Raw genomic sequence first — 56,577 nt, 5'->3', positions numbered from 1 at the left:
GCAACGAAGCTCTGGTCGATCTTGAGCTTGTCCAGCGGCAGCTCGGTCAGGTGGGCCAGCGAGGTATAACCAGTCCCGAAATCGTCTACCGATACCGTGAGTCCCAACGCGCGCAGCTGGGCCAGCGTGGTCGGCGCGTGCTCGATGTCGTCGATGAGCATGCGCTCCGTCAGCTCCAACTCCAGCCAGCGGCCCTGGGCACCGGTCTCGGCAAGCAGTCGCTCCACCGTATCGGCAAAGCCCTCAAGGTGGAACTGCATGCGCGACAGGTTGACGGCGATGCGCATAGGCCCATGGCCATCGGTCAACCCCTTCTCGCGCCAGCGCCGCGCCGTCGTAGCCGCCTCACGGAGCACCCATTCGCCAAGCGACAGCATCAGGCGGTGGCGCTCGGCCACGAAGATGAAGGCGTCAGGGCTAAGCAGGCCGCGCTGCGGATGGCGCCAGCGCAGCAGCGCCTCGGCACCGGAGAACCGGCCCGTCGCCGCCTCGACCTGGGGCTGGAAGAACAGCTCGAACTCATTGCGGGTGAGGCCCTGCGCCAGTTCGGCTTCCAGCACCAGATCGGCATAGGCCGTTTCCGCCAGTGCCGGCTCAAAGAACTGGTACGTCGCACGCCCTCGCGCCTTCGCGCGGTACATGGCCGTGTCGGCGTGCTGGATGAGCTCATCCGCTTGCCGCCCGTCGTCAGGATAGACGGCCACGCCGATGGATGGCGTGACGGACAGCGCGCGGCCGTCGGCCTTGACAGGCACCTCGACGACGGACAGCAGCGCCTCCAACACGACGACGATGTCCGCGCGGGTGGCCAGGTCAGTCAGCAGCACCACGAACTCGTCGCCACCGAAACGCCCGACCAGGTCGCTGCCGCGCAGAGCCCCCACCAGCCGCTCTGACACCGTCGTCAGCACCTGGTCGCCTTCAAGATGCCCCAGGGAGTCGTTGACTCGCTTGAAGTTGTCCAGGTCGATGAACAGCAGCGCCAGCATCTCGCCCTTGCGCTCGGCGCGCCGCATCAGCAAGGCCATGCGATCCATGAAGGCGGCACGATTGAGCAGACCGGTCAGCCCATCGTGCAAGGCCAGGTGCTGGATGCGCGCCTCGCTGGCGAGACGGTCGCGGATGTCACGCACCACCGCCATGCGCAGCTTCTCGCCATCCAGCTCCACGGTGCGCATGATGAGTTCGACGGGAATGCGCGAGCCGCTGCGGTGCTTGATGACGGTCTCGTAGCGCAGCTCCTGGCTCTGCTGCATGACCTCGCGCACCTTGGGCAGTTCATCTTCGGCCACGAAGGCCAGCACATGCTGGCCGATCAGCTCTTCGGCCGGCCAACCCGTCAGCGCGCACAGCGGTGGGTTCACGTCAGTCATTCGACCGTCGCGGTGAAAGAGGATGCCTTCCACCGTCGCCTGCATGAACTTGTCGAGGCGGGTCTCGGATTCGCGCAGCTGCCGTTCGGCCTCACGGTGGCGGGTGATGTCGTAGACCAGCACCCAACTGCCCAGCAACACGCCGGTGTCGTCGAACTGTGGAATCAGGTGGATCTCGTGGCAAGAGCGTCCGCCGCCTGGGCGTTGCAGCTCGCGCTCGTAGACGACCGGCTTGTGGTCGCGCACCAGGTCGTCAACCGACACGCGCACCTGCTCGTAGGCCGCGGCACCGACGATTTCGCTGAAATGCAGGCCGACGATGGACTCCTGCGTGAGGCCGAAAGCCTCGGCATAGCCGCGGTTGGCGAACAAGCAGCGGTGGTCCGCCGCGCCGTACAGCGCGATCCAAGCCGGCACATGGTCCGCAAGCATGCGAAAGCGCGCCGCGTCCAGGGCCTGACGTTCGAATTCGAGAGGGGTAAGCGCGTTCACGAGGTTTGCATCGTCCGGCGGGCCAGGCACAGGTCGTCCCAGGCTCCGGCCTTGTCGGCCGTCGAACGCAAAAGATACGCCGGATGGTAGGAGACCACCACGGGCAGGCCGCGCCATCGGTGCACCCGGCCGCGCAGCCGGCCCAGCGGCTCGGCCAAGCCGGTCAGCCGCCGTGCCGCCTGCAGGCCCAGGGCCAGCACGAGGCGAGGCCGCAACAGCTCGATCTGGGCTGCCAGCACGGCCTCGCAAGCCTCCAGCTCGGGCGGCTGTGGCGCACGGCCACGCGGCGGGCGGCACTTGACGATGGGGGTCACGAAGGCGCTCGTCGCGTCACCGCCGCGTCGCTGGCCGACGGCCAGCAGCATGCGGTCCAGCAGGCGCCCGGCCTCACCACCAGAAGCTTCGCCACTGGCGTCGTCGGACTCGTCCGGAGGGTCGGTCACGACCAACCACTGCACCTGCTCCAGCGCACCATTGCCGAAGACGGCGTTGCGTCGCTGCTCGCACAGCCCGCAGGCGCGGCAGGCAGACACCGCCTCGCGCAGCGCCGGCAGGCCCAGACCCGCGAAACTCGCTGGCGCCACGGAAGCTGCCACGCGCACGACGACAGGCGGCGGCGGCGCGACGACGATGGGTTCGGGCTCGGCATGCTCGACGACCTCGGCTTCGGCCACAACCGACGCAGCAACAGGCAGCCGAAACCCCATTTCGGCCAGCATGGCCCTTTGACGCGCATCCCAGCTCATACCGCCACCGACAGGCTCATCAGGATCGCGTCTTCGCGGGGGCCCTGCTGCACCGGGTAGTAGGCGCGGCGCCGCCCCACCTCGGCAAAGCCGTAGCGCTGGTAGACATCCCGGGCGCGCGCATTGCCGACACGCACCTCCAGCCACAACTGTGGCAGGCCGCGGCGGCGGCATTCTTCGACCAGGCGGTCCAGCATGGTCACGGCCAGTCCGTGCCCCTGCCAGCCAGGCACGACAGTGATGTTGAGCAGGTGCATCTCATCCACGCCCGGCATGGCGACCCAATAGCCCAACAACTCGGCGCGCGGCCCGCGCAGCACCTCGGCCGGATAGCCCGCAGCCAGCGAATCGACGAAGTTGCCGTGCGTCCAAGGCACGGGATAGGCCAGGCGCTCCGCGGCCAGGACCTCGGTCAGGTCGGGCACTCGCATCGCCGCGGCCTCGAAGGACGGCGTGCTGGGCTGGATGACGGCATTCATGCCTTGGCAGCCTCCCGCTCGGCCGTCGTGAGCGCGACCTTGTCGCGCACGTACACCGGCAGTGCCTCGGCCGGGTCCCGCATCTCGCCGCGCTCCCAGGCGGCCAGGGCCAGGGCGCCAAGAGCGGCAGCGCGGGAACGCGCCCGGGGCCACGCGCGGGGCAAGTCACCAAGCACGCTGGCGTACTCGGTCAGCGCCGTGCCCGCAGCGGCGGCAGGCTCGCCCCAATGGACAGCCAGTACCTCGGGGCGGTAGAGGCCTGGGGCCTCGACCACCGCCCAGGCATCCTCGGTCCAACGGTAGCGGGCCGCATAGATCTCGCCGATGCGCGCGTCCATGGCAACCCACACATCATCGCCCGCGCCTTGGGCGCGCGCGTCCTCAGCAACCAGCATCAGGCTGTCGACGGCCAGCACTGGCCGGTCCAGGCCGAAGGCCAGCCCCTGCGCGACGGCACAGGCTGTGCGCAGGCCGGTGAAAGCGCCGGGACCCTGACCGAAGGCGATGGCGTCGAGGTCGGCCATAACCAGGCCCGCATCGGCCAGCAAAGCCTTGACCTCGGGAAGCATGCGCGCTGAGGCCTGGGAGCCGCCTGCGGCCTCAATGACCCGGATCCGCCCTGGCGTAACGAGGGCCAGGGCCATCGTGTCGGTGGAGCTATCGAGAGCCAGGAGAGAGGGCATCGAGGCAGTGTAGCTTTCGGGTCATGGCCGAGGGGCCGAGGGGCCGCTGCAACGGCGCAGATTGCAGGCCTGTCCTGGCGCACGGCCTGCGCCGCGCCTAAGCTTCAGTCAGCGCCCGGCGCCACGCCCGGACGCCCCACGGTGGAAGGAGGGCCTATGCTGACCGGCGCCCCTATGACGACGATGCTTCCCGTGATCGACATGGCGCGTGCCCGGCGCTTCTACGAGGACTGCCTCGGTTTCCGGCCCGGCGAACTGCGGCCGGACGGCAAGTTCATCTACAACGTCGGCGGCGCCCGGCTGGCCCTGTTTCACAAACCCGAGGGCACCCAGGCCGAGCACACCGCCGTCAGCTTCCAAGTGACGCACATCGCCGCCAGCGTCGCCGAACTGGAGCGCTCGGGCGTGGTCTTCGAGGATTACGACCAGCCGGGCTTCAGAACGGTGGACCATGTCTGCGTGCTGGGCGCCGAGAAGGCTGCCTGGTTCAAGGACACGGAGGGCAACTTTCTTTGCCTGCACGAGGATCTTGAGTAACGGCCCGGCGCTGACCATACCGGGCGCAGTCGCGCCGCCATTCGCGCGCACCCGCCGCCATTCATCCACGCCAACCCACCGGTCGCCCGCACGGATCACCGGAAGCCGCGCTGATCCATGCAGCATGCAGGTCATGAACATCCGGCATCTGCTCCGCGACAACCGCGGCTTCATCCTGTTCTTGCTCAGCTTTGCACTGTTCCGCACCGCGGTGGCCGACTGGAATCCCATCCCGTCGGGCTCGATGCGGCCAACGCTGCTGGAGGGCGATGTAGTCCTCGTCAACCGCCTGGCCTATGACCTCAAGCTGCCGCTGACCGACGTCGTGCTGATGCCGTTGGCCGAGCCGCGACGCGGCGACGTCGTCACGCTCAGCTCGCCAGCCGGCGGGACGCGCCTCATCAAGCGCATCGTCGGCCTGCCGGGCGACCACATCGCGATGCGTGACGGCGTGCTGGTACTGAACGGCCGGCCGCAGGCCTACAGAGACAGCCATACCCAGGGTGAGACTGTCACGCCAGGCTGGGTCGTTGACGCGCTGCGCGCCACCGAGGACCTCGGGGGCCGGCCGCATGCCGTGCAGTTCCTGCCCGCGCTGCAAGCGCGGCGCGACTTCGCCGAGATGACCGTTCCGCCAGGCAGGTACTTCCTGCTCGGCGACAACCGCGACAACAGCGAGGATTCGCGATTCATCGGCACCGTGCCCCGCGAGCGGCTCATAGGGCGCGCCCACCATGTGCTTGTGTCGGCCGACTGGCTGGGCGAGGATGGCTGGCGCCTGGCGCCCCGCTTCAGCCGCTGGGCGATGGCCATCCGCTGACGGCTACAGGCTGCCGTCGCGTTCGGACCAGCGGAAGTCGTAGACCGGGCGCACGATGTCGTTGACGATCTCCAGCGCGGCGCGGTGGCCCTGGGCAAAGGCGGCGTTGGTCAGCGAGGTCGCCGCGGCGTCCGAGTTCGCAATGGCGATTCGGCCGAAACGCTGGCGGCCGACCACCCAGGGTGCATCGTCCGTGTCATAAAGCTCGTTGGCACCGCCGGCATAGCCATGCGCCCAGCGGCAGACCGTGATGCCGGCGATGTCGCGTGCCGCGTCGAATCCGCCTGCGCCCAGCATGCGGTTGAGCTGGGATCGGATGTCTCGCTCGAGCGCCTCGAAGGACAGGGCCTGCAAAGTCGCGCGCGCCGCCTTCCAGCGTTCACGTGGCTGCAGGCCGGCATGGCGCTGGTCGAGCACATGCCGCGACAGATTCATGAAGAGCACTGTCGGATCGTCCGGCGTACGCGCGTTCGCGTAGGCGCCACCCCACTCCGGCATGGCCCAGGGCGTCGTAAACGCAAAAGGCATGCCACGGCTGCCAATGCCGTAGACGCCCAGCTTCTCGAACGCGCGCCAGTTGCGGACTGCCACGAAGCTGCGCAGTTGCGCCTTGCGCACAGACCGGCGCAGCGCCACCTTCTGCTCCTCGGGCAGCTCAGGCACCAGGTAGGGCAGCATCGCGTTAAAGCAGGCCATCACGGCGGCACCGGCCCGCACGCGCCGGGCCTGCCCACCCTGCACATAGGTGACGTCGACCGCGCGGGCAGCGCCTGGATCACCGACGTGCGCGACGCGCGCCACCATGCTGGAGAGCCGGACGCGCACGTCGCTGCCAGGCTGGTCAAGCCGGTCGTAGCGCAGTGGGGCACGGATCGAATCCTCCGCCGTGGTTCCGGGCAGCGAGCCGGGCACCAGATGGCGGATCAGCAGGCGCGCCACGCCTGCGTTGCCGTCCGGGAACTGGATCAGCTCGCCCACGTCGGCGACCACGTTGGAGCGCCGCTCGACCTTGGGCAGGCCCAGGCCGGCGAAGGACTGCGGGTAGGTGCGCGACGCAGCCCAGGCGCTCATGGTGTCAAAGCCTGCCGAACTGTTGTCCATGTCGTTGCCCCAGCCGGCTGCGTGGTAATCCACCGCCTCGGGTGGCAGCTTGGCGACGTTGAGCAGGTAGTCGGTGAACGACATCTTGCGCAGCCGCCGGATCTTCTCCTCGACGCCCAGCCCGGCCATATGGTCGGCGGTGTCGGTAAAGTACCTGACCATGCCCGCCTTGACGGGCTCTGGCAGCGGCGTGGCGTCGTAGTGGGCCCGCAGCTTATCGGCCGTGATGCCCTGCAGCGAGGGATTCAGCAGCAGCCGGTCGCTGCCGAAGGCCTCGCGGTTGTAGAAGGTGCCGGGACGTAGACCGGCAGCCGCGAAGGCATCGCGGTCAACCTCCACATGGCGGCGATAGCGCTCGCGGTCGATGCCGATGTCCGCCAGCATGCGCAGGGACTCGGGCGAGAAGGTATTGAGGTTCCAGAGCTCCTGCGTGCCGCCGCAGACCAACAGCTGCCGGCCATCGACGTCAAACTCGACGCGACGCGCATGGCCGCCAAAATCGTCGCAACCGTCCAGCAGCAGGATCTTCGCGCCCGGCAGTTGCTGGCGGTAGAACCAGGCCGCCGCCAGTCCCGACATGCCGGCACCGACGACGACCAGGTCATAGTGTTCGCCAGTGTCAGCAGCGGCACCGAAACCCTTGCCATCACGGACCGCGTGGCCCGCCTCCATCGCCGCGCTGTCAAAGCCGCGCAGGCCCCGCTGCCGCGGCGGTGCAACGGCATCGACCGCGCCCGCCCGCGCTGAGCCGCCCACCGACAGCGCCGCCGCGCCGGCGGCCATGCCATCGAGGAAATCCCGGCGCGATATCGGGCGATCCAACCCCAAGGCGCGATCGTCGGCACTGTGGCGCTGGCTCATGCGTCCCTCCCGGTGATGGCGAAGGCCTAGTGTCCGCGATGCGCTGCTCACTCTTCCCAGCGGAAACGCCAGATCGCGACCATCCCGAACACCGCACTGAAGCCCAGCATCACGGCACTGGGCAGCAGCGCATCGGCGAAGGGCAAGCCGCGCCAGGTCATCGCATCCAGCGCATCGACGGCCCAACGCGTGGGCACGGCCAGCGACAGGGTCTGCAGCCACTCCGGGAAGATGAAGGCCGGCACCCAGGCACCGCCCAGCATCACCATCAGCAGCGTCGCCAGGATGGCCAGGCCGCGCGTCGCCTCGGGTGTGCGGCCCAGCGCGGCGACAAGCAGGCCAAAACTGGCTGTCAGCAGCGAGAAGCAGACCAGCACCAGCGCAAAGCCAGCGGGACTGCCCAGCACCCGCACGCCAAAAGCGGCGATGGCCACTGCGTATATGACGGCGAAGACGATCAGCGAGATCAGCGCGCTGGCCAGGATGCGGCTGCCCAGCAGTTGGGCGCGCGACAGCGGCGCCGCACGCAACCGCTTCCACAACCCCAGGCGCCGCATCAACAGCAGGCCCAGCGCCAGCTCGACGCCGCTCATCAGGATGAACTGCACGCCCATGCCTGCGAAGGAGTGCGCGTAGCTGTTGTAAGCCACCGGCGCGGCGTTGGCGCTGGACTGCAGCGCCTCGATTTCGCGAGTGGAATAGGGCAGAGAAAGTCCCCCGGCCTGGGGCGTGGACGCCGCGGAGATCGCTGCGTCGGCGTGCTGCACCTGGGCGATGGCGTCGAACATCTTCACGAGGTCCTCGCGCTGGCCGGCGGGCAGGCTGGCCGCGCCGCGCACCTGCTGCTGCATCCTCGCCAGCCCCGCGCCGCTCAAGGTGGCGCGGCTGACCTCCTGCATCAGCGTTTGCGCCAGCAGACCACGCACGACGGCCAGTGCACTGGCCTGCGAGGGGTCGTAGTGCAGCGTGATCTCTGGCTTGCTGCCGCCGAACATCGCCGTGCCCGCCTGCTCGCCAAGGCCCTGCGGCAGCACGGCCACCGCGCGCAGCCTGCCAGCGCGCACCTGCGCCACGGCGTCGGCTTCGTCGGTGACAGTAGTCTTCAGCGAGGACTCGGCCCGCAGCGCCGCGACGACGCTGCGCGACAGCACGCTGCCGTCCAGGTCCACGACGCCGATGGGGATGCCGGCCATCTTGCTGCTGCCACCGAACAGGCTGCCGAAGAATGCGGCGATGAGGATGGGTGCGACGATGCTCATCAGCACCGCGCGGCGGTTCGAGAAGTGCAGCTTGATCTCTGCGCTGACCAGGGCGAGCAGGGCTTGCATGGCGATCAGTCCCGGAGCTGGCGGCCCGTCAGAGCCAGGAACACGTCTTCGAGCGTGGCGCGCGCGGAAGCCAGGCCACCCACCTGGATGCCGCGCCCTGCCAGCGCTGCGAGCAGCGGACCCGTGTCGCGACCGATGTCGGCCATGCCGACTTCCAGCCGCTGGCCCACACGTTTCAGCCCAGAAAAGCCGGGCAGGCCCCGCAGCAGCGCATCGTCAGGCTCGCCCACCATCTCGACATGCAGCGTCTGCGTGGCCGGCAGCAGCGCATGGAGCTGGGCCTGAGTGCCGCTGGCGACGACGACGCCATGGTCGACGATGACTATGCGGTCGGCCAGACGCTCAGCTTCCTCCATGTAGTGCGTCGTATAGATCAGCGCCTTGCCGGCCGCCTTGAGCCGTTCCAGGTTGTCGAAGATGGCGTTGCGGCTCTGCGGGTCGACGCCGGCCGTGGGCTCATCGAGCAGGATGACCTCGGGGTCGTGGATCAGCGCGCAGGCGATGTTCAGGCGACGCTTCATGCCCCCGGAGAAGGTGGCCGGCCGGTCCTTGGCACGGTCACTCAGGCCTACCAGGGCCAGCACCTCGTCGGCCCGGCGCTTCAGCAGCCCGGGCGGCATGCCGTAAAGAGCTCCGAACAGCTCCAGGTTCATGCGCGCCGGCAGCTCCTCGTAGAGCGCGATGTCCTGCGGCACCAGGCCGATGCGGCGCTTGTAGCCAGCCTCGTCAGAGGCAAGGCTGACGCCACCTGACAGCGTCACGCTGCCCGCGTCGGGCTGCGTCAGGCCGCAGATCATGCCCACCGTCGTCGATTTGCCTGCACCATTGGGCCCAAGCAGGCCCAACACCTCGCCGGAGCGCAGCGTCAGGCTGACGTCCTGCACCGCCACCCGGTCCCCGTAGGTCTTGCGCAGGGCGCGGGCCATCAGCACTTCGTTCGTCATGCCGCTTGTCTCCTGAATCGAGCAGGAGGCCATGCTAGAGGCGCTCCCGAGCGGCACCGGCGAGCTTGCGACGAATGGCGAGCCGGACGGACGAATCGACGGTGGCGCCATACTGGAGGCATGAAGGCACGCATAGGCATCATCGGCACCGGCTGGGTGGGCACCAGCGTGGCCTTCTCTACCTTGCTGGCTGGCCATGCTGGCGAGCTCTGGCTGCACGACCAGCGCGCCGACGTCGCCGAGGGCGAGGCCATGGACCTGGCCGACGGCGCGGCTTTCTACCCGCGCTGCGCGGTGCGCGCCGTGACGCTGGAACAAATGCGTGAGGCCGAGATCGTCGTGCTGGCCGCCGGCCGCAACGGCCGCCCGCAGGAGAGCAGGCTGGACCTGCTGCGCGACAACGCCCGCATCGCCTCCAGCATCGGCAGCGTGCTGGCCGGCTCGAACGCCATCGTGCTGGTCGTAACCAACCCGGTCGACGTGTTGACCCGCGTCGTCGCTCAGGCCAGCGGACTGCCGTTGGAACGCGTGATCGGAACCGGCACGCTGCTGGACACTGCGCGATTGCGCGAACGCTTGGCCAGGCAACTGAGCCTGTCCACCCAATCCGTTCACGCCCAGGTCGTCGGGGAGCATGGTGATTCGTCGGTGATGCTGTGGTCGGGTGCTCGCGTCGGCGGCACGGCCTTGCGTGACTGGCCCGGCTGGAAGGCCGCGGACGAAGCGTCGCTAGCCCTGCAAGTGCGGCGCGCCGCCTATGAGGTCATCCGGCGCAAGGGCGCCACCAACCACGCCATCGGCCTGGTGACGGCCGAGCTGATCGGCTGCCTGGTCAACGACGAACGCCGACTGCTGCCGGTCAGCCGCGTCCAAAACGGCGCCTGCGGCATCCACGGCGTAGCGCTGTCGCTGCCGGCCGTGGTGGGCATGGGCGGCGCGGCGCAGGTCGTCGAGCCGGCGCTGGACGCGGCCGAGCGCGACGCGCTAAGGGCATCGGCCGCCGTGCTGGGCGCCGCATTCGATGCCCTGAGCGGCTGAGCCGAGCCCTCACCGGGCGCATCCACAAGCTTGCGGATGGCCGCCTCGGCAAGGACAGCATCGCGAAGGGCGACCCTTCTAAAAGCTGAGGGTCGAATTTCTCGACACGTCGAAGGAGCACCTCATGCAAAGACTGTCACCGACCCTGCTCGCGCTGGCGCTGGCCTGCGCTTCGACCCTGGGCTGGGCCCAGGATGCCAAGCCCTACAGGGACGGCCCCGTCACGGAGGTCTCCTACATCAAGGTCCGGCCCGGCCGCTTTGACGACTACATGCAGTTCCTGTCCACCACCTACCGGGCCAACATGGACGCGCAGAAGAAGGCCGGCCTGATCGTCAGCTACAACATCTTTGGCAAGCAGGCCAGGACGCCGCAGGAGCCCGACCTGATCCTGACTGTCACCTACGCCAACATGGCCGCGCTCGACCGCAGCGACGAGTTCGAGGCAGTCTCGGCCAAGGTGCTGGGCAACAGCGCGGCCCAGAACAAGGCCACCATCGAGCGCGGCCCCATGCGCGACGTGCTGGGCAGCGAGCTGATCCGCGAACTTGTGCTGAAGTAAAGCCGCGACGGGTGCATCACGGCTCAGGCCAACGCGCGCCCGATCAGGATCTTCTGCACCTCACTCGTGCCCTCGTAGATCTGCGTCACGCGCACGTCGCGGTAGATGCGTTCCACGGGGAAGTCGCTGAGGTAGCCGTAGCCGCCATGGATCTGTATGGCTTCGGAGCAGACGCGCTCGGCCATCTCACTGGCGAACAGCTTGGCCATGGCGGCCTCCTTCAGGCAGGGCCGGCCGGCGTCCTTCAGGCTGGCTGCATGCCAGATCAGCTGGCGCGCCGCCTCGATCTGCGTGGCCATGTCGGCCAACTTGAACTGCACGGCCTGGTGGCTAAAGATGGGCTGGCCGAAGGTCACGCGGTCCTTGCTGTAGCGCAGCGCCGCCTCGAACGCCGAGCGCGCCATGCCCACGCTCTGCGACGCGATGCCGATGCGCCCGCCCTCCAGGCCCGACAGCGCAATCTTTAGGCCTTGACCCTCCTCGCCCAGTAGGTTGGCAGCCGGCACGCGGCAGTCCTCGAACAGGATCTGGGCCGTGTCGCTGCTGTGCTGGCCCATCTTCTCCTCGATGCGCGCGACTTGATAGCCGGCCGTGCCGGTGGGCACGACAAAGGCGCTGATGCCCTTCTTGCCGGCGGCCTTGTCCGTCACGGCCATGACGATGGCAACGTCACCATGCTTGCCACTCGTGATGAACTGCTTGACGCCGTTGAGCACGTAGTGCTCCCCATCGCGCGTGGCCGTGGTCTTCAGGCCGCCCGCCTCGGAGCCCACATGCGGCTCGGTCAGGCAGAACGCCCCAAGCATGTCGCCGCGTGCCAGGGGTTTTAGGAAGCGCTCCTTCTGCTCGTCGTTCGCGAAGCTCATCAGGATGGAGCAGACGGGGCAGTTGTTGACGCTGACTACCGTGCTGGTGCCGCCGTCGCCCGCCGCGATCTCTTCCAGGATCACCGACAGGGCCAGGTAGTCCAGGCCCGCGCCGTCCCACTCGGCGGGCACGGCAACGCCGTAGCAACCCAGCGCGGCCAGGCCCTTCAGCTGTTCGGCGGGGAAGTGATGGTTCCTATCCCAGGCTGCGGCATGGGGAGCGATCTCGGCCTGCACGTAGGCGCGGATGGCGTCCTGCACGGCGAGGTGGTCTTCGGGGAGGAGCATGGGTGGCGCTTTCCGACAAACGTTGGGGTGGCGCTATTGTCGAACGCCCCTTCAGGAACGACAGCCGCTACCAGGCCAGGCGCTGCCCGTCGTAATTGAAGAAGCTGCCCGTGTCCGCCGGCTTCACGCTGGCAAGCACGGTGCGCATACCGGCGATGCTGGTCGTCGCATCGATGTCGGCACCAGCGCCGCCCATGTCGGTGCGTACCCAGCCGGGATGGAAGCTGACGACGGTAGCCTGTCCCGCGAGAGCCAGAGACGCGTCCCGCATCACCGAATTCGCGGCCGCTTTGGACGCGCGGTAGAGCCAGCCGGTGCTGCTCGCGCGCAGGCCCAATGAGCCCATCTTGGACGAAATGATGGCCACCCGCGCCCCGGGCGCCAGGGCTTCGGCGATCTGCGGCAGCAGTCGCATCGGGGCCAGCACGTTGGTATGCATGACGGCGTCGAAGTCGGCGACCGTGGGCGTCTCCAGGCCCTTGGTGGCGGGGCCATACACGCCCGCGTTGATGACAACCACGTCGAAGCGCTCGCCGTCGATCATCCAGGCCAGGCCGGACACGCTGGCCGCATCGGCCACGTCCAGCTTCAGCGCACGGGCGCCATGGGCGCGCAATCGCTCCAGCGCGGCGTCATCGCGCGCCGTGGCCGTGATGCGGGCGCCGGCCGCGCGGTATTGACGGACAAACTCAAGCCCGAGGCCGCGCGACGCGCCGACGATGAGGACATTCATGGTTTGGTGAAGGCCAGTTTCGCAGCCAGCAATGTGAACAGCCCGGCGCCGCCGAGGTTGAGACCGCGCCCCACCCAGGGCCGCGGCTTGCTGCGGCGCAGCGGCGCGACGAGGGCAATCAGCGCAAGCAAGAAGAGCAACCCCTGCGCGATAAACCACGCGCCAAGGAAGAGGAAGGCCAGTGTCTTGCTCGGTGCGGAGACATCAATGAACTGGGGCAGCAGTGCGAGGAAGAAAAGTGCCACCTTGGGGTTCAGCGCGTTCGTGAAGAAACCCTGGCGCGCCGTGCGCCACAGCGAGGGCGGCGCGTTGACTTCGACCGTGGTGGTCGGCGGCCTCAGCCCCGCACGCGCCAGCCCGAACGCCACATAGAGCAGGTAGGCCGCGCCCATGAGCTTGATGGCCGTGAAGGCCTCGGCGGACGTGGCCAGTAGCGCAGCCAGGCCGAATGCCGCCGCCAGCGTGTGCAGCACGCAGCCGCCCATGGTGCCCAGCGCCGCAGCAACGCCCTGGCGCCAGCCGCCGCGCAGCGTGCTTGCGACCGTGTAGGCCATGTCCACGCCCGGCGTGGCATTCAACACGAACACCGTCGCGGTGAAAAGCCCGAGGTCGTGGACACCCAACTGCATGGCCTAGAGCAGCTCGACAGCCAGCGCGGTCGCCTCGCCGCCGCCAATGCACAGTGCGGCCATGCCCTTCTTGAGACCGCGCTTCCTCAGCGCACCCAGCAGCGTGACGACAATGCGCGCGCCGCTGGCACCGATGGGGTGACCCAGTGCCACGGCGCCGCCGTGCACGTTGACGATCTCGTGAGGCAGCTTGAACTCGGCCATGGCAGCCATCGTGACGGCAGCAAAGGCCTCGTTCACTTCCCACAGGTCCACGTCGCCGGCCTGCCAGCCGGCTTTGGCCAGTGCCTTCTGGATAGCGCCGACCGGGGCGGTCGTGAACCAGTCCGGGGCCTGGGCGTGCACCGCATGGCTGACAACGCGGGCGATGGGCCTCAGGCCGCGTGCCTTGGCCGTGCTCTCACGCATCAGCACCAGCGCCGCCGCGCCGTCGGAAATGCTGGACGAGGTGGCTGCCGTGATGGCACCGTCCTTCTTGAACGCAGGCTTGAGCGTGGGGATCTTGTCGAGCTTGGCCTTGAAGGGCTGCTCGTCGAACTTGATGACGGTATCGCCCTTCGGGCTGGACAGCGTCACGGGCGCCATCTCCCAGTCGAAGCTGCCGTCCTCATTGGCGGCCTTGGCGCGCTGCGTGGATGAGATGGCGTACTGGTCCATGGCCTCGCGGCTGAAGGCGTACTTGGTCACGCACTGCTCGGCGAACACGCCCATGGCCTTGCCACGCTCGTAGGCGTCTTCCAGTCCGTCCAGAGCCATGTGGTCGTAGACGGCGCTGGCGCCGTACTTGATACCCTTGCGCGCGAACATCAGGTGAGGCGCGTTGGTCATGCTCTCCATGCCGCCGGCAACCATGACCTCGGCCGATCCAGCAGCCAGCATGTCGTGAGCGAACATCATCGTGCGCATGCCAGAGCCGCACATCTTGCTCAGCGTAACGGCGCCGGCCGAATCAGGCAGGCCGGCCTTGCGCAGCGCCTGGCGCGCGGGCGCCTGGCCCTGACCGGCCATCAGACAGTTGCCCATCAGCACCTCGTCGACAGCGTCACCGGGCACGCCGGCGCGCTCCACGGCCGCCCTGATCGCGACGGCGCCAAGTTCCCAGCCGGCAAGGCCGGCGAAATCACCCAACAAGCCGCCAATGGGGGTGCGGGCGGCCGAGACGATGACTACTGAGTCGGACATGATCTGTACTCCGTTGGAAACTCCGAGGTGCCATTGTGGCGCCGCTCTGCCAGCGTTGCGGCCGGGGTGACCCATTGCCTGGCTCGGTCACCAGGATTCCCGCGACCAGACCGATCCCGGCCGGCTACGGACAGGCCGGCTACGGCAGCATCGTATGGTGACTAGCGCGGCGGGCGGCCACAGTCCTGCCCGCGCGCCTCGGGCGAGAGACGACGCGTGGCGTGGCAGAGCTCGCGCCAGAACTCGGCCACGAAGCCCGGATGCTCGGCATGGACCGCACGGCTGGCGGGGGCGAAGTACGGTTGCCGCTCGACCAGCGGCGCCAACTCCACCAGAGCGTCATCACCACTCAGTTGCGTCGGCGGCAGCGACTCGCGCGCGCTCAGCAGCAGCTCGAAGCGGCGTGCGCGCAGGGCCAGTACGCTGGTCTCGAACGAGCTCGCCGCCTCGACCGTCCAATGCCGGTCGCGCGCCAGCGATTCCTGCACGGAACCCGCGACCACGCCGACGCGCACGCCAGCGGCCAGGGTGTTGCCGTCCCAGGCCTTGAGCGCCGGGCTACCTGCCAGGCCGTAAAGGGCAAGGTGACCGACGACGGGCGCCCAACTGGCGTCGGCGCGGCCAGAGGACTCGACGGGGAAGCGCATGCTGCGCAGCCGCTCGGCGGTGGCGCTGAAGAACAGGGCGAACTCCAGCTCCCCCACTTCCAGGCCACGCAGCAGGCGCCGCCCGGGCAGGCGCACCAACTCGGCCGTGCAACCCAGGCGCCGCAACGCGTCACGCGCGGCCTGCACGGCCCAACCTGGCGGGTCCTGGAAACCCGGGCCGTGGCCAAGCAGCATCGGCGGCAGCGGAACGTCCCCGAAGCCGATGCGCAGCGTCTTTGGGCAGGGCGCGGCAAGGGCCGGCAGACAGGCCGCCGCCCACAGCAGTGCGCCCAGCAGCGTCCGCATCAGCGGTAGAAAGCCTCGACCGCGCCTTTGAGCTTGATGCACAACGGCCGCCCCTTGCGGTCCAGGGTCTTGCCGGCAGGCACCTTGATCCAGCCTTCGCTGATGCAGTACTCCTCGACGTCGTGGCGCTCCTTGCCGTTGAAGCGGATGCCAATGTCGTGCTCAAAAACGGCCGCAACGTGGTGCGGGCTGCGCGGGTCCACGCTGAGATGGTCGGGCAGGTCGGGGCGGGTGTCGGTCATATGCGGTTGGCGAAGGTTTGCTGCCCCGATTGTCGTCGTGCGCCGGGTTAACCCCCCATGCCGAGCGGCACCCCCCGCACAAACCGCGACACTGTGCGACGTCCCATTCAGGAGAACCCATGTTGAAGACCACCCGCCGCGCGGCGATGGGCGTGCTGGCTACCGCCGGCCTCGTGCTCACCGGCGCCTTCGCACATGCAGCGCCCTCGGCCGCGCCGGCTGCCGACCGCTGGCAGATCCCCGTCCACACCAAGCACCTCGCCAACGGCCTGACCGTCGTCGTCTCGCCCGACCCCAGCAGCCCGACGGTGGGCATCAGCGTCGTCTACAAGGTGGGCATGCGGCTGGAGCCCAGGAATCGCACCGGCTTCGCGCACCTGTTCGAGCACCTGATGTTCCAAGGGACGCCAACGGCTCCCAAGGGCGTGTTTGACAAAGTCATCACGTCCGGCGGCGGCAACAACAATGGCTCGACCCGCCCCGACTTCACGAACTACATAGAAACAGCGCCGTCCTCGGCGCTGGAGTCCATGCTGTGGCTGGAAGCCGACCGCATGAAGACACTGGACTTCAACCCCGCGACGCTGAAGAACCAGCAGGACGTGGTCAAGGAGGAGATCCGCGTCAACGTGCAGAACCAGCCCTATGGCGGCTTCATGTGGCTCGACATCTCGGCCCTGGCCTTCGACAAGTGGGAGAACGCTCACGACGGCTATGGCAGCTTCGTGGACCTGGAAAACGCCAACCTTGACGATGTGCGCGCGTTCCACCGCGACTTCTACGGCCCGAACAACGCGGTGCTGTCCATCGCTGGCGACGTCACTCCGGCCCAAGGCTTCGCGCTGGCCGAGAAGTACTTCGGCAAGATTGCGGCGCGCCCCACGCCCAAGCCTACAGACTTCAGCGAAGGCCTCAACACCAAGGAGCGCCGCCTGACGCAGCCCGACAAGCTGGCACAAGTGCCCGCCATAGCCGCCGCATGGAAGCTTCCAGCCCGGGCGAGCAAGGACCAGGCTCCATTCGCGGTCCTGGGCCAATTGCTGGCCGGTGGCGACGCATCGCGCCTGTACCAGGGCCTGGTCAAGGGCCGCGAGCTGGCGCTGAACCTTGACTCGCTCTACGGCCTGACCAGCATCTGGGAATACGATGGCCCTAGCCTCTTCACCATCTTCGCGCTCTACAAGCCGACGACGAATGCCGACGCACTACTGGCCGCGATGGACGAGGAGATCGCCCGCATCGTCAAGGATGGCGTCAGCGACGCGGAGCTGAAGAACCTCAAGACCGCGCTGCTGGCCGACTGGTACAACGACCTGGAGATGTTCCTGCGTCGCGCTGACCGCCTGGCCAAGCTGCAGGCCTTGTGGGGCGATGCAGGCGTCGTCAACCAGGTACCTGGCTGGATCGCCGCCGTGACCTCGGCCGACGTGCAGCGCGTGGCCGCCGCCTACCTGACCACGGCCAACCGCTCGGTCATCGACCGCAAGCCGGCCGCCATGCTCGCTGCGCCCGCCTCCGCCCAGCCGGCTTCGCAAGCCGCCTCCAAGCCCTGATGCCGAAGGATCGATGACGATGACAACCGCAAACCCCTCCTTCCGCCTCGGCCTGTTGGCTGCCGCCTGCGTATTGGCCGGTGCGGCCCATGCAGCCAGCGTCGCACTGCCCGCCGACCTGCCGCCCTTCGGCCAGGACAAGCCGCTGGCCGTACCCAAGATCACGCAGCAGACACTGCCCAACGGGCTGCAGGTCTGGGTAGTGCCACGCAACGGCATCCCGCGCGTGGACTTCGTGCTCGCCGTGCGCGGTGCCGGCTTCGGCGCCGACACGCCTGACGAGCCGGGCCGCGCCAAGCTGTTGGCCGGCCTGCTGTCCGGCGGCACTGCCAAGCTCAGCTCCAAGCAGATTGCCGAGGCCGCCCAAGCCATGGGCGGCGCGCTGTCCGCTGGCGCGAGCAACGACGGCATCAGCGTATCGGCCTATGCGCTGGCCTCGCACGCGGGTGAGATGAGCAAGCTGCTGGCCGACGTGGCCCGCAAGCCGGCCTTCCCCGAGAACGAGGTGCAGCTTGCCAAGACCAATGCGCTGCAGGGCCTGAAGGCCAGCAGCACGCAACCCGCTTTCCGTGCTGCCAAGGCGCTGGACGGCGCCATCTATGGCGGCCACGCCTACGGCCGCACGCAGGAGACCGAGGCCGCCATCAGCAGCTTGAGCGCCGATGGCCTGCGTGCCGAGCACGCACGCCGATTCCGGCCCGACCGGGCGCTGCTGGTCATCACCGGCCGCATCGACGCCACCGCAGCACTGAGGCTCGCCCGCGAAGCCTTCGGCGACTGGAAGGCCGCGGGTGAAGCGCCGGCCGATCTCACTGCTCCGCCCGCGGCCATGCCGGTACAGCGCCTGCTGCTGGAACGCCCTGGGAGCGTGCAGGCCACGCTGCGTCTGGGTCGCCCCGGCATGGCCGCCAGCGGCGATGAACAGATCGCCCTGCGCCTCACTGGCACCATCCTCGGCACCGGTTTCTCGAGCCGCATCAACCAGAACCTGCGCGAAGAAAAGGGCTATACCTACGGCGCCCGCGCGGGTGCGGTGTCGTCCCGCGTGGGCGGCGCCATCACCGGCGGCGCCGACGTGCGCAATGAGGTGACTGGCGCGTCCATCACCGAGTACGTCAATGAGTACCGCCGCATTGGCGCAGAGCCGGTGCCCGAGGCCGAAATGGCGATGAACAAGCGCTACATGGCCGGCAGCTACCTCGTCAGCACTCAGCTGCAGGGCTCGGTGGCGCGGCAACTGGCGGGCAACTGGCTGGTGGGCCTGCCGGCGGACTTCCTCGGCAAGTTCGTGCCTGCGCTGCAGAAGGTCTCGGCCGCCGAGGTGCAGGCCATGGGCAAGAAGTACTTCAACCCCGACGAGCAGAGCTGGGTGGTTGTCGGCGACCCGGAGAAGATCGGTGAGCAGCTGAAGGCCTTCGGGGAGTTCAAGGTCTACAAGCCCTGAGCCCGGGCGCGGGCCGCCGGCCTCGGTGGTCGGCACCCGCGCCGCCACCCTGCGCGCGCCGACCGGAGGCGCCAGTCATGTGCGCGGAGTCCTTGCCGACGCGAATGAGCTTCGCGCCTCTCGCAACCTGGCGCTTCATGCAGGCAGCACCGCCGCAGGTTCCGCCGGTGGAGTGGCGGGACATCGCCTCGCACCGGGCCAAGGCGACGGTCAGGGCCGGCCGCATGGGCGCGGTCGAGATCGTGCCGCTAAAAGCCGGCGCGGAGCGCCGCGTCCAGCGTATCTTGGTGCGGGTCGTCCCCCAGGCGCCATACGGCGCGCACTGCCAACTGGGCGGCCACGAGCTCCGGCAGACCTCTCCTTCGACGGGACACGTCCGGCCTCGTCAGCCGCCGTTGCCGCGTGCGGCTACACGCCCGCAGCCGCAGAGAAGCGTCGCGACGAGTCGTAGGGAAATACGTCATGCACCTGGCCCGCGAGGATGCGCGCCTTTTGGGCCTGCCAGAAGCCTGCGTCTAGCAAGTCGGCGTGGTGCCGCATGAAGCATGCGCGCACCCGCGGATCGCCGAGCAGGAAGGGTGCGAAAGTCTCCGGAAACACGTCGCGGGGCGCCACTGGGTACCAGACCTCGCCTGACATCTCCTCTTCCTCGTTGCGTGGCTCGGGTACACGCCGGAAGTTGCAGTCGCTCAGGTACTCGATCTCGTCATAGTCGTAGAAAACGACCTTGCCGTGCCGAGTCACGCCGAAGTTCTTCCACAGCATGTCGCCGGGGAAGATGTTGGCGGCCACAAGATCCTTGATCGCGTTGCCGTACTCGATGACCGCATGCTCCAGCTGCGCCGGCGTTGCTTCCTGCAGGTAGATGTTGAGCGGCACCATGCGGCGCTCGATGTAGAGGTGGCGGATGACGAGGTCGCCGCCTCTCTCCTCGATCAGGCTGGGGCAGAAATGCTTCAGCTCGGCGATCAACTCCTCCTCGAAGCGCTGGCGCGGGAAAGCCACCCGCGTGTACTCAAGCGTGTCGGCCATCCGGCCCACGCGATCGTGGGTTTTTACGAGTAGGTACTTGCGCTGGATCTGCTCCCGGGTAGTGTCCTTCTGCGGCGGATAGAAGTCCTTGATGACCTTGAAGACAAACGGGAAGCTCGGCAGGTCGAACACCAGCATGACCATGCCCTTGATGCCCGGCGCGATGCGGAACTTGTCCGACGAGTGGCGCAGGTGGGAGAGGAAATCGCGGTAGAACAGGTTCTTGCCCTGCTTCTGCAGGCCCAACGCCGAGTAGATCTCGGAGCGCGGCTTGCGCGGCATCAGCGAGCGCAAGAACTGCACGTAGGCGCTGGGCACCTCCATATCGACGAGGAAGTAGGCACGGGCAAAGCTGAAGAGCGCCAGCAGGTCGTCCTCGCCGAACAAGGCCGCATCAATGACGAGGCGGCCGTCGTCACTGCGCAGGATAGGCAGCGCGAACGGCGTCTCGCTGAAGCCGTTGATGATCTTGCCGACGACGTAGGCGCCCTTGTTGCGGTAGAACAGGCTCGACAGCACCTGCAGCTGGAAGTTGGCGCGCAGGCGGAAGTCGCCTAGCTGGCGCTGCACGGCGTCCAGCACATGCGCGACGTCGGCCTCCAGGTCCTGGAAATCGCCATCAAGCTGGAAGTTGGTGATGATGCGTCGTATCGTGTCGCGCAGCCTGTCCGGCGCGGGGTAATAGGCGCGGTAGGTGGGCAGGGCAGCCGGCGCATCGTTCTCGATGTACTCGGTTGAGATGGCCGGCCGCACGAAGATGAATTCGTTGTGGAAGTAGGCGTGGTGCAGGATGCGCGTGCACACCGAGTTGAAGAAGGTCTCGGCGAGTTCCGGCTGGCGGTGGTCGGTCAGCAGACCGATGTAGTGCAGCTTGACCTGCTGCCAGACGGCCATGGGCAGCGTGGACGCCGCGAAACGCTGCTCCAGAAGCGCCGTGGCCTCTGCCACGCGGGCGTCGTAGAACTCGATGCGCTCGCGCTGCGCCCGCTGCTGCCCCTTCCAGTCGCCATGCTCGAAGCGCCGCTTGGCCTCGGCGGACGTGGCGCGGAACAGCTTGTAGTGCTTGTCGAAACCACCCAGCAGCGCCTGGGCGATGTCGAAGGCACGGGTGTCGGTCAGCTGGGTCGGGAACACCATGCCCCGACTCTATCCAGCTGGCGCCGTCAGCCGGCCGCGCCGTAGCGCGCCTTGACGCTCGCCAGCGCGCGCCGGTAGGCGGGCTCGACGTCCTCGGCCCGGGCAGCGGTGATATTCAGGTCGTCCAGCAGGCCGTTGTGCAGGCCATAGACCCAGCCGTGCACGACGATCTCCTGGTCGCGAGTCCAGGCATCCTGGACCACCGTCGTGCGGCAGGCATTGCGCGCCTGCTCCAGCACGTTCAACTCGCAGAGCGCGTCGACGCGCCGAGCCTCGGGCAGGCTGTCCAGCCAGGCCTGATGGTCGTTGCGCACATCCTGCACGTGCCGGATCCAGTTGTCGGCCAGGCCAACGCGGATGTCGTACAGCGCCGCGCGCACACCACCGCAATTGCTATGGCCCACGATGATGATGTGGCGCACCTTGAGCTGGTCCACGGCGAACTGCATGACGGACAGGCAGTTCAGGTCCGAGTGCACGACGACGTTGGCGACGTTGCGGTGCACGAACAGCTCGCCCGGCAGCAGGTCCACCAGCTCGTTGGCCGGCACGCGGCTGTCGGCGCAGCCTATCCAAAGGTACTGGGGCGTCTGCTGCTTGAGCAGGCGCGAGAAGAAGCCGGGCGACTGGGCCTCGGTCTCGGCGGCCCAGCGCTTGTTGTTGTCGAGCAGGTCCTGCAGCTGATGGTTGGTCGTCGTCATGCCGACATTGTCGCGGGGCTGCTCCATTGGCGCATCAGGTCCAGAGAAACACCCATGCCGCCACAGACTTCGACGAGTACGCGGCTGTAGGAGCGGGCGTGGCGATCCACGGCCGCGAGGGCCGCGCCGCAGGCCGGCTCGACCAGCACGCGCTGCGCATCGCTGAAGCGCAGGCAGGCAGCGGTGGCCTCGGCGTCGCTGACCTGTACGGCAATCGTCGGATGCGAGCGGGCGCGTTCGAAGGTTTCAGCGGCCACGCGACGCGCGCCCAGCGAGGTCGCGATCGAAGTGATGGCCGGCAACGTGACCAGTTCACCGGCGCTGAGGCTGGCCTGGAGGCTCGCTGCGCCCTGGGTTTCGACGGCGATGACCGGCACATGGTGCAGGCCATGGCGGCGCAGGCCTTCGACAATGCCGCAGAACAGGCCGCCGCCGCCCACGGCCGTGACAACCGCGTCGAAGGCCAGTCCTGCGTCGACAACTTCGTCGATCAGCGTCGCGTGGCCGGCCCACAGCAACGGGTGGTCGAAAGGATGCACATAGGCCGCGCCACGCTCGGCAGCCAGCTTCAGCGCGAACTCGTGCGCCTCGTCCCAGACGCTGCCATGGCGCAACACCTCGGCGCCCCGCGCGGCCAACTGCCCGGCGACGGCAGCGCTGGTGGTCATCGGCAGCACGATGGCCACCGGCAAGCCGAGCGCAGCGGCCGCATGCGTTGCTGCGAAGCCGGCGTTGCCGCCCGATGCGCAGACGATGGCCTTCGCGCCGTCCGCCGCCGACTGCTGCACGAGCCGCCCCACGCCGCGCAGCTTGAAGCTGCCACTGGGCTGTAGTGCGTCCATCTTCAACCAGACCTCAGGATGGTCGAAGAGCCCGGGCGCTGCACGCAGCAGCGGCGTGTTGAGGTGCAGCAGCTTCATGCTCACATCGTTTCGGCGAACAGCTCGCGGCCGATCAGCATGCGCCGGATCTCGGACGTGCCTGCGCCGATCTCGTAGAGCTTCGCGTCACGCCACAGCCGGCCCAGCGGGTACTCGTTGATGTAACCGTTGCCGCCGAAGATCTGCACGCCCTCTCCGGCCATCCAGGTAGCCTTCTCGGCGGTCCACAGGATGACCGAGGCACAGTCCTTGCGCACCTGGCGCACATGCTCGGCGCCAAGCAAATCCAGGTTCTTGGCCACCGTGTAGGCGAAGCTGCGCGCTGCCTGCAACACGGTGTACATGTCGGCCACCTTGCCCTGGATGAGCTGGAACTCGCCGATGCTCTGGCCGAACTGCTTGCGGTCGTGGATATAGGGCACCACGTTGTCCATGACCGACTGCATGATGCCCAGCGGCCCGCCCGTCAGCACGGCGCGCTCGTAGTCCAGGCCCGACATCAATACCTTGGCGCCGCCGTTCACTGCGCCTAGCACGTTCTCGGCCGGCACCTCGACGTTGTTGAACACCAGCTCACCAGTATGCGAGCCACGCATGCCCAGCTTGTCCAGCTTCTGGGCAATGGAGAAACCCCTCATGCCCTTCTCGATGAGGAAGGCGGTCACGCCGCGGGCGCCCAGCTCCGGCTCGGTCTTGGCGTAGACCACCAGCGTATCGGCGTCCGGACCATTGGTAATCCACATCTTCGTGCCGTTGAGAAGGTAGTGGCTGCCCTTGTCCTCGGCCCTGAGCTTCATGCTGATGACGTCCGAGCCCGCGCCAGGCTCGCTCATCGCGAGGGCTCCGACATGCTCGCCGGAGATCAGCTTGGGCAGGTACTTGGCGCGCTGCGCGTCATTGCCGTTGCGCTTGATCTGGTTCACGCACAGGTTGCTGTGCGCGCCGTAGGACAGCCCCACCGAGGCACTCGCGCGGCTGATCTCCTCCATGGCCACCATGTGGGCCAGATAGCCCATGTTGGCGCCACCGTACTGCTCGGGCACGGTGATGCCAAGCACGCCCACCTCGCCCATCTTGCGCCACAGATCCATCGGGAACTGGTCACTGCGGTCGATCTCGGCCGCACGCGGCGCAATCTCCGCCTCAGCGAAGGCGCGCACCGCGTCGCGCAGCGCGTCGATGTCGTCACCGAGCTGGAAGTTCAGACCGGGCAGATTCATGGATGTCTCCTGTCCGCCCGGCAGCGCTAGGCGCGGGCGCTCTTGATTGACGTAAACGTCAACTGTAGCAAGGGGCCCGCAGCCGGCCCTCAGCCGTCGCTGCGGCTGGCCTGCGGGAGCAGGCGCCGCACCAGCGGATGGGCGATCTTCTTGTCAGTACCAATCGCGTAGAAGGCCTCCTCCACGCCGTCGCAGTCGCCGACACGCACCAGCCCGTCGCGCTCGACCAGCTTGTCGCTCATCAGCGCCGCAGCGGGGAAGGCGCCCATGCCAGCCGCGCCGAATGTGGCAAGCAAGGCGCTGTCCTCGAACTCGCCAGCGATGCGGCCACGCACGCCATGGCGCTCCAGCCACTGGTCCAGGCGCGAGCGCACCGCCGCGTGGGCCGTGGGCAGCAGCAGCGGCACATCGGCCAGCGAGGCCGGGAAGTCGCGGGCGGCCGCGTCGGCCCACTGCCGGCTGGCGAACCAAGCCATGGGCGAGCTGCCCAGCGCATGGCTGTAGACACGCAGGTTCGGGTTGGGCGGAGCGGGACGGTCGGCCAACACCACGTCCAGCCGGTGCAACGCCAGATCGCCCAGCAAGTCGTCGAACTCGTCCTCATGGCACAGCAGGCGCAGGTGGGGCGTGTCTATGATGGGCTGCAGCAGCCTCTGCACGACGAGCTTGGGCAGGCCGTCGGAGATGCCCACCACCAGCCGCACGGCCGGCGTGGTGGCAGCGTCGCGCACGCGCTCCGGCAACGTCTCGCCGATCTGGAAGATCTGCTCCGCCACCTCCAGCGCCGCCTGGCCCGCGTCGGTCAGCGCCAGTCCACGGCCGGCCGGCTTTAGTAGCGCGGCGCCCAGAACCTGCTCCAGCTCCCGCACCTGCGTGGACACCGTCTGCACCGACAGCCCCAGCTTGGCGGCGGCGCGCGTGAGCCCGCCCTCCTTGGCGACGACCCAGAAGTAGTAGAGATGGCGGTAGCTGTAGCTCAGGCTCATGACGAACTCAACAAGTAATTCCGAAGAAACACTTCTCGATTCTCTGCTTTTATTTGATGACTTGGCTGACTACCCTGCAGGCGTCTTTTTGTCACCGGAGGTCTGCCATGCAAACCCACCCCACCGTCGTTGCCCTGCCGCAAGGCGCCGCGCTCGACCGCGGCACCGCCCATCGCGTGCTTCGCAACACCTATGCCCTGTTGTCGATGACGCTGCTGTTCAGCGCCGCCGTCGCAACGGCCGCCGTCGCCTTCAGCCTCCCCTCGCCCGGCATCATCCTGACGCTGATCGCCTATTTCGGCCTGCTGTTCGGCATCCACAAGCTGAAGAATCGCGGTGCCGCCGTGGGTCTGGTGTTCGCGCTGACCGGCTTCATGGGCTGGACGCTGGGCCCGCTCCTGTCGCGCACGCTGGCGCTGCCGTCCGGCGGCCAGGCCGTGGTGCTGGCACTGGGTGCCACCGGCGCCGTCTTCCTGGCGCTTTCGGCCTATGCAACGACGACCAAGCGCGACCTGTCCTGGATGGGTGGCTTCCTGTTCGCCGGCATGATCGTCGCCGTGCTGGCCGGCCTGGCCGCGATCTTCTTTCAGATCCCCGCGCTGGCGTTGACGGTCTCCGCCGTGGTCGCGCTGTTGTCGGCCGGCCTGATCCTCTACGAGACGCAGCAGATCGTGAACGGCGGCGAGACCAACTACGTGCTCGCCACCGTCAGCCTGTTCGTGTCTATCTTCAACCTGTTCACGAGCCTGCTGCACCTGTTCGGCTTCATGGGCTCGGACGACTGAGGCCCGTCGACCGGCTTGGGGTGGCTCTGCGCCGGGCCCACCAAGCCGGTTCGAATCAGGGCTGCTTTTTCAGCAGCCAGGCGTAGAGGCCAACGCCCAGGCCCGCAAAGGCCAGCAGACCCAGCAACTGGCCGGCGGCGGCGAAGCCCTCGCCCACCAGCGCCAGCGGCGCGCCCTGGCCCGAGAACACAACTACCGCCGCGAGGACGACGCCCAACAGCCCCTCGCCGACGATCAGCCCGGAGGCCAACAGCACACCTAGTTGCTTGGTGCCCTCCGGGTCACGCTTGGCGGCGGCGCGGCGCTCGAACCACCAGCCGGCGACGGCGCCGACAACAATCATCAGCGTGCTGTTCATGGGCAGATAGATGCCCAGCCCCACAGCCAGCGGGGCCAGGTGAGCGCGGCCGCCGCTGGCGCGTTTCAACGCCTCGTCGATGGCGATGCAGGCCAGGCCAATGGCCGCACCCAGGCCAATCAGGTTCCAGTTCAGATCGCCCTGGATGACGCCTTTGGCCAGCGCCGAGATCAGTGCCGCCTGCGGGGCGGCCAGCGCCGTCTTGGGGTCCGCGCCCGGCATGCCGGCAAAGCCGTAGGCCTTGTTCAGAAGGTCAAGCACCGGCGGGATGACCAGGGCGCCGGCGACGACGCCGACGATGAGCGCCACCTGCTGGCGCCATGGCGTCGCGTCGACCAGTTGGCCAGTCTTCAGGTCCTGCAGGTTGTCGTTGGAAATGGTCGCAACGGCGAACACAACGGCCGTCACGAACAGAGCGAACGCCACCAGTGCCTGGCCGGCTGACGCTGGCAGCAACGGTTTGACAATGAGGGCCAACAGCAGGGACACGCCGATGACGACCAGGATGCCCACGCCCGACAACGGGCTGTTGGACGAGCCGATCAGGCCGGCCATGTAGCCGCACACTGCCGCGACGAAGAAACTCATGAGCACGATGTAGACCAGGCCGCCGACGACCAGCAGGCCCAATTGGTCGGCCAGGCCTGCACTGGTGGCGAAGCTGGACAGCATGAAGCCGATGGGCAACATGCAAGCCAGCGTGACAAGGCCCACGGTACCGATGGGAATGTCGCGCTCGGTGCGCGGCAGCGTGTCACCTTGGCCGGCACGGCGCACGCGCGCCGACATTGCAGCCGAGTGCAGGCCGGCGACCACGGGCTTGGCCAGCTTGAGCAGGGTCCAGATCGCAGCGACGGCGATGCAGCCGGCACCGATGAAGCGCACCTGCTTGCTCCAGGCGAACATCGCGACGGCCTCGGCAGGGCCATCCACCCCCTGGGTCAGCCAGGGCACGCCGCCCAGCCAGGCGATGCAGGCGCCTGCGAGGATCGCGATGCCCACCCACAAGCCCACCAGATGGCCCACGGCCAGCAGCGCGAAGCTGAAATTCAGGTCATAGCCCGTTGCCGGTCCCGCGCCGTTCCGGTCACCGCCCGGCAGGCGGAAGTACTGCGCCAAATTGGCCGCGAAGACCTGCGTGGCGATGACGAGGCTGAAGCCTGCAGACACGATGCCGCCGACCACGATGGCCGCAAGCCCCCGGCGGTTGGCCTCGCCGCTTCCGCTGGCATGGCCCACCTTGAGCACTTCGGCGCAGGCCACGCCTTCGGGGTAGGGCAGCGGCGAGTTGGTCACCAGCGCGCGGCGCAGCGGAATGGAGTACATGACGCCCAGGATGCCTCCCAAAGCGCACAGCGTTGTCGACATCCAGTAGGGGAAGCCCGTCCACCAGCCGATCATGACAAGGCCAGGCAGCACGAAGATGATCGACGACAGCGTGCCCGCCGACGAGGCGATGGTCTGCACGATGTTGGTCTCTCCAATGGAGTTGCCTGCCGCGCGGCGCAGCAGGGCCATGGCGATGACCGCGGCCGGAATGGAGGTCGCAAACGTCAGGCCGGCCTTGAGGCCGAAGTAGACGTTGGCGGCCGTGAAGACCAGCGTGATGAGAATGCCCAGCACGATGCCGCGCAAGGTCAATTCAGTGCCCAGGGCGGGCGTGGCGGGCGGTGAGGTGCTCATGCGTCTGGAGAGGAGAAGGATTGGGGCCGGGTCCGGCGAGGTGCGCATCATCGCGGCAGCCCGCACGCCCTCCGGCGCCGGATAACCCTAGACCGCAGCCAATTGACGTTAACGTCAATTGGAGACCTAGAATCGTGCCGAGCAAGGAGACAGCCATGACCGATCTCGCCGCCGACTACAAGGCGCTGGCCGAATATCGCCCGACCCACAAGGTCCGTTTCGTCACCGCCGCCAGCCTGTTCGACGGGCATGACGCCGCCATCAACATCATGCGCCGCATCCTGCAAGGCATGGGCGCCGAGGTCATCCACCTCGGGCACAACCGCTCGGTGGACGAGGTCGTCACGGCGGCGCTGCAGGAAGACGCCCAGGGCATCGCCATCAGCTCCTATCAGGGCGGCCATGTCGAGTACTTCAAGTACATGGTGCAGCTTCTGAAGGAGCGAGGCGGCGAGCACATCCAGGTGTTCGGTGGCGGCGGTGGCGTGATCGTGCCGGCCGAGATCCGAGAGCTGGCCGAACATGGCGTGCGCATCTTCAGCCCCGAGGACGGCCAGCGCATGGGCCTGGCGGGCATGATCGGCGAGATGGTTATGAAGGCCGACCAGGACTTCAGCGCCTACGCACCGCAGAGCCTGTCGGCCATAACCGGCCATTCCGAAGCGGCCTGGCGTTCGTTGGCCCAGCTGCTGACGGCGCTGGAGAACGGCAAGGCCGACGCCGCCGTCGTGGATACGCTGCGCGAGCAGGCCTCGGCGCTCAAAACCCCGGTGCTGGGCATCACCGGCACCGGCGGTGCCGGCAAGTCCAGCCTGACCGACGAGCTGATCCGCCGCCTGCGGCTTGATCAGGGCGACAGCCTGCGTGTAGCCCTGATCTCCATCGATCCCTCGCGCCGCAAGAGCGGCGGCGCGCTGCTGGGTGACCGCATCCGCATGAACGCCATATCGCCGTGGAGCCAGGGGCCGCGTGTCTTTATGCGCTCGCTAGCCACACGCGACTTCGGCTCGGAAATCTCCCCCGCCCTGCCCGATGTCATCGCCGCGGCCAAGGCCGCGGGGTTCGATCTGGTCATCGTCGAGACTTCCGGCATCGGCCAGGGCGATGCGGCCATCGTGCCGCTGGTGGACGTGCCCATGTATGTGATGACGCCCGAGTTCGGTGCCGCCAGCCAGCTCGAGAAGATCGACATGCTGGACTTCGCCGAATTCGTCGCCATCAACAAGTTCGACCGCAAGGGCTCGTTGGACGCGCTGCGCGATGTGTCCAAGCAGGTGCAGCGCAACCGCGAAGCCTTCAACAAGTCACCGGACGCAATGCCCGTGTTCGGCACCATGGCCAGCCGCTTCAACGATGACGGCGTGACAGCGCTCTACCAGGCACTGAAGACGCGTCTGGCCGATCTGGGATTGAAGCTCGCAGAGGGCCGCCTGCCTCCGGTAGACACTCGCCACAGCACCCACCAGACACCCATCGTGCCGCCGGCCCGCGTGCGCTACCTTGCCGACATCAGCGAGACCGTACGCAGCTACAAGGCCCGCGCCCGCAGGCAGGCCGCGCTGGCCCGTGAAATCCAGCAGTTGGAAGCCAGCCGCACTATGCTGGAGGCTGCAAACCCCGACAAGAACGGTGCTCGCACCGCGCTCGCGGAGCTGGCCGAGCAGCGGCAAGCGAGGCTGGACGGCGACGCCCGCCAGCTGCTCGCCCAGTGGCCGGACATGGTCAAGGCCTACGCCGGCGACGAGTATGTCGTGAGGATCCGGGACAAGGAGATCCGCACCGCCTTAGTCACGCAGAGCCTGTCGGGCACCAAGATCCGCAAGGTCGTACTGCCGGGCTACGAGTGCCATGGCGAACTGCTGAAGTGGCTGATGCTGGAGAACGTGCCCGGCAGCTTCCCCTACGCGGCCGGCGTGTTTGCGTTCAAACGCGAGGGCGAGGACCCGACGCGCATGTTCGCCGGAGAGGGCGACGCCTTCCGCACCAACCGCCGCTTCAAGCTGGTCAGCGAGGGCATGCCGGCCAAGCGCCTGTCCACGGCATTCGACTCGGTGACGCTGTATGGCGCCGACCCCGCGCCGCGACCGGACATCTACGGCAAGGTCGGAAACAGCGGCGTCAGCATCGCGACGCTGGACGACATGAAGGTCCTGTATGACGGCTTCGACCTGTGCAACCCCAGCACGTCAGTGTCCATGACCATCAACGGCCCCGCACCGTCCATCCTGGCGATGTTCATGAACACCGCCATCGACCAGAACCTCGCCAGGTTCAAGGCCGACAATGGCCGCGAACCCACCGCTGATGAGGCGGCCAAGATCAAGGACTGGGTGCTGGCCAATGTGCGCGGCACCGTGCAGGCCGATATCCTGAAAGAAGACCAGGGCCAGAACACCTGCATCTTCTCGACCGAGTTCAGCCTCAAGGTCATGGGCGACATCGCCGAGTATTTCGTGCACCACAACGTGCGCAACTTCTACTCCGTGTCGATCAGCGGTTATCACATCGCCGAAGCTGGCGCCAACCCGATCAGCCAGCTCGCGCTGACGCTGTCCAACGGCTTCACGTTCGTGGAAGCGTATCTGGCGCGCGGCATGCACATCGACGACTTCGCGCCCAATCTGAGCTTCTTCTTCAGCAACGGCATGGACCCCGAGTACACCGTGCTGGGCCGCGTGGCACGCCGCATCTGGGCCGTGTCCATGCGTGACCGCTACGGTGCCAATGAACGCTCGCAGAAGCTGAAATACCACGTACAAACATCGGGCCGAAGCCTGCACGCGCAGGAGATTGCGTTCAACGACATCCGCACGACGCTGCAAGCGCTGATCGCCATCTACGACAACTGCAATTCGCTGCACACCAACGCGTTCGACGAGGCGATCACGACGCCCACCGAAGACAGCGTGCGCCGCGCGATGGCCATCCAGCTCATCATCAACCGCGAGTGGGGTCTGGCCAAGAACGAGAACCCGTCGCAGGGCGCCTTCATCATCGACGAGCTGACCGAGCTGGTGGAGGAGGCGGTACTGGCAGAGTTCGAGCGCATCAGCGAGCGCGGCGGCGTGCTGGGCGCGATGGAGACCGGCTACCAGCGCGGCCGCATCCAGGAAGAAAGCCTGCACTACGAGATGTTGAAGCACACCGGCGAGTACCCCATCATCGGCGTGAACACCTTCCGCAACCCCAAGGGAGACCCGGTACCAGAGCACATTGAGCTGGCTCGCTCGACTGAAGACGAAAAGCAGTCGCAGCTGTCACGGCTGGCGGACTTCCACGATCGCCACAAGGCCCAGGCGCCCGCAATGCTGGCCAAGCTGCAACAGGCCGTCATCGAGAACCGCAACGTGTTCGAGGTACTGATGGACGCCGTGCGCGTCTGCTCGCTGGGCCAGATCACCAGCGCTCTGTTCGAGGTGGGTGGGCAGTACCGGCGCAGCATGTAGCCGCCCCGCCGGACTCCACCGCCACAGCAGAAGAAGTCCATGGGCCACGCAGAAGGTTAGCGCAGGACTGACACGGCCGGGCGACGGGCGGCGGGCCTCGGCGGCCGAGATGGCCGCCACCAGGCCCTGGCTCAGCGTGGGCTCGGATCACTCCTGTGCAGCGCTGTGCCGCGGTGTCGGGCATCAACTGCTGCAGGCTGAACCGAACCTAGGCGACGTCTACTCTTCGCCCTGGTCCGCCATCACGCGCAGCACCAGTTGCCGCCCTGCCAACCCTTGCACACGCACGCTGCCATCGGGCTGCGACCGCCAGTCGGCTAGACCAATGGGTGTCACCAGCGCAGCGCGTGCCATGTCGCCCTGCAAGCCGATGACGACTAGCTTGTCGACCACCGGCTGCGGACCTGGGCTGACGACCTTGGCCAGCGCAGCAGGCAGGTCCAGCTCGCCACGGCACTGACCGTCGGCATCGCGGTGAAAACTCGCGCTTCCTTGCAGCGCAGCCCCGTCCAGCTCACCCTCGAAACGGCCGGCATTCACCGGGCACGGCACGATCGTCAGCCCCGACAACGGCGCTCGCAGGGGCGCACTCAGCAACTCGGCGCTGAGCTCGATGGACGATGTCCACATCGCGTTGGAGAGCAGGCTCACACTGGTGCGCGCCTGCGGCCACAGCATTAGCACGCTGCGCGCGCCGAGCGTCGAGCCGGCGTGATGGACGAGCTGCAGACCTTCGACATCCACGTCGAGGCGCCAGCCGAAACCCATCCTGAACCTTCGCTCGCCGACCTGCTGGCCCGCGCTGTCAAGCACCGGCCGCCACATCCAGTCCCGCGTCGCCGGATCGACGATGCGGCCCTGCAGCAGACGGCTACCCCACTCCGCCAACGCTGGTGCCGTGGCGGCCAGGCCGGCGCCGCCCCAGCTGTAGCTGAAATCGGCGGCCGGTGCCAGCCGCGGCCCCTGGGCGCTCAGTGCGTAGGCCTGCGACATGTCGGGCGACTGGCCGGTCTGGTCAGGCCCGATAGCCAGGCCCGGAGCAACCTGCCCAGACAGCAAGTCGAGATAGGGCTCACCAGCAGCGGCCTCGACGGCAGCGGCCAGCAGCGTGTAGCCCCAGGTCGAGTAGAGATATCGGCTGCCCGGCACCGACCGCAACTGCCGGCCCTTCAGATAGATCAACGATTCGATTGCCGTTGTATGGCGAGTGCGGCCAACGCCGGCGTCACGCGCATCGTAGTGCGGCAGTCCACTCAGATGGGCCGCCAACTGCCGTGGCGTCACCGCAGCCTGCGCTGCATCCAGCTCGGGCAGCAACGGACCGACGGGCTGGTCGACTTCGAGCCGGCCCTGTGCCTTCAACTGGGCTGCGGCGGTCGCGGCGAAGAGCTTGGATACGCTTGCCAGGCGGAACCGCGTGTCAGCGTCCACCGGCAAGCGCTGCTCGACATCACGCAGGCCGCTGCTGCCCTGCCAGCGCATCTGCCCGTCCTGCCAGACGGCGGCCCCCATGCCGGGCACGCCGCTGACCTCGCGCAGCGCATCGAGCAGCGACTGTGACTGGCGTTCCGGGCTGACCTGGGCGTGCGCGGCGAGCTGCGCAGCCAAGCATAGGGAGGCGAGCGCAGCGGGCTTGAGCATGCAGCGCATTTTCTGCAATACCGCCGCCCATGCCGGAAGTCAACGCGACTGAATGGCTTGCATCGCAGCCCTGACTCGCAGCAGCATGGGCGACGCCGTCGTCACGCTGGCGTCGAAGGGATGAAGGCGTTGCCCGCCCGTGGCGGCCATGATCTTGCGCACATACAGCCGCGTCTCGGCGTAGGGCGGCACGCCGAGGTAGCGGTCCACGGCCTTCTCGCCGGCGTTGTATGCGGCCAGCGCGAGCTGCACATCACCTTCAAAGTACGCCAGCAGCCAGCGCAAGTAGGCCATGCCGCCACGGATGTTCTGCGACGGGTCGGCCAGACGCACGACCCGGAAGCGCGCCGCCGTGTCGGGCATCAGCTGCATCAGGCCCTGGGCCTTCTTGGGCGATTCGGCCAACGGATCGAAGTTGGACTCCTGCGCCATCACCGCCAGCACCAGGGCGGGCGCCAGCTGATACTCGGGCGCAACAAGCTTCACGTAGTTGACGATGGCCGACGGCGCCTGCGGGGGCAGCGGCAGCGTGGCCCACAACGACACCGCCGGCCGCGGGCTGCGAGAGGCCGGCGGTGTCTGCACGATGGGCTGCGGGTCGGCCTCGGGGGGACGCAAGCAGGGCGGCGGATCGCCCAGCGGTGTGCCGCCCATGCGGTCCAGCATGTTCTGCGCCTGCCGCATTCCCTGCTCGGCAGCCGCCGCGAACATATGGGCTGCCTCGGCATCGTTGCGCTGGATGCCGCGCGCATTGGTCAGCATCCAGCCCAGGTTGTACTGGGCCTCGGCGTCGCCATAGCGCGCGGCTCGACAGTAAAGCTTGGCGGCCTCCACCTCATCTCGCTTCACCCCGTCGCCGTACTCCAGCGCCTTGGCCTCCAGGCGCCAGCGCTCCACCTGTGCCGGAACCACCGGACCACGCTCGCCGGGTGGCATGGCGGGGCGAGGCAACTGCTCCAGCGTCAGCGCAGGCACTTGGGCCAGGGCGGCCAGGGGCGCGAGCAGCAGCGCCTGCAACAGGGTTCTCACGGACGACAGGGCAATGGAGATGACAGGCTGCGAGTCTAGACTCGCCGGCATGCCCACGCTGGATCCTCGCATCGACGCCTACCTGGCCACGGTGCCCGCGTTTGCGCTGCCCATCCTGCAGCGGCTACGCGAGGACGTGCATGCCGCCTGCCCCGACGTCGTCGAGACGCTCAAATGGAGCCGGCCGCACTTCACCCTCGACGGCAAGCTGCTTTGCGGCATGTCGGCCTTCAAAGCGCATTGCGCCTTCGGCTTCTGGGAGCGCGAGGGCGCAGCGGCCGGCAAGGCTGGCGCGATGGGCGACTTCGGCCGCATAGAGACCCTGACCGACCTGCCGTCGCGCACGGAGCTTCGCCGGCAGGTCAAGGCCGCAGCCGCACTGCTGCAGGCGGGCGCGCCGCGCGCGCGCAAGCCCGACCGCCCACCGCGCCCGACGCTGGCCATGCCGGACGACTTCGCTGCCGCGCTGTCGGCAGTGCAGGCGGCGCAGCAGGCCTATGACGCCTTCCCACCCGGCAAGCAGCACGACTACCTGGATTGGGTGCAGGAGGCCAAGCGCGAAGAGACTCGCGCCAAGCGCATCGCCCAGGCCGTGGAGTGGCTGTCCGAAGGCAAGTCGCGCAACTGGAAGTACGAGAGTCGCTAGAGACGCTCGCCCGTCTCCGCGTCAAAGACCAGCAACGCCGTCTCAGGCAACCTCAAAGTCAGCACGTCACCCGGCCGCAGCGCCGGCCAACCCGCGCAGCGCCAGTGCAGACGGTGCTCGCCCAGCTGCAACTGCACCAGGCAGTCCACGCCCGTGGGCTCCACGAGCAGCACCGGGGCCAGCAACGTCAACGCGGCGCCGCCCTCTTGAGTGCTCAGCGACTCCGCCCGCCAGCCAAGCAGCAGCGGGCGGCCCAGAAGGTGTGCGCCGCGCGCAAGCGCCTGCGGCCTCCAGCTCAGGGCCCCAGCGCCCTGCAGCATCAGCGTGAACTCGCCCTCGGGCTCCAGCCGCGCCGGCAGCAGGTTCATCGCCGGGCTGGACAGGAACTGTGCGACGAAGAGATTGGCCGGTTGCTGGTACACCTGCTGCGGCGTGCCGACCTGTTGCAACCGCCCTGCCCTCAGCACCGCAATGCGCTGGCCCAGCGTCATGGCCTCTGTCTGGTCATGCGTCACGTAAATGGCGCTGCGACCAACGCGCTGATGCAGCAGCTTGATCTCGCTGCGCATCTCGGCGCGCAACTGGGCATCGAGGTTGGACAGCGGCTCGTCGAACAGGAAGAGGCGCGGCTGGCGCGCCAGCGCCCTGCCCATGGCCACGCGCTGGCGCTGGCCGCCGGACAGCTGGGCGGGCTTGCGCGCCAGCAGCGGCTGCAGCTGCAGCATTCGCGCCACGTCCATGACGCGGGCCTCGCGCCTTGCACGCGGCCAGCCCTGCATCTCCAGACCGAAACCGATGTTCTCGGCCACGCTCATGTGCGGATACAGGGCGTAGTTCTGGAACACCATCGCGATGTCGCGCTCGCGCGGGGTCAGGGCGTCGATACGCCGGCCGTCCAGGTGGATCTCGCCGTCGTCGTGAGGCTGCAAGCCGGCCACCACGCCAAGCAGCGACGACTTGCCGCAACCCGACGGCCCCACGAGTATGAGCATCTCTCCGGCATCCAGCTCCAGCGTGATGTCGTCCAGGATCGTCTGCTGGCCAGCACGCCGGGTCAGCCCCGTGATGCGCAGCCCACTTTCTTCTTCTGTCATCTCTAGCCTTTGACCGCTCCGGCCACCAGGCCTCGCGTGAAATGCCGCCCCGCCAGCAGGTAGACGACCAGCGTCGGCGCCGCAGCCAGCAGCGCCGACGCCATTTCCAGTGGATAGGCCCGCGCACCGGTCTCGGTCTGGGCGCTGAGCTGCGCCAGCGCCGCGGTGATGGGCCGCGCGTCCTCGGGCCCGAATACCAGGCCGAACAGGTACTCGTTCCAGATCGTCGTGAACTGAAGGATGAGCACGACGACGAAGATGGGCCGGGACAGCGGCAGCACCACCCGCCATAGCAGCCTCCAGAAACCCGCGCCGTCCAGCCGGGCGGCCTGCAGTAGCTCATCAGGAAAGGACAGGAAGTGGTTGCGGAAGAACAGCGCCAGCGGCAGGCTGTAGATGACGTGAATGGCGATCAGCAGCCCGAGTGACCGGTCCAGCCCCAGCCGCGCCATCGTGATGGCCAAAGGCAGCAGATAGACCTTGATAGGCAGAAAGAAGGCCAGCACCAGCGCCAGCCCAACCCAGCGTTCGCCGCGGAAACGGTATTTGCACAGCACGAAGCCGTTCAGCGCCGCGAGCAGTGCCGACAGCGCCACCGCGGGCACCGCCAGCGTCAGGCTGACGCCGAAACTGCCCGACAACCTGGCCCACGCCTCGCGCCATGCCGCAAAGCTAGGCTCGCTCGGCAGCGTCAGGAAGCCTTGCTGCGCCTCGGCCGTGCCCTTGAGGCTGTTCATCAGCATCAGCGCCAGCGGCAGAGCAATAACCGCCACGGCCAGCAACGCCAGCAGATAGAGTGATAGCCGCTTCATGCAGCGGGCTTCCTGCGCGAGCGCACCACGGCGTACGGGAGCGCGATTGACAGCACCATCATCACCAACACCATGGCGCTGGCTGCACCCAGGCCAAGGCGGCTGCGCTCGAAGGCCATCTGGAACATGTAGAAGGCCGGTAGCTCGCTGGCCTGGCCCGGTCCGCCCTCGGTCAACACGACAACCAGGTCGAAGGTCTTGATCGCGGCAGGCAGCAGCACCAGCAGTGCCGACAGCAGGCTAGGGCCTAGCTGCGGCAGGATGACGCGGCGCAACAGCCGCCAGCCCTCGGCGCCGTCCAGCCGCGCCGCCTGCAGCATGGACTCGTCGATGCTGCGCAGGCCGGCCAGGAACAGGGCCATGACAAAGCCGCTGATCTGCCACACGGCGGCCACCACCAGCGCGTAGACCGCCATGTCCTCCTGCGCCAGCCAGTCCCATCGGAAGCCCGTCCAGCCCCAGCCGCGAACAGCCTCGGCCATTCCTTGCTCTGGGTCCATCAACCACCGCCAGGCACTGCCGGTAACAACCATGGACAGCGCCATCGGGTGCAGCCAGACCCACCGCAGCATGCCCTCGCCGCGCAGCTTCTGGTCAAGCAGCAGCGCCAGGGCCAAACCGATCACCAATGGCAGTGCGACGAAACCAAGACCAAATCGCAGCAGGTTCCATAGCGCGGCCTGCCAGCGGGGGTCCAGAAGCAGGCGTTCGTACTGCTGCAGGCCCACGAACTCGTGGCTGGGCAGCAGATTGGAGCGCGTCAGCGACAGCCAGCCCGTCCACAACAGGAACCCGTAGAAGAACACGGCCCCGGTCAGCAACAGCGGGATGAGGCAGGCGAGTGCCGCGCGTCTTTCGCTCATCTCAATCTCGTTGGCGCAAGGCTTGTGCCAGTCGCGTCTGCGCCTGTGCCGACGTCATGCGCTCACTGGCCCAGTAGGCCGATAGCACGTCCTTCAGGCCGCCATAAGCGTTCTCGCCCAGGCGGGCACTCAGCGCCAGCACCAGCTCGCCGCGTGCCTCTCCGGCGCGGAAGTCGGCGGCTGAGCGCTGGGCGCAAGCGTTGAAGCCAGAAAGGTCCGCATCGCGGCGCACCGGAATTCCGCCCTTGAGCCGCGCCAGCTGCGCTGAAGTCTCGGGCTGCAGCAGCAGCCCAGCCAGGCGTTGCTGCGCGCCCAGCCGCGCGGGCTGGGCAAAGAACACTAGCCGATCAAACTCGAAGTAATGCAGCCCCCCGTTGCCTGGGGCGGCTGTGCAGTCGTAGTCCACGCCGGCACGCCAGCCGGCCTTCTGGAACTCGCCATTGGCCCAGTCCCCGGTGAACTGGAACACGGCCCGCCCCTGCAGCAGCAGCGCCGTGGCACCGGCCCAGTCGCGGCTGACCTGGCCGGCGTCGGTGTAGGCCTTCAGCGCGCGGAACTCTTGCAGTAGCGCGGCCATGCGTTCGCCGGCCAGCAAGGCCGGGTCGGCCTGCACGACCGCACGCTCGAAGAAGTCCCGCCCCGCGCGGCCCAGCACGACGGCGACGAACAGGCTGAGCTTCTGGCCCGCCGAACTACCAATGGCCAGGGGCAGCAAGCCGGCCTGACGCAACTGTGCGGCCGTACGATGGAAAGCGTCCCAGTCCTGCGGCACGACCATGCCATGAGCACGCAGCAGCCGCCGGTTGCTCCACAGCGTGTTGAGGCGGTGCACGTTCAGCGGCACGGCCGCCGGCTTTGCCGCATGGCGCAGCTCCGCCGCCACCGCGTGGGGGAGCGCCGCGAACTGCGCATTGACCGCGCCACCAAGGTCGGCCAGCGGCACGGCCTCAGCCCAGATACGCAGCGGTTTGTCGGTCTGCGCCAGCGTGGGTGGATGGCCGGACAGGAAACGTGCCTTCAGTAGCGTGTTGGCATTGGACGCACCGGCCACAGCCGTCGTCTTCAGGTCCACACCGCCGCCACGGGCGGCGGCGGCCAGTTCACCCACCATGGCGGCCTCGCTGCCCGACGTCCAGGCGTGCAGCAGCTCCAGGTCGGCGGCCTGCGCGCTGCCAGCAAGCAGCAGCGCGATGACGGATGCCCGGTTCATGCCAACGCGTCCAAACGGCGCTGCAATGGCTGCACGAGGGCGGGAAGCATCTCGTCGACCATGGTCGCCGCGCGGTGCAGGCGAGGCTGCGCGTCAGCAGGTCTCCCACCCGACCACAACACCTCGCCCAGATCGAAGAGATCGGCCAGCGCGCTCAGTAGCGGCAGTGCAGGCGCGAGGCGTGGCGATGCAGCCAGCAGCGCGCTCCATGCAGGCAGTTGCTCCCGCGCCGAGGCCAACGCAGCAAGCCAGTCTGGCGCACCGCGCAGCGTCGCCATCAGCGGGCTCTCTGCTGGCAGCCCATCGGCGAGACGGTCCAGCGGCTCGGCTTGGGTATAGGTCTGGGCGCGCTTCTTCGCATGCTGGCGGCCGTAACCGGAGCCGGGCTCAAGCCAATGTGCCAGCGAGCGCAGCAATGCACGGTCAGCGGCGTCGGGACACAGCGCCTCAAACAACGGAGCGGCCGGGTCAGCGTCGATACGACTGGTGGCCACCAGCCAGCGCTGTCCATGGGCCAGGCGCTCGGTGAGCTGGTGCTCGTCGGTCGGGTCGCTCCACAGACGCTCGGCCACAGCCAGCGCACGGGGCCACAGGCGCAGCGCGAGCTGTGGCTCCTCGACGAGTTCGGCCCACAGCGCGGCCTCGCCACCGAGCATCGCGACGGTCGTGCAGGGCGTGGCGGCGGGCCAAGGCGCCCAATCCCTCAACGGCTGCCAGGCGCAAGGCTCGCGCAGCGCCCCCAGGCGCAACCAGCCGGTGCTTCCACCATCGTTCGGGGCCCACAGCTCCAACTCGCCAAGATCACTGTCGACCTGCAACCGCCGCGGACCAGAGCCACCGATGAGGCGTGGCACCAGCCATTCGTCCAACGTGCCGCTACTGCGCAGGTGCAGACGCGCGTCGTCGCCGCGGATCCACAGCCGGCCGTCGACGGTCCACGTGCCCACGACGGCCTGCAGGGCCCAGGCCTGGCTGCCGGGCGCAGGCGCGTCGGGCCTCGCGGGCGGGCGCATCGGTCGGCGCCAGTGCCAGGCGGCGGGGTGGATCTGGTCGAGATAGAAGCCCGCGCTGCGCAGCCGCCCGGCCAGGCCCGGCGGGGCCAAGCGCAGCGCCTCGTCACCGCGCCAGCATTGCAGGACGCTGCCCGGCGGCAGCGCGCTGGCCTGGCCCATCTCGTCCCAGGCCACCAGTCGCCGACCATGGCGATGCAGCAGCACGCCGACGCGGGCGAGGAAGGCCGCCTGCAACTCGTCCAGGCTGCAACCGCGCTGTTGGGCCAGGGCGATCCAGGCCGCGGGCGCGAGCTCGTCGCCGCCCAAGTGAATGAAGGGGTCGGGAAACACCTCCGCCCATTCGCCAAACAGGTCGTCAAGTAAGGCGTAAAGCGCCTCGCTGTCGGGATTCACCGCCGTACCGAAGATGCCGAAACCCGGCTGCGCCTCGGTGGGCGCCGGCGCACACAGCAACTCCGGATAGGCCAGCCCCAGCGCCCAGCAGTGGCCGGGCAGGTCCAGCTCCGGCACGACGCGGATGCCGCGTGCGGCCGCCTCGTCGACAAGGTGGCGCGCCTGCGCCAGTGTGTAGAAGTGGCCGCCGCTGGCTTGCTCATGCAAGCGCGGGTGGCGCGCCGACTCCAGTCGCCAGGCCTGGTCGTCGGTCAGGTGCCAGTGCAGCACATTGAGCCGCGCGGCAGCCATGCCATCCAGCAGGTCCAGCAGCGCGTCGAAGGACAGCGGCCGGCGCGCAACATCCACCAGCAGTCCTCGCCAGGGATGGCGCGGCGCATCCTCGACCTCCAGCGCAGGCAGCGCCTCCAGTCCGGCCTCGCGCGCTGCGTGCCATAGCTGTGACAATGCATGCACCGCGTGCTGCACGCCGGCCGATGTGGAAGCCTCCACGAGCACGACGTCGGCCGTCATCTGCAGACGAAAGGACTCGTCATCGCCCAGCTGCGGCGGCCACGACACCAGCTCCGGCAGCACAAGGCGCGCCGCACCGTCGGCATCATCCGCAGGCAGTAGCGTCCGCATCGACGCGGGCAGCCCGCGCAGGCCTGCTGCGGCCGGCCCCGCCCCGGGCAACATGGTCAGAGCTTGCGGCCGAGGCAGCAACGCAGCGATCGTCGAGGAAAACGGCATGCGGCGATCTTGCGCCGGCTCGGCTACGGGCTACCTCAAGCCCATCTCAAGGTTGTCTCAAGACGACGCCAGGACTCAGCCAGACCCTGTGTGCATGAGTCATCAACCCACCGGCCGGTATGCCACCACATCGATCTCCACCTTGGCTGGGATCATCAGCCGCGACTCCACCGTTGAGCGTGCCGGCTTGCCACCCGGAAAGAAACTCATGTAGACACGGTTGAAGGCGCCGAAGTCGCGAGCGTCCTCCAGCCAGACAGTGGTCTTGCAGACATCGGCCAGCGTTGCGCCTGCCAGCGCCAGCGCCGTCTCCAGGTTGGCAAAGACCTGGCGCGTCTGCGCCTCGATGCCGCCGTCGACGACGTGGCCTTGCTCGTCCACAGGCACTTGGCCGGAGACATAGACGAAATCTCCGGCGCGCACGGCGGGCGACAGAGGACGGGGCTGGCGGTCACTGGCGGTGGGCTCGGCGCCGAGGAAAGTCAATGCGGTCATGCGCGGCAGTCTGGTGGGCCGGCGCGGCCGGCGCAAGCGCCGCCTTTAGACGCCGTTCAGAAAGCGGCGCGATGATGGCGCCATGAACAACGACGACACCCCGCACCCTGGCTGGCTTGGCCCATGGCTGAAGGGCTTCCCCGCTTCCCAGTCGCCCATCCCCATCGCCGACATCGGCCGGCGCGGCTGGACCCTGCAAGGCGCCGAGCTGCCCACGCCGCTGGCCGTCGTGCGCCAGCGGGCGCTAGCTCACAACATCGCCTGGATGCAGGAGTTCGCCGCTGCGCGCGGCGTGCTGCTGGCGCCGCACGGCAAGACGACGATGAGCCCCGAACTGTTCCGCCGCCAACTCGATGCCGGGGCCTGGGGCCTGACGTTCGCCAACGTCCACCAGTTGCGTCTGGGCCTGGCCGCGGGTGTCCGGCGCGCACTGATCGCCAACCAGGTCATCAATGCTGCGGAGCTGGCAGAGCTGCTGGAGCTGCGGCGCCGTCACCCGGGCCTGGAACTGGCCTTCTTCGTCGACTCGCAGGCGCAGCTGGACCTGCTGGCCGCGCACTGGGCCGTACTCGGCGCGAATGAGGCACGCCTTGACGTGCTGATCGAACTTGGCACTTCGCGCTGCGGCGTGCGCGAGCATGGGCCTGCGCTCGCGCTGGCGCGATCGCTCAAGACCCATCCTGCTCTGCAGCTGCGCGGCATCGGCTTCTACGAGGGGCTGCAGGTCGCCGGCGATAGCGAACCCGACCGTATGCTGATGCAGCAATGGCAGGCACGCGTCGAGGCCCTGCTGACGGACATCGAGACCGAGGGCCTCATCGAGGTCCAGCCGTTGTGGCTCAGCGGCGGCGGCTCGGCGCTCTTCGACCTCGTCGCCCCCGTCATCGCAGGCCGGCCTGGCCGCCTGGGCCTGCTGCGCTCAGGCTGCTACGTCTGCCACGACCATGCCCACTACGGCCGTTACATGCAAGCCATGGACGCTCGCATGGGCACGCCGCTGGGCACGCCCAGCCTGCAGCCTGCGCTGGAAGTCTGGACCCAGGTGCTGTCCTGCCCCGAGCCAGGGCTGGCGCTGCTGAACGCCGGCCGACGCGACCTGTCCTTCGACCAGGGCTGGCCGGTGCCGGTCTGGCATCTGAGCGGTGGCAAGCGGGCCAAGGCCCCAGCGGGCTGGCAGGTGACTGGGTTGAACGACCAGCATGCCTATCTGCGCTGGGACCCAACTGAGGCCGACGGCCCGGCCGTTGGCGAGTGCGTGGCCCTGGGGCCGTCGCATCCCTGCACGACCTTCGACAAGTGGGCCTGGATGGCCATCGTTGACGAGGACGACCACGTCGTCGACGCCATCACCACGCAGTTCAGCTGATGCTGCTCCTGCATGGCGCGCTGATCGTCGATGGCAGCGGCACGCAAGGCTGGAGCGGCGACCTGCTCATCGACAGCGGGCGCATCACGGCCCTTGGCCCCGGGCTGCAGATCGACACCGGCGTGCCGCGCCGCGACTGCAGCGGCCTGGTACTCGCGCCCGGTTTCATCGATGCACACAGCCACGACGACGCCGCACTGATCACGGCGCCCGCGATGATGCCCAAGCTCAGCCAAGGCGTGACCACCGTCGTCACTGGCAACTGTGGCATCTCGCTGGCGCCGCTGGTGAATCCCGACCCGCCGCCGCCGATGAACTTGCTGGCGCGCGAGCAGTTCCGATACGCCGGGTTCGCCGAGTGGCGGGCCGCCGTCGAGGCCGCGCGGCCCGCCATCAACGCCGTAGGCCTGGTGGGCCATACGGCGCTGAGGCTGCGCTGCATGGGCGACCTCAGTCGCCCGGCTACGGCGGCCGAGCGCGACACCATGTGCGAGCTGCTGGACGAGGCCATGCGGCAAGGCGCCGCAGGCCTGTCCTCTGGCACCTTCTACGCCCCCGCCGCCGCGGCCGACCCCGCCGAGCTGCAGGCCCTGGCCCGTGCCGCAGCTCGCCACGGCGGTGTATACGCGGTGCACCTGCGCAACGAGATGGCCGAGGTGCTGGACGCCATCACCGAGGCCGCCGACTGCGCGTTCGAGGCCGGCCTGCCCCTGATCATCTCCCACCACAAATGCGCCGGCCACGCGCAATGGGGGCGCAGCCTGCAGACACTGGCTCTGATCGAAAGACTGGGCGAACGCCAGGCGCTGGGGCTGGACGTCTACCCCTACCTCGCCGGCTCCACAGTGCTGCGCGAGGATCTGGCCGACGGCCTAACCCCGATACGCCTGACGTGGAGCGATGCGCATCCCGAGCTGACCGGGCAATGGCTTGCCGACATCGCTCAGCGCTGGGGTTGCAGCGAGGCCGAGGCCGTCAGCCGGTTGCAGCCCGGCGGGGCCTGCTACTTCCAGATGTGTGATGCCGACGTGGACCGCATCCTGACCCACCCGTTGGCCATGATCGGCTCCGACGGACTGCCGCACGACCGCTTTCCCCACCCACGGCTGTGGGGCGCCTTCCCGCGCGTTTGGGCCCACTACGGGCGCGAGCGCGGGCTGTTGTCGCTGGAACAGGCCGTGCACAAGATGACGGGACTGACGGCACGGCGCTTCGGCCTGCCGGACCGTGGCCAACTGCGCGAAGGCGCGGCGGCGGACCTGGTTCTCTTCGACGCCGGGCGCTTCGGCGACCGTGCGGACTACGGCGCCCCCTGCGTGCCGGCCGCTGGGCTCGTGGCAGTGTGGGTGAACGGCGAGCTGGCGCTGGACAATGGTCAGCCCTTGGCTCGCGCGGGCCGCGTGCTCACGCGACCGGTTCGCCCGGGAAGCTGACCTTCACCGTCAACCCGCGACCACCGGGACCGTCCAGTAGCTCCACATGGGCGCCATGCTGCGCCGCTGCACGCTCGACGATGGTGAGGCCCAGGCCGCTGCCATGATGATCCTGGTGGCCCGCCAGGCGCACGAAGCGTTCGAAGACGCGCTGGCGCAGCTCCGCCGGAATGCCGGGGCCGGCATCGCTGACCGTCAGCACCAAGGTGTCGGTGGCCTCCGCCAGCGCGACGCTGACCTGGCCGCCGACGGGCGAATACTTGATCGCGTTGTCGACCAGGTTGTCGACCAAACTGCACAGCGACTCGCGGTTCAGCCACATCGCGATCTGCTCTGGCGCCTCCAGCTCCAGCTCGATGCGCCGCTTCACAGCCAGGCCACTAGCCAGAGCGATGCGCTCGCGCACCAGATCCACGAGCTCGTGGCGGGCCTTGCTGACGTCCAACGCATCGGAGCCCGAGCGGGCCAGCGCCAGCAGCTGATGCACCGTATGCGTGGCCCGCTGCACGCCCAGGCGCAGGCGCTCGCGCGATTCGTCCCGGGCACGCGGGTCAGACTGGTCCAGCCCCTCGGCGCCGAGCTGGATGACGGCCAGCGGCGTCTTCAGCTCGTGCGCCGCGTCGGCGAGGAACTCATGCTCCCGATCCAGCCGCTGCTGCAGCCGCGCCATCAAAGAATTGACGGCGTTCACCAGCGGCGCCAACTCCACGTAACGCGTCGCCGGCAGCGGCGTCAGATCCTGCGCGGAGCGCGCGGAGATCTGGTCGCCGATGCGCTTGAGCGGCGCGAAGCCGAGGCGAAACAGCAGCCACAGCGGCAGCGCAAGCAGGGGCAGGCCGTAGAGCAGCGGCCGCGCGTAATAGCTCAGGCCGGCGAGGCTGAAGTGCCAGTCTCCCGGCCGCTCCTGCCAACGCCGGACGACCAGCTCCCGCGCGTCGTCGCGCACCTCGGCATAAAGCCAACGCTCGTCCTCGCCGGGCACGGACTCCTGCGGCAACACGCGGTCGCGACCGCTGAGGTCGGGCCGCTGCTCGGTCAGAACGACGTCGCGCCTGAGCACCTGCAGCAGCCGGAACGGCGTGCGATGGCCCTTGAGCCGCCATTCGCGCTCGCGCATACCCTCCAGCGCCAGCAAGGCCTGCCCCAGCTGGATGGCGTCGGCATGTGTGTCACGAGCCCGCTCCAACGCCAGCTCGGCCCACAGCAAGTTCTCGGCCTGGCCATTGCGCACCTGCAGCACACGGATGTCGATGAGCTCCCGCGCAACCAGGAACAGCCAGCACATGAACAGTACCGCGAAGACGGCGCCCATGCTGCGCCGGAACAACGAGCGCGGCGCCGGCACGGCCAGGTCGCTCACGCTTCCCGCTCGACCAAGTAGCCGACGCCCCGCACCGTGCGGATATAACCCTCGCCGATCTTGCGGCGCAGGTTGGAGATGTGTACGTCCAGGCTGCGCCCGTCCATCTGGCAGGGGGCCCGGTTTTCCAGCTGGCGACGGGTGACGACGCGGTCTGGCAGCTTGATAAGGGTCAGCAGAATGGTGAACTCGGTGCGTGACAGCGGCACGCGCTCGGGGCCGCGGCGCACCTCCATGCGCGGCTCGTCCAGCACCAGGTCGCGCAGCTGCCATTCTGCGGGCTGGGCCTCGCTACTGTCGCCCTGCGTGCGGCGCACCACGGCACGCAGCCTGGCCAACAGCTCGGAGCCGGCAAATGGCTTGACAAGGTAGTCGTCGGCGCCACCGTCCAGTCCATCCAACCGGTCCTCGATGGCGTCGCGCGCCGTGATGACCAGCAGCGGCAGCTTGCGGTGGTTGCGGCGCAGCGCGCGAAGCAGCTCCATGCCGTCGCCGTCGGGCAGGCCCAGGTCCATGACAACGGCGTCAAAGCCCCCCTCGGCGATCCACAGCCGCGCGTCGGCGATGCGGCGCAGCCACATCACCTCGTGGTCGGCGTTCTGCAGCAGGGCCTGCAGCGAGCGGCCCAGTTCCAGATCGTCCTCGAGCAGACAGATTCGCATGGCGCGGACTTTAGTGACATTCGCGTTAAGGCGGCCTTAACAAGCCATTGAAGCAGCACATAGGCGCCCCGTCGGACAGTCGCGGCCATGATCCGAGCCCTTGTCCATCTGTCCTTGCTGCTGCCCCTGCTGCTCCCGTCGCCCACCGCGGCTAGCTCGCCCTTCCTGCCCAGCCGCACGCAGTTTGACACCCTCTTTCCCGAGCGCATCGCCTTCTATAGCTACGAGGGTTTCGTCGAAGCCGTGCGCCAAACGCCCGGCTTCGCCGACTGGGGTGACGAGGTCGAGCGCCGCCAGGAGATGGCTGCCTTTCTGGGTCAGATCGCGCATGAGTCCGATCAGCTGCGAGCCCAGCGCGAGTACAGGCGCGAGAACTGGGACAAGTACTGCCGCGACGATGCCCGCCTGTCCTGTGCACCGGGCCGGCAATACTACGGCCGCGGCCCCATACAGCTGAGCTGGAACTACCAGTACAAGGCTGCCGGCGACTTCCTCGGCATTGACCTGTGGAACGACCCCGACCGCGTCGCGCGCGATTCCACCGTCGCCTGGCGCACGGCCCTCTGGTATTGGATGACGCAGCCTGGAGAGTCCGAGCAGCCCGCCCACGCGGCGCTGCGCGGCGGTGCCGGCTTCGGCGCCACGACGCGGGCCATCAACGGCCCGCTTGAGTGCGACAAGCCCGCCGACCCTGACGCCAGGCGCAAGAACGCGCGGCGTGCCGAGTTCTACAGACACGCCAGCCAGCTGTTTGGCGTCCCCCTACTGCACCCGCTGGGGTGCTGATCACCCGGAGAAGTGAATCATGCGAGAGAAGAAGACGATGCATAGACAGTCCACCATCGCAGCCGCCGTGCTGCTGAGCCTGAGCCTGCCCGCACTGGCGCAGGAAGCCCCCAAGCCGGCGCCGGCTAAAGCCGACGAACTGGAGCGCGTGGTCGTCACCGGCATTCGCGCCAGCCTGCAGAAGGCGCTGGACAGCAAGCGCCAGGCCGATGCCATCGTGGACGTCGTCACCGCCGAGGACGTGGGCAAGTTCCCCGCCACCAACGTGGCCGAAGCCATCACCATCATCCCCGGCGTGACCATCGACAAGGCCTTCGGCCAGGGCGAGAAGGTCTCCATCCTGGGCACCGACCCGGCGCTCAACCGCACACTGCTCAACGGCCAGGCCGTCGCTTCGGGCGACTGGTTCTTCTCTGAGCAACAGGGGCGCACCTTCAACTATTCGCTGCTGGCACCGCAGCTGGTCGCCAAGGTCGAGGTCTACAAGTCGTCGGAAGCACGACTGGATGAAGGCTCTGTGGGCGGCACGGTCAACATCGTCACCCGCAAGCCACTTGACCTGAGGGGCCTGACGCTGAGCGGCTCGGCCAGCTACCTGTACAACGACCGCACCGAAGTCGGCAAGCCAACGATCTCGGGCACGGCCGGCTGGAGGAACGAGGCGGGCACCTTCGGCGTGCTGCTGTCGGCGCAGCGCTCGGACGAGCGCATCCGCCGCGATGGCGTCGAGAGCTACGGCACCGTGCGCGGCAGCGCCTACATCACGGGCGTCGGCGGCTCGCCCAACTCCATCACGTCCACGTCCACCAACTGGGCGGTAGACCCGCCGGTCGAGATGCCGCCCAGCTGCGTGGGCAGCTGCCGCACCACGCTGCTGGCCAACCCGGACGCCATCGCGCCCAACTCCATCAGCGCGCACTACTTCGACCAGACCCGCAAGCGCGACACGCTGTCGCTGGCCCTGCAAGCCCGGCCGCACAAGAACCTGGACATTGAGTTCAATGCGCTGGACGTGAAGGCCAAGTACGACAACATCACGCATTCCATGTTTGCCCACAACGGCAACCCATGGAACTCACTGCGCACGCTGACCGACCTGACCGTCGACGGCGGCGTCATTACCAAGGCCAGTTTCCGCAACGCGCTGACGATCTATGACTTGATCAACCGCCGCGCCGAGGTCGACACCAACTCCTACGACGTCAAGGCCACCTGGAAGGATGCGGGCTGGTTCGCATCCGCCCATGTCGGCACCTCCAAGGCCACCGGTGGTACCGACCGGCAGGTCTATGGCTCCTTCCTGAACAAGGCCAACTACAGCTTCGACCTGACCGGCTCGGTGCCCACGCTGAACTTCAGCGGCTTCCAGACGGACGCCGTCGTCGACGTGCCCGCCCATGCCGCCGCAGCCAAGCCGGGCAGCCCCTTCAGCGACCCGAATGCGTTCCGACTGGATGGCGGCAACCCCAATCCCTGGCACACCAACCCGCCCAATGCCAACAACTGGCAGCCGGGCTGGGCCGGCAACATCGTCGCCAAGCCATCCAGCGACGACGAGAAGTACCTGCAGCTGGACTTCGGTCTGCAGTTCGACTCGCCCATCTACCAGGTCCGCTTCGGCGTGAAGCGCCGCGAGCACACCACCTCGCAGACCATGTCCGGCGTGTCGCTGAATGCAGTCAAGGGCTATGGCGACCTCAGCGCCGCACAGTTCAGCCCGCACTCCGTGCCAGACAACTATCTGGCCGGCTTCGGTAACGTAGGCGACCTCTCCAAGCGCTTCATGATCGACGGCTGGGCGTTGGCCGACTACATCAACAGCGGCAAGTGGCTGGCGCCGTGGCAGACCATGCCCCAGCCCTCCACCTTCAACGACCCGTCCTTCGCATCCAACACCTGGGCCGTGGAAGAGAAGATCAACGCCGGCTACGTGCAGGCCGACTTCACGCACGAGAGCCTGCGCGGCAACTTCGGCGTGCGCCTGGTGGAGACCCAGTCCGACAGTCGCGGCTGGGCCTGCACGGTCAACGTCAATCCCTGCCCGGCGACCGGCTACGGCGCCACCAGCGTCAAGAAGAAGTACCGCAACGCGCTGCCCAGCCTGAACCTGGCCTATGACCTGAGCAGCAAGGTGGTCCTGCGGGCCTCGGCGTCCAAGGTCGTCGCGCGCCCGAACTACGGCGACATGTCCAGCTACCTGTGGATCGGTGACTCCACGCTTTCGGGCGGCGGCGGCAACCCGGACCTGGATCCCTACAAGGCCACGAACCTGGACGCGTCGGCAGAGTGGTACTTCGCCAGCAATTCCATCCTGGCGGGCACGATCTTCCACAAGAAGGTGAGCAACTACATCCTGTGGACCACCAGGAAGGAGATCCACTACAACCAGAACCAGCAACGCAACACCGAGTACGACGTCTCGCGCCCCAGCAACTCAGGCACGGCCACGGTCAAGGGCTTCTCGCTGGCCTACCAGACCACCTTCGGCAACGGCTTGGGCATTCTGGCCAACTACACCTACGCCGACGCGACGACCGGTACCGGCGCCCGCCTGCCGTTCAATTCCAAACACCAGGTCAGCCTCAGCCCGTTCTACGAGAACGACCGCTGGAACGCTCGCGCCACCTACTCGCAACGCTCCAAGTACTACACCCAGGCCGACCGAGGCAACTTCCTGGTCACCGACGGGCACGAGTCGCTGGACGCCAGCCTCAACTTCAAGATCACGCCACAGCTGAGCGTAGGCCTGGATGGCATGAACCTGCTGGACAGCGAGTACCGCTCCTACGCCGAGGTCCCCGGCGTGGCCAACACCGAGAAGCTGGTCCGCGGCATCTACCGCACCGGCCGGCGCTACATGGCCTCGCTGCGCTACACCTACTGATGTCGGCGGCGCACCGCTGATTCATCCTCGTGGTGGCAGTCTCCTGCCTCCTGTTGGGCGGCCCATCCGGGCCGCCCTTTTTTGCTGGATGCCCGCTCCGCCATCGTGCCGGCGAGCTAGCCGACCACCGACTGCAGCGTCGAATTTCGCATCCAGTCGTCGGCCACGACGACCCGATTGCGGCCCTTCTGCTTGGCCTGGTAGAGCGCCTTGTCGGCCAGATGCATCAACGTCTCCGGCGTGTCGCCGCGCGCCGCCTCGGCAACGCCAGCGGACAGCGTCACGCGCAGCGGCTGGCCGCCATCGCCGCGCAGCTCCAGCGACTCGACGGCCAGCCGCACCTGCTCAGCCAGATGTCGGGCGCCGGCCTCGCCGGTGGCCGGCAGCACGAGACCGAACTCCTCGCCGCCCAGGCGGCCGAACACGTCCGAGCCGCGCAGCCGCGCCCGCGCGCAGGACGCGACGGCCTTCAGCACCTGGTCTCCCACAGCATGGCCGTGCCGGTCGTTGACACGCTTGAAGTGGTCCAGGTCCAGCATGACGAAACCCACCGGCTGCCCCTCGCGCCGACCGCGCTCCATCGCATGGGCCAGCAGCGACACCGTCGTGCTGTGGTTCATGGCGCCGGTCAGGCCATCGACGCTGGCCAGCTTGCGCATCTGGCTGGCCATACGCTCGAAATGGGCCAGCACGAAGGCAAAGCCCGCCGCCAGCACGGCCAGGAAGGCAAACATGAAAAGGGCACGGCTCCAGTCCGTCCAGGCCTCGGCCTCGGCCGGCAACGCGCGCAGCCACCAGACCGCCAGCCCCGCGCGCAACCAAAGCAGCAGGCTGGCCAGCAGCAGCAGCAGTGCCACGGCGCGAAAACTCAGCTCGGCGCGCCAACCCAGCCGCATGGCGGCGAGCGTGGTTGGCAGCAGCAGTACCCCCATCGCGGCCGACATCGCGCCAGCGCGCACCGGCGTCGACACATCCAGCACGGCCGGCACCGCCATGGCCGCACCCAGCAGCAGCGCATGGTGCCAGATGGGCAGCTCGCGGTTCAGCAAATGGCGCGACATCGCCGCAGCCAGCCCCGCGAGCCCCACCATCAGCAGCCAGTTGCCGCCCAACAGCACCACCCAGCCGGGCAACCACGACCGCAGGCCAAACAGCGTGAACCCTGCGCAAAAGGCCAGGCCGGCCAGACTCAGGCGCCTGAGTTCGCCGCGCCCCAGTGCGCCGCAACCGGCCATCCAGAGCTGCAGCGTCAGCAGACTAAAGCCGACCGCCAGCGTCAGCACCAGAGTGGGCACGTGTAGCGTCATGCGCGGCCAGCAGCTTGTCGTAGTGAGGTCTTGGCACCAGTGTAGGCAGGCCCGTCGGCGCGGGGCGCCAGGGTCTGCGCCGATGGCGCACCCCGCCGCACACCGCTTCAATGCCGGGGTGATCGCCCCTGCCCTGACCCCGGCCTCCGTGCCCGCGCTCTGCCTGCTGAACCCGCACGCCGCAAACGGCCGCTGCGCCGCCCTCGCCGCCCCGCTACGCGAGGCACTGTCCCAGGTGCCGCTGGTGCTGCCCGAGAACGTCGCCGCCGCGCGCCAGCGCCTGCTGGCTCTACCCAAAGGCAGTCGCGTCATCGTGGCCGGCGGCGATGGCACCGTGCACCAACTGCTGCCCGCGCTCGTCGCGCGCAGGCTGCAGTTGGCCCTGCTGCCCAGTGGCACCGGCAACGACCTGGCCCGTGCATTGGGCCTCGCGCGCATGGACTGGCGCCAGGCCTTGGCCCTTGCACAGCACGCACCGGCCTCGGCCATGGACTTGGGCGAGGTCACGACGCCTGGGCATGACACCCAGCTCTTCATGTCCAGTTTGACGGCCGGCTTCGACGCAGCCATCGCCGGCCGCGCCCGCGCTGCGCCTGCCTGGCTGCGCGGCCAGCCGCGCTACCTTTGGGCCACGCTGGCCGAGATCGCCCGGCTGCGCCGCTATCCGCTGCGCGTGGAGGCAGACGGCCGGCTACTGCACGACGGACCGGTACTCTTCGCCTCCAGTCTCAACACGCCCAGCTATGGCAGCGGCATGCCGGTCGCACCGGGTGCACGCATCGACGACGGCGAGCTGCAGCTGCTGCGCGCGGGCGCCTTCGGTCGTGCGGGCGCACTAGCCATGATGCCGCTGCTGCTGACCGGCCGGCACCTGCGTCATACCAAGGTGGCCCTGAGCAGCTTCCGCATGCTGCGCCTGAGCGGCCCCGAACCGCTCCCGCTGGCGGTAGACGGCGAGCCCCTGCCTGCGGCAGCCGACATCTCGGTGCGCGTACTGCCCCAGGCCCTGGACGTGGTGCACTGATGTCCCACCCCGACACCGGCCTCGTGAAACGCCGTCACCTGTTGAGCCTGTCCGCCGCCGCCCTGATGCCCGCCACCGCCGCCTCATCCGTACCCCGCTTCCTGCATGTCGGCAGCTACGCCCCACTGGGTCAGGGCATCTACAGCTTCGACATCGCGCCCGACGGCGGCCTGACCCCACTGGGCCTGGCGCCCAATGCCAACAGCCCGAGCTGGCTGACGGCCCGCGGCCAGCTTGTCTACGCTGCCGAGGAAGGGGGCGACCATGTCGCGGTCTACGCTCAGGATGCGGCCGGCAACCTGCAGCTGCTGCAGCGCCAGGCCAGTGGCGGCAAGGGTCCGGTGCATCTGAGTCTGGATACCGGCCGCCTCTGGGTGGCCCACTATGGCGACGCCCGCTTTGCCGTCCTGCCGCTGGGGGCCGACGGCCGACCGGGCCCGGCCGAGAGCTGGCCCGCTTGCGGCGGCCCCGACTGCCGCCCCGGCCCCGCTCGGGCGCTGAACGGCCCGCCCGGCAGCCAGGCCCGCAGCGGCCACGACGCGCCGCACGCCCACATGATCCAGGCCAGCCCCGACGGCCGCTGGCTGCTGGGCACCGACCTAGGCCGCGACCGGCTGCTGGCCTGGCCGCTGACAAGCGGCGCACCGCAGGGCGCGACGCACGAACTGGCCCTCAGCCCGGGCTCCGGTCCACGTCACTTCGCCTTCCACGCCGGCGACCCGCGCTGGGTCTACGTGCTGCAGGAGGAGTCATCCACGCTATCCACCGTCGAGCTCACGCTCGCCGGGCCGCGCCTGCGCGACGAGATCTCCGTGCTGCCGGCTGGCTTTGCTGGTACCAGCTACGCCTCCGACCTGCTGGCCGCGCCCGGCGGCCAACATCTCTACGCACTGAACCGCCTGCACGACAGCGTGGCCGTGCTGTCCCTGGCCCGGCCGGAGGCGCCGCGACTGCTGGACCACCACTGGGTGCGAGGTAGCTATCCGCGCAGCGCCTGCCGCGCCGGTACTCACCTCTACGTCTGCAACCAGCGCAGCGACCAGCTCAGCCACTTCGACCTGACTCGCCCCGAGCGCCCGCGCTTCACGGGGCAGCAAACTGCAGTCCCCGCCCCGGCCGGCGCCTGCGCGCTTTAGACTGGGCTGATGAAGCACGTCGCCCTCACCCTGCTGCTCGCCGCCGTGGTGCCGGCCTCGGCCGAACCAATCGGTTCGGTCGACACCGCCTTCAAGCTCATCGGCCCTGACCACAAGATCGTCGTCGACGCCTATGACGACCCCAAGGTCGGCGGTGTAGCCTGCTATGTATCGCGCGCCAAGACCGGAGGCATCAAAGGCGCCATCGGCCTGGCCGAGGACAAGTCGGAAGCATCCATCGCCTGCCGTCAGGTCGGACCTGTCACGATCAGCCAGCCATTGCCCCGCCAGGAGGAAGTCTTCAACGAGCGCATCTCGCTGGTCTTCAAGCGGCTGCGCATCGTCCGCATGGTGGATGTGCAGCGCAACACACTGGTCTACCTGACCTACTCCGACCGCCTCATCGACGGCTCGCCGCAGAACAGCGTGACCGCCGTGCCGGTGCCGCGCGAGACCGCCATCCCGGTCAGGAAATGAGCCCGGTCCTGGACCGTCGCCGGACATGACATTCACGGAAGCCCTGTTCGCGCTGATGCCCATGCAGGCGCTGGCTGCGGCGCTAGTGCTCATGATCCTCATCGGCTGGCACGGCGCGAACGCTGGCGGTCGCTGGGCCCAGCTCGGCATGGTGGCGCTGGCGCTGGGCTTGGCGCTGGCGAGCCCGGCGCTGAGCGGGCACCCCATGGCGCCGCACGGCCTGCACAGCGCGGGCGTGGCAGCGCTAAGTCTGGGCCTGTCGGCGCTGTGGTGGGCACTCGGGCTGTGGCTGACCCCGCGGCCGGGACGATGGGCCATGGCGGCCGCGCCGCTGCTGCTGGGGGTCGGCCACGTGCTGCTGCGGAACTATCACGACGGCGCGCAGACGCTCATCGACATCATCCTCGGCGCTCAGCTTGCCTGGCTGGGCGTGGCGCTGACGCTTCCCGGCCGCCACACCTTGCTGCAAGGCCTGAACAGCCGGCGTTGGCGCCTGCTGGGCCTGGCAGCCGTGCTGCCGCTGCTGGCCGCCATGCTGAGCCGCGCCGTCACCACGCAGCTGGGCGATCCGGCGGACTGGCCCCAGGTGCTGCTGGGCCTGACTGGACAGCTCGCCCTGCTGCTGGCCCTGCCCATGTTGCTGCTGGCCTGGCGTGGCCAGATCGAGGCTGAGCTCGCCAGCCTGACCCACACCGACGGCCTGACCGGCCTGACTGATGGCGCAGCCTTCAACCGTCGCTCCGTCGAGCTGATCTCGATGGCCCGCCGCTACGAAGAGCCGCTGGCCCTCGTCGTGCTGGACCTGGACGACTTCGAGACGCTCCAGGCCGAGCGCGAGATGGACTTCGCCAGCCATGCGCTGGCATTGTTCGCCAGTTGCGTCCAGGCCCAAATGAGGCTGGGCGACCTCGCCGGTCGCCTGGATGGCAACCGCTTCGGCGTGCTGATGGCGCGTTGCCTGCCCGAAGGTCCTCAAGCCCTGGACCTGCGCCTGCGAGCGGCCTTGACCGAGCGCGCGCCGGCTGAGCTGGGCGTGCCGCTGTCCTTCAGCGCCGGCTGGGCGCGGCTGCGCCCGGGCGACCGCGGCCTGGCCGACATGCAGCGCCGCGCCGAGACGGCACTCTACGAAGCCCAGCGAGCCGGCCGCGGCCAGCTTATGGCGGAACCGGGGGTCGCAGATTGATGGTTCCCCTCGCCCAAGGCCTGCGTTGGCCGTTCCCCCATGGTGACGGTGATGCTGTCGGCGCCATGCCGCAAGTGCATAGCCGGACCGGGCCGGCCAACTACCCGTGGGGTGCCTGAGATGAGCCAGGGCTCGAACCTCGTCGACGAATGGGTGGGCCACAACCTGCTGGACAGTGACCCTGCGTTGCTGGCTACGCTGCGCGCGGCGGCGCCGCAGGCCGTCGAGCCGCTGACGCGCTACGGCGCCGAGCTAGGCAGCAACGAGACTGCCCAACTCGCGCGCGACGCCAACCGCAACGGCCCGATGCTGCGTCAGCTCGACGCACGCGGCCGACGCGTGGACCTCGTCGACTTCCATCCAGCCTGGCACGCGCTGCTTGCCATGTACCGCCGCCAGGGTCTGGTGGCCGACGTGTTCGCCACCAATGCGCCGGGCCGCTGGGCGGCGTTCGCCGCCGGCTGCTATCTGCATGGCCAGGTGGAATCCGGCAGCCTCTGCCCGGCGACGATGACGCAAGCCGCCATTCCCGTGCTGGCGAAGCAGCCTGAGCTGTTCGCGCCATTGCGCGACAAGCTCTTCAGTCGTGAGCACATCCCACTGGACCGCCCCATGACGGAGAAACCCTCCATCTGGGTGGGCATGGGCATGACTGAGAAGCAGGGCGGCTCCGACCTGCGTCAAGTGGCAACCGAAGCTGTCGAGCAGGCCGACGGCAGCTACACGGTCACCGGGCACAAGTGGTTCTTCTCCGCACCGACCAGTGACGCCCACCTGGTGCTGGCTCGAACCGCGGCCGGCCCCACCTGCTTCTGGCTGCCGCGCTACACACCCGATGGCGCGCGCAACGCCATCCAGGTGATGCGCCTGAAGGACAAGCTGGGCAACCGCAGCAATGCCAGCAGCGAGGTCGAGTTCCACGATGCCTGGGCACGCCGCCTGGGCGACGAGGGTCGCGGCATCCCGACGCTGATCGAAATGGCCGGCTACACGCGGCTGAACTGCGTCATCGGCAGCGCAGCGCTATTGCGTGCCAGCTTCGTGCAAGCGCTGCACAACGCGCGCGAGCGCCACGCCTTCGGGCGGCGGCTGGCTGAGCAGCCGCTGATGCGGACCGTGCTGGCCGACCTCGCGCTGGAGAGCGAGGCAGCGATGCGACTGATGCTGCGCCTGGCGCAGGGCTTCGAGCGGGGCGAGCCGGCCTGGCAGCGGCTGATGACGCCGGCCGCCAAGCTGTGGGTCTGCAAGCGTGCCGTCGAGTGCAGCGGCGAGGCCATGGAACTGCTTGGCGGCAACGGCTACGTCGAGGACGGCGTGCTGGCACGGCTGTACCGCGAGGCGCCGGTGAATTCCATCTGGGAGGGCTCGGGCAACGTGATGGCTCTGGACGTACTGCGCGCCATGGCCCGCGAACCCGATGTGGCGCTGGCCCTGCTTGACGAGTTCAGTGCCAGCGTGGACGCCCCGGTACGGGAGCAAGCCCAGGCCCTGCGCCACCTGCTGACCGGCGACCCCACGATGCTGGAGGCGCGGGCCCGCAGCGTCGCACAAGGCCTGGTGCTGTGCGCACAAGGCCTGCTGATGCGCGAGCAGTCCTCCAGCGCCACGGCCGATGCCTTCATCGCCACGCGCTTCGGCGGCGATGGCCGCCTGGTCGGCACACAGCCCGTTCCGCAGGCCGCCGCCATCCTGGACGCAGCGCTCGCGGGTTGAGGCCTGACCAGGGCTAAGGCAGAGGATCGCCCAGGTACTTGCGAAGCACGCGCGCCAACGTGCCATCCTTCACCAGGGCCTCGCTGGCCTCCCGATAGCGCTGCGCCGTCAATGCGTCGACGGAGCGCTTGCTGAGCATGATCTGCACCGGCTCATGCGGTACGGCGACCGGCGTCGCCACAATGCGGTCCGCCAGGCTCAGCTCCCGCAGCTCCCAGCGGGCCGTCGTCTCGCT

General features: G+C 68.3%; 49 protein-coding genes (2 of these 49 cut by a window edge). 18 read left to right on the top strand and 31 right to left on the bottom strand.

Annotated features, from left to right (window positions below; genetic code table 11):
- The 4 genes in view from QM732_RS27225 to tsaB are tightly spaced (at most 23 nt apart) and all read right to left on the bottom strand, a layout consistent with a single transcriptional unit that may run on beyond the window.
- On the bottom strand, positions 1-1,865 hold the 5' portion of the coding sequence (locus QM732_RS27225; RefSeq protein WP_415659219.1) for a putative bifunctional diguanylate cyclase/phosphodiesterase. Its footprint begins 211 nt before the window's first position; only the first 1,865 of its 2,076 coding nucleotides appear in the window; it begins with the start codon at positions 1,863-1,865; the stop codon falls past the left edge of the window.
- Entirely contained in the window at positions 1,862-2,584 is a 723-nt protein-coding gene (locus QM732_RS27220) for a uracil-DNA glycosylase (protein WP_415659218.1), read from the bottom strand. The genes QM732_RS27225 and QM732_RS27220 overlap by 4 nt, the downstream gene beginning before the upstream one ends.
- Positions 2,585-2,607: 23 nt before the next feature.
- Positions 2,608-3,090, bottom strand: a complete 483-nt coding sequence (rimI, locus tag QM732_RS27215; protein WP_415659217.1) for a ribosomal protein S18-alanine N-acetyltransferase — start codon at positions 3,088-3,090, stop codon at positions 2,608-2,610.
- The gene (tsaB, locus tag QM732_RS27210) at positions 3,087-3,773 is read right to left on the bottom strand and encodes a tRNA (adenosine(37)-N6)-threonylcarbamoyltransferase complex dimerization subunit type 1 TsaB (RefSeq protein WP_415659216.1); all 687 of its coding nucleotides are present in this window, start codon (positions 3,771-3,773) and stop codon (positions 3,087-3,089) included. Before tsaB ends, rimI begins: the two co-directional genes overlap by 4 nt.
- 156 nt (positions 3,774-3,929) lie before the next feature.
- Here tsaB and QM732_RS27205 point away from each other — a divergent pair, with 156 nt between their 5' ends.
- Complete coding sequence (locus tag QM732_RS27205) at positions 3,930-4,310, top strand: VOC family protein (RefSeq protein WP_415659215.1); 381 nt, start codon at positions 3,930-3,932, stop codon at positions 4,308-4,310.
- A gap of 133 nt (positions 4,311-4,443) precedes the next feature.
- A complete protein-coding gene (lepB, locus tag QM732_RS27200; RefSeq protein WP_415659214.1) occupies positions 4,444-5,130 on the top strand; it encodes a signal peptidase I in 687 nt (228 codons plus the stop codon).
- 3 nt (positions 5,131-5,133) lie between these two features.
- Here the strand turns inward: lepB and QM732_RS27195 are convergent, their stop codons facing one another.
- From QM732_RS27195 to QM732_RS27185, 3 genes are read right to left on the bottom strand one after another with little or no spacing between them, the layout of a single operon-like run.
- On the bottom strand, positions 5,134-7,092 hold the full coding sequence (locus QM732_RS27195; protein WP_415659213.1) for an NAD(P)-binding protein: 1,959 nt from the start codon (positions 7,090-7,092) through the stop codon (positions 5,134-5,136).
- Between the two features lie 47 nt (positions 7,093-7,139).
- Positions 7,140-8,420: an ABC transporter permease gene (locus QM732_RS27190; RefSeq protein WP_415659212.1), complete on the bottom strand. Its 1,281-nt coding sequence runs from the start codon at positions 8,418-8,420 to the stop codon at positions 7,140-7,142.
- 5 nt (positions 8,421-8,425) lie between these two features.
- Positions 8,426-9,364 carry an ABC transporter ATP-binding protein gene (locus QM732_RS27185; protein ID WP_415659211.1) on the bottom strand — a complete coding sequence of 313 codons (939 nt, stop codon included), beginning with the start codon at positions 9,362-9,364 and terminating at the stop codon, positions 8,426-8,428.
- A 120-nt stretch (positions 9,365-9,484) separates the two neighbouring features.
- Here QM732_RS27185 and QM732_RS27180 point away from each other — a divergent pair, with 120 nt between their 5' ends.
- Positions 9,485-10,402, top strand: a complete 918-nt coding sequence (locus QM732_RS27180) for a lactate/malate family dehydrogenase (RefSeq protein WP_415659210.1) — start codon at positions 9,485-9,487, stop codon at positions 10,400-10,402.
- A 124-nt stretch (positions 10,403-10,526) separates the two neighbouring features.
- Positions 10,527-10,964, top strand: a complete 438-nt coding sequence (locus QM732_RS27175; protein WP_415659209.1) for a hypothetical protein — start codon at positions 10,527-10,529, stop codon at positions 10,962-10,964.
- Between the two features lie 23 nt (positions 10,965-10,987).
- On the opposite strand, the gene QM732_RS27170 is transcribed toward QM732_RS27175, so the two are convergent.
- The 6 genes from QM732_RS27170 to QM732_RS27145 form a co-directional block, all read right to left on the bottom strand.
- Positions 10,988-12,118 (bottom strand): acyl-CoA dehydrogenase family protein, encoded by a 1,131-nt coding sequence (locus QM732_RS27170; protein WP_415659208.1) that lies wholly within the window; start codon positions 12,116-12,118, stop codon positions 10,988-10,990.
- A 67-nt stretch (positions 12,119-12,185) separates the two neighbouring features.
- Positions 12,186-12,851: an SDR family oxidoreductase gene (locus QM732_RS27165; RefSeq protein WP_415659207.1), complete on the bottom strand. Its 666-nt coding sequence runs from the start codon at positions 12,849-12,851 to the stop codon at positions 12,186-12,188.
- Entirely contained in the window at positions 12,848-13,480 is a 633-nt protein-coding gene (locus QM732_RS27160; RefSeq protein WP_415659206.1) for a LysE family translocator, read from the bottom strand. Before QM732_RS27160 ends, QM732_RS27165 begins: the two co-directional genes overlap by 4 nt.
- 3 nt (positions 13,481-13,483) lie before the next feature.
- Positions 13,484-14,662, bottom strand: coding sequence for an acetyl-CoA C-acyltransferase (locus QM732_RS27155; protein WP_415659205.1), 1,179 nt, complete (start codon positions 14,660-14,662; stop codon positions 13,484-13,486).
- 161 nt (positions 14,663-14,823) lie between these two features.
- Positions 14,824-15,615 carry a substrate-binding periplasmic protein gene (locus tag QM732_RS27150; RefSeq protein ID WP_415659204.1) on the bottom strand — a complete coding sequence of 264 codons (792 nt, stop codon included), beginning with the start codon at positions 15,613-15,615 and terminating at the stop codon, positions 14,824-14,826.
- On the bottom strand, positions 15,615-15,857 hold the full coding sequence (locus tag QM732_RS27145) for a DUF3297 family protein (RefSeq protein WP_415659203.1): 243 nt from the start codon (positions 15,855-15,857) through the stop codon (positions 15,615-15,617). Before QM732_RS27145 ends, QM732_RS27150 begins: the two co-directional genes overlap by 1 nt.
- Before the next feature lie 119 nt (positions 15,858-15,976).
- On the opposite strand from QM732_RS27145, the gene QM732_RS27140 reads away from it, so the two are divergent.
- Together QM732_RS27140 and QM732_RS27135 are read left to right on the top strand one after the other, a co-directional pair.
- Entirely contained in the window at positions 15,977-17,410 is a 1,434-nt protein-coding gene (locus QM732_RS27140) for a M16 family metallopeptidase (RefSeq protein WP_415659202.1), read from the top strand.
- A 19-nt stretch (positions 17,411-17,429) separates the two neighbouring features.
- The gene (locus QM732_RS27135; RefSeq protein ID WP_415659201.1) at positions 17,430-18,854 is read left to right on the top strand and encodes a M16 family metallopeptidase; all 1,425 of its coding nucleotides are present in this window, start codon (positions 17,430-17,432) and stop codon (positions 18,852-18,854) included.
- 408 nt (positions 18,855-19,262) lie between these two features.
- Here the strand turns inward: QM732_RS27135 and aceK are convergent, their stop codons facing one another.
- The 5 genes from aceK to QM732_RS27110 form a co-directional block, all read right to left on the bottom strand.
- Complete coding sequence (aceK, locus tag QM732_RS27130; protein ID WP_415659440.1) at positions 19,263-21,020, bottom strand: bifunctional isocitrate dehydrogenase kinase/phosphatase; 1,758 nt, start codon at positions 21,018-21,020, stop codon at positions 19,263-19,265.
- A gap of 29 nt (positions 21,021-21,049) precedes the next feature.
- Positions 21,050-21,724, bottom strand: a complete 675-nt coding sequence (can, locus tag QM732_RS27125) for a carbonate dehydratase (RefSeq protein WP_415659200.1) — start codon at positions 21,722-21,724, stop codon at positions 21,050-21,052.
- The gene (locus tag QM732_RS27120) at positions 21,721-22,644 is read right to left on the bottom strand and encodes a pyridoxal-phosphate dependent enzyme (RefSeq protein ID WP_415659199.1); all 924 of its coding nucleotides are present in this window, start codon (positions 22,642-22,644) and stop codon (positions 21,721-21,723) included. The genes can and QM732_RS27120 overlap by 4 nt, the downstream gene beginning before the upstream one ends.
- A 2-nt stretch (positions 22,645-22,646) precedes the next feature.
- Positions 22,647-23,825: an isovaleryl-CoA dehydrogenase gene (locus QM732_RS27115; RefSeq protein WP_415659198.1), complete on the bottom strand. Its 1,179-nt coding sequence runs from the start codon at positions 23,823-23,825 to the stop codon at positions 22,647-22,649.
- 89 nt (positions 23,826-23,914) lie between these two features.
- On the bottom strand, positions 23,915-24,811 hold the full coding sequence (locus QM732_RS27110; RefSeq protein WP_415659197.1) for a LysR family transcriptional regulator: 897 nt from the start codon (positions 24,809-24,811) through the stop codon (positions 23,915-23,917).
- A 107-nt stretch (positions 24,812-24,918) separates the two neighbouring features.
- Between QM732_RS27110 and QM732_RS27105 the strand changes: the two genes are divergently transcribed.
- Positions 24,919-25,596, top strand: a complete 678-nt coding sequence (locus tag QM732_RS27105) for a Bax inhibitor-1/YccA family protein (RefSeq protein ID WP_415659196.1) — start codon at positions 24,919-24,921, stop codon at positions 25,594-25,596.
- A 55-nt stretch (positions 25,597-25,651) separates the two neighbouring features.
- Here the strand turns inward: QM732_RS27105 and QM732_RS27100 are convergent, their stop codons facing one another.
- A complete protein-coding gene (locus QM732_RS27100) occupies positions 25,652-27,637 on the bottom strand; it encodes an OPT family oligopeptide transporter (protein WP_415659195.1) in 1,986 nt (661 codons plus the stop codon).
- Between the two features lie 155 nt (positions 27,638-27,792).
- Between QM732_RS27100 and icmF the strand changes: the two genes are divergently transcribed.
- Positions 27,793-31,083, top strand: coding sequence for a fused isobutyryl-CoA mutase/GTPase IcmF (gene icmF / locus QM732_RS27095; protein ID WP_415659194.1), 3,291 nt, complete (start codon positions 27,793-27,795; stop codon positions 31,081-31,083).
- Positions 31,084-31,302: 219 nt separating this feature from the next.
- Here icmF and QM732_RS27090 read toward each other — a convergent pair whose 3' ends face one another.
- The gene (locus tag QM732_RS27090) at positions 31,303-32,724 is read right to left on the bottom strand and encodes a serine hydrolase domain-containing protein (protein ID WP_415659193.1); all 1,422 of its coding nucleotides are present in this window, start codon (positions 32,722-32,724) and stop codon (positions 31,303-31,305) included.
- A 39-nt stretch (positions 32,725-32,763) separates the two neighbouring features.
- Positions 32,764-33,753, bottom strand: coding sequence for a transglycosylase SLT domain-containing protein (locus tag QM732_RS27085; protein ID WP_415659192.1), 990 nt, complete (start codon positions 33,751-33,753; stop codon positions 32,764-32,766).
- A 49-nt stretch (positions 33,754-33,802) separates the two neighbouring features.
- Between QM732_RS27085 and QM732_RS27080 the strand changes: the two genes are divergently transcribed.
- A complete protein-coding gene (locus QM732_RS27080; RefSeq protein ID WP_415659191.1) occupies positions 33,803-34,399 on the top strand; it encodes a YdeI/OmpD-associated family protein in 597 nt (198 codons plus the stop codon).
- Here the strand turns inward: QM732_RS27080 and QM732_RS27075 are convergent.
- The 6 genes from QM732_RS27075 to QM732_RS27050 all read right to left on the bottom strand — a co-directional run bounded on the left by QM732_RS27075 (position 34,396) and on the right by QM732_RS27050 (position 41,011).
- Positions 34,396-35,493 (bottom strand): ABC transporter ATP-binding protein, encoded by a 1,098-nt coding sequence (locus tag QM732_RS27075; RefSeq protein ID WP_415659190.1) that lies wholly within the window; start codon positions 35,491-35,493, stop codon positions 34,396-34,398. The genes QM732_RS27080 and QM732_RS27075 overlap by 4 nt on opposite strands.
- Before the next feature lie 2 nt (positions 35,494-35,495).
- Entirely contained in the window at positions 35,496-36,305 is an 810-nt protein-coding gene (locus QM732_RS27070; RefSeq protein ID WP_415659189.1) for a carbohydrate ABC transporter permease, read from the bottom strand.
- Positions 36,302-37,168 carry a carbohydrate ABC transporter permease gene (locus tag QM732_RS27065; RefSeq protein ID WP_415659188.1) on the bottom strand — a complete coding sequence of 289 codons (867 nt, stop codon included), beginning with the start codon at positions 37,166-37,168 and terminating at the stop codon, positions 36,302-36,304. Before QM732_RS27065 ends, QM732_RS27070 begins: the two co-directional genes overlap by 4 nt.
- Position 37,169: 1 nt before the next feature.
- Positions 37,170-38,378, bottom strand: a complete 1,209-nt coding sequence (locus QM732_RS27060) for an extracellular solute-binding protein (protein ID WP_415659187.1) — start codon at positions 38,376-38,378, stop codon at positions 37,170-37,172.
- Positions 38,375-40,516, bottom strand: a complete 2,142-nt coding sequence (locus QM732_RS27055; protein ID WP_415659186.1) for a family 20 glycosylhydrolase — start codon at positions 40,514-40,516, stop codon at positions 38,375-38,377. The genes QM732_RS27060 and QM732_RS27055 overlap by 4 nt, the downstream gene beginning before the upstream one ends.
- Positions 40,517-40,618: 102 nt before the next feature.
- Positions 40,619-41,011, bottom strand: a complete 393-nt coding sequence (locus tag QM732_RS27050; RefSeq protein ID WP_415659185.1) for a RidA family protein — start codon at positions 41,009-41,011, stop codon at positions 40,619-40,621.
- 82 nt (positions 41,012-41,093) lie between these two features.
- Here QM732_RS27050 and QM732_RS27045 point away from each other — a divergent pair, with 82 nt between their 5' ends.
- Both QM732_RS27045 and QM732_RS27040 read left to right on the top strand, forming a co-directional pair.
- Positions 41,094-42,377: an alanine racemase gene (locus QM732_RS27045; RefSeq protein WP_415659184.1), complete on the top strand. Its 1,284-nt coding sequence runs from the start codon at positions 41,094-41,096 to the stop codon at positions 42,375-42,377.
- On the top strand, positions 42,377-43,810 hold the full coding sequence (locus QM732_RS27040) for an N-acyl-D-amino-acid deacylase family protein (protein WP_415659183.1): 1,434 nt from the start codon (positions 42,377-42,379) through the stop codon (positions 43,808-43,810). The genes QM732_RS27045 and QM732_RS27040 overlap by 1 nt, the downstream gene beginning before the upstream one ends.
- Here QM732_RS27040 and QM732_RS27035 read toward each other — a convergent pair.
- Positions 43,782-45,170, bottom strand: coding sequence for a sensor histidine kinase (locus tag QM732_RS27035; RefSeq protein WP_415659182.1), 1,389 nt, complete (start codon positions 45,168-45,170; stop codon positions 43,782-43,784). The two genes, QM732_RS27040 and QM732_RS27035, sit on opposite strands and share 29 nt — an antisense overlap.
- Positions 45,167-45,832 carry a response regulator transcription factor gene (locus QM732_RS27030; protein WP_415659181.1) on the bottom strand — a complete coding sequence of 222 codons (666 nt, stop codon included), beginning with the start codon at positions 45,830-45,832 and terminating at the stop codon, positions 45,167-45,169. The genes QM732_RS27035 and QM732_RS27030 overlap by 4 nt, the downstream gene beginning before the upstream one ends.
- Positions 45,833-45,919: 87 nt before the next feature.
- Here QM732_RS27030 and QM732_RS27025 point away from each other — a divergent pair, with 87 nt between their 5' ends.
- Together QM732_RS27025 and QM732_RS27020 are read left to right on the top strand one after the other, a co-directional pair.
- Positions 45,920-46,618 carry a chitinase gene (locus QM732_RS27025; protein WP_415659180.1) on the top strand — a complete coding sequence of 233 codons (699 nt, stop codon included), beginning with the start codon at positions 45,920-45,922 and terminating at the stop codon, positions 46,616-46,618.
- Between the two features lie 19 nt (positions 46,619-46,637).
- Positions 46,638-49,502: a TonB-dependent receptor gene (locus QM732_RS27020; protein ID WP_415659179.1), complete on the top strand. Its 2,865-nt coding sequence runs from the start codon at positions 46,638-46,640 to the stop codon at positions 49,500-49,502.
- Positions 49,503-49,618: 116 nt separating this feature from the next.
- Here QM732_RS27020 and QM732_RS27015 read toward each other — a convergent pair whose 3' ends face one another.
- The gene (locus tag QM732_RS27015) at positions 49,619-50,797 is read right to left on the bottom strand and encodes a GGDEF domain-containing protein (protein ID WP_415659178.1); all 1,179 of its coding nucleotides are present in this window, start codon (positions 50,795-50,797) and stop codon (positions 49,619-49,621) included.
- A 130-nt stretch (positions 50,798-50,927) separates the two neighbouring features.
- On the opposite strand from QM732_RS27015, the gene QM732_RS27010 reads away from it, so the two are divergent.
- The 5 genes from QM732_RS27010 to QM732_RS26990 all read left to right on the top strand — a co-directional run bounded on the left by QM732_RS27010 (position 50,928) and on the right by QM732_RS26990 (position 56,342).
- Entirely contained in the window at positions 50,928-51,833 is a 906-nt protein-coding gene (locus QM732_RS27010) for a diacylglycerol/lipid kinase family protein (protein WP_415659177.1), read from the top strand.
- Positions 51,833-52,969, top strand: coding sequence for a lactonase family protein (locus QM732_RS27005; protein ID WP_415659176.1), 1,137 nt, complete (start codon positions 51,833-51,835; stop codon positions 52,967-52,969). The genes QM732_RS27010 and QM732_RS27005 overlap by 1 nt, the downstream gene beginning before the upstream one ends.
- A 9-nt stretch (positions 52,970-52,978) precedes the next feature.
- Complete coding sequence (locus QM732_RS27000) at positions 52,979-53,446, top strand: CreA family protein (RefSeq protein ID WP_415659175.1); 468 nt, start codon at positions 52,979-52,981, stop codon at positions 53,444-53,446.
- A gap of 25 nt (positions 53,447-53,471) precedes the next feature.
- Positions 53,472-54,629: a GGDEF domain-containing protein gene (locus QM732_RS26995; RefSeq protein WP_415659174.1), complete on the top strand. Its 1,158-nt coding sequence runs from the start codon at positions 53,472-53,474 to the stop codon at positions 54,627-54,629.
- Between the two features lie 120 nt (positions 54,630-54,749).
- Positions 54,750-56,342, top strand: coding sequence for an acyl-CoA dehydrogenase family protein (locus tag QM732_RS26990; protein WP_415659173.1), 1,593 nt, complete (start codon positions 54,750-54,752; stop codon positions 56,340-56,342).
- A 13-nt stretch (positions 56,343-56,355) separates the two neighbouring features.
- Here QM732_RS26990 and QM732_RS26985 read toward each other — a convergent pair whose 3' ends face one another.
- On the bottom strand, positions 56,356-56,577 hold the final stretch of the coding sequence (locus tag QM732_RS26985) for a substrate-binding periplasmic protein (RefSeq protein ID WP_415659172.1). It continues 561 nt past the right edge of the window; only the last 222 of its 783 coding nucleotides appear in the window; its start codon lies off the right edge, out of view; it ends in the stop codon at positions 56,356-56,358.

This window comes from Roseateles sp., from assembly GCF_047654805.1.
Lineage (GTDB): Bacteria > Pseudomonadota > Gammaproteobacteria > Burkholderiales > Burkholderiaceae_C > Pelomonas.
Note: the sequence above shows the minus strand (reverse complement) of the source record. Positions and strands in the feature narration are given on the sequence as shown.

Bases quoted from the DNA above. Each gene is read 5' to 3' on its own strand.
- QM732_RS27150 (WP_415659204.1), bottom strand. From the start codon at position 15,615: ATGCGGACGCTGCTGGGCGCACTGCTGTGGGCGGCGGCCTGTCTGCCG.
- QM732_RS27060 (WP_415659187.1), bottom strand. From the start codon at position 38,378: ATGAACCGGGCATCCGTCATCGCGCTGCTGCTTGCTGGCAGCGCGCAG.
- QM732_RS27050 (WP_415659185.1), bottom strand. From the start codon at position 41,011: ATGACCGCATTGACTTTCCTCGGCGCCGAGCCCACCGCCAGTGACCGC.
- QM732_RS27190 (WP_415659212.1), bottom strand. From the start codon at position 8,420: ATGCAAGCCCTGCTCGCCCTGGTCAGCGCAGAGATCAAGCTGCACTTC.
- QM732_RS27020 (WP_415659179.1), top strand. From the start codon at position 46,638: ATGCGAGAGAAGAAGACGATGCATAGACAGTCCACCATCGCAGCCGCC.
- QM732_RS27170 (WP_415659208.1), bottom strand. From the start codon at position 12,118: ATGCTCCTCCCCGAAGACCACCTCGCCGTGCAGGACGCCATCCGCGCC.
- QM732_RS27115 (WP_415659198.1), bottom strand. From the start codon at position 23,825: ATGAATCTGCCCGGTCTGAACTTCCAGCTCGGTGACGACATCGACGCG.
- tsaB (WP_415659216.1), bottom strand. From the start codon at position 3,773: ATGCCCTCTCTCCTGGCTCTCGATAGCTCCACCGACACGATGGCCCTG.
- icmF (WP_415659194.1), top strand. From the start codon at position 27,793: ATGACCGATCTCGCCGCCGACTACAAGGCGCTGGCCGAATATCGCCCG.
- QM732_RS27145 (WP_415659203.1), bottom strand. From the start codon at position 15,857: ATGACCGACACCCGCCCCGACCTGCCCGACCATCTCAGCGTGGACCCG.
- QM732_RS27055 (WP_415659186.1), bottom strand. From the start codon at position 40,516: ATGCCGTTTTCCTCGACGATCGCTGCGTTGCTGCCTCGGCCGCAAGCT.
- QM732_RS27165 (WP_415659207.1), bottom strand. From the start codon at position 12,851: ATGAATGTCCTCATCGTCGGCGCGTCGCGCGGCCTCGGGCTTGAGTTT.
- QM732_RS27090 (WP_415659193.1), bottom strand. From the start codon at position 32,724: ATGCTCAAGCCCGCTGCGCTCGCCTCCCTATGCTTGGCTGCGCAGCTC.
- QM732_RS27110 (WP_415659197.1), bottom strand. From the start codon at position 24,811: ATGAGCCTGAGCTACAGCTACCGCCATCTCTACTACTTCTGGGTCGTC.
- QM732_RS27070 (WP_415659189.1), bottom strand. From the start codon at position 36,305: ATGAAGCGGCTATCACTCTATCTGCTGGCGTTGCTGGCCGTGGCGGTT.
- QM732_RS27135 (WP_415659201.1), top strand. From the start codon at position 17,430: ATGACAACCGCAAACCCCTCCTTCCGCCTCGGCCTGTTGGCTGCCGCC.
- QM732_RS27195 (WP_415659213.1), bottom strand. From the start codon at position 7,092: ATGAGCCAGCGCCACAGTGCCGACGATCGCGCCTTGGGGTTGGATCGC.
- QM732_RS27080 (WP_415659191.1), top strand. From the start codon at position 33,803: ATGCCCACGCTGGATCCTCGCATCGACGCCTACCTGGCCACGGTGCCC.
- QM732_RS27220 (WP_415659218.1), bottom strand. From the start codon at position 2,584: ATGCTGGCCGAAATGGGGTTTCGGCTGCCTGTTGCTGCGTCGGTTGTG.
- QM732_RS27155 (WP_415659205.1), bottom strand. From the start codon at position 14,662: ATGTCCGACTCAGTAGTCATCGTCTCGGCCGCCCGCACCCCCATTGGC.
- QM732_RS27065 (WP_415659188.1), bottom strand. From the start codon at position 37,168: ATGAGCGAAAGACGCGCGGCACTCGCCTGCCTCATCCCGCTGTTGCTG.
- QM732_RS27175 (WP_415659209.1), top strand. From the start codon at position 10,527: ATGCAAAGACTGTCACCGACCCTGCTCGCGCTGGCGCTGGCCTGCGCT.
- QM732_RS27000 (WP_415659175.1), top strand. From the start codon at position 52,979: ATGAAGCACGTCGCCCTCACCCTGCTGCTCGCCGCCGTGGTGCCGGCC.
- QM732_RS27105 (WP_415659196.1), top strand. From the start codon at position 24,919: ATGCAAACCCACCCCACCGTCGTTGCCCTGCCGCAAGGCGCCGCGCTC.
- QM732_RS27025 (WP_415659180.1), top strand. From the start codon at position 45,920: ATGATCCGAGCCCTTGTCCATCTGTCCTTGCTGCTGCCCCTGCTGCTC.
- QM732_RS27045 (WP_415659184.1), top strand. From the start codon at position 41,094: ATGAACAACGACGACACCCCGCACCCTGGCTGGCTTGGCCCATGGCTG.
- QM732_RS27040 (WP_415659183.1), top strand. From the start codon at position 42,377: ATGCTGCTCCTGCATGGCGCGCTGATCGTCGATGGCAGCGGCACGCAA.
- QM732_RS27185 (WP_415659211.1), bottom strand. From the start codon at position 9,364: ATGACGAACGAAGTGCTGATGGCCCGCGCCCTGCGCAAGACCTACGGG.
- QM732_RS27075 (WP_415659190.1), bottom strand. From the start codon at position 35,493: ATGACAGAAGAAGAAAGTGGGCTGCGCATCACGGGGCTGACCCGGCGT.
- QM732_RS26990 (WP_415659173.1), top strand. From the start codon at position 54,750: ATGAGCCAGGGCTCGAACCTCGTCGACGAATGGGTGGGCCACAACCTG.
- QM732_RS27100 (WP_415659195.1), bottom strand. From the start codon at position 27,637: ATGAGCACCTCACCGCCCGCCACGCCCGCCCTGGGCACTGAATTGACC.
- QM732_RS27140 (WP_415659202.1), top strand. From the start codon at position 15,977: ATGTTGAAGACCACCCGCCGCGCGGCGATGGGCGTGCTGGCTACCGCC.
- QM732_RS27030 (WP_415659181.1), bottom strand. From the start codon at position 45,832: ATGCGAATCTGTCTGCTCGAGGACGATCTGGAACTGGGCCGCTCGCTG.
- can (WP_415659200.1), bottom strand. From the start codon at position 21,724: ATGACGACGACCAACCATCAGCTGCAGGACCTGCTCGACAACAACAAG.
- QM732_RS27120 (WP_415659199.1), bottom strand. From the start codon at position 22,644: ATGAAGCTGCTGCACCTCAACACGCCGCTGCTGCGTGCAGCGCCCGGG.
- QM732_RS27005 (WP_415659176.1), top strand. From the start codon at position 51,833: ATGTCCCACCCCGACACCGGCCTCGTGAAACGCCGTCACCTGTTGAGC.
- QM732_RS27160 (WP_415659206.1), bottom strand. From the start codon at position 13,480: ATGCAGTTGGGTGTCCACGACCTCGGGCTTTTCACCGCGACGGTGTTC.
- lepB (WP_415659214.1), top strand. From the start codon at position 4,444: ATGAACATCCGGCATCTGCTCCGCGACAACCGCGGCTTCATCCTGTTC.
- rimI (WP_415659217.1), bottom strand. From the start codon at position 3,090: ATGAATGCCGTCATCCAGCCCAGCACGCCGTCCTTCGAGGCCGCGGCG.
- QM732_RS26995 (WP_415659174.1), top strand. From the start codon at position 53,472: ATGACATTCACGGAAGCCCTGTTCGCGCTGATGCCCATGCAGGCGCTG.
- QM732_RS27205 (WP_415659215.1), top strand. From the start codon at position 3,930: ATGCTGACCGGCGCCCCTATGACGACGATGCTTCCCGTGATCGACATG.
- QM732_RS27180 (WP_415659210.1), top strand. From the start codon at position 9,485: ATGAAGGCACGCATAGGCATCATCGGCACCGGCTGGGTGGGCACCAGC.